The sequence below is a fragment of the Bacteroides sp. AF39-16AC genome (assembly GCF_003602735.1).
In the GTDB taxonomy this organism is placed as follows: domain Bacteria; phylum Bacteroidota; class Bacteroidia; order Bacteroidales; family Bacteroidaceae; genus Bacteroides; species Bacteroides uniformis.
In genome coordinates this window covers 1-57671 of record NZ_QTLN01000017.1, presented here as the reverse complement: position 1 = coordinate 57671, position 57671 = coordinate 1, and the positions used below count along the sequence as shown (strand labels likewise).

Genomic DNA, 57671 nt, shown 5'->3' with positions numbered 1-57671 from the left:
CATGTACGATGCAGACAAGAGCAAGGAACTGGCTGAAAAGATTATTCCGATGGTAGAAGCTGCCAAAGACAAGTGCGACAGCTGCAAGACTATCGCCAGTCTGTCTCAATACCTGGTAAAACGCAGCCAGTGGATTATCGGTGGTGACGGTGCTTCTTACGACATCGGTTACGGTGGTCTCGACCATGTAATCGCAAGCGGTAAGGATGTCAACATCCTCGTACTGGATACTGAGGTTTACTCCAACACAGGCGGTCAGTCTTCCAAGGCTACTCCGGTAGGCGCTATCGCCAAGTTTGCCGCTGCCGGTAAGCGTGTACGCAAGAAAGACCTCGGTCTGATGGCTACTACTTACGGTTACGTATACGTTGCCCAAATCGCTATGGGTGCCGACCAGGCTCAGACCCTGAAGGCTATCCGTGAAGCAGAAGCATATCCCGGTCCGTCACTCATCATCGCTTACGCTCCGTGTATCAACCACGGTCTGAAGGCAGGTATGGGCAAGAGCCAGGCAGAGGAAGAAAAGGCCGTTAAGTGCGGTTACTGGCACTTGTGGCGTTACAACCCGGCTCTGGAGGCTGAAGGCAAGAATCCGTTCACGCTGGATAGCAAGGAACCGGATTGGAGCGGATTCCAAGACTTCCTGAAGGGTGAAGTTCGTTACGCATCCGTAATGAAGCAATATCCGCAGGAGGCCGACGAGCTGTTCAAGGCTGCTGAAGAAAACGCTAAATGGCGTTACAATAGCTACAAGCGTCTTTCCAAAGAAAATTGGGGCGCTGAAGTTACAGAGTAATTCCGATTACTAAATAAAGAATAGAGGCTGCTCCTGAATAAGGCGTAGTCTCTATTTGTTTTTAATTAACAATACTAAATATCACAGGTTATGATTGGATTTATCATTTGGATTATCGGTGTGGTTCTGTGTGTCAAAGCCGTACTTGAAATCATGAAGTGGCCGGTAGACGGCGTGAAGAAACTATTAGTTGCAATTATCATCCTGCTCACAAGCTGGATTGGAATCTGTGTTTACTACTTCTGGGGAAGGGAAAACCTGCCTCAAATACTGAAATAAGTTCCAGTATCATTTACAGAAGTAAACAGACGTGTATTAAGAACAAGGGGGATAGACAACAGCTATCCCCTTCTTTTCAGAAACTCGGTAGGACTCTCCCCAAACTGTTCCTTATAGCATTTCGTGAAATAGGAAGGTGACGAAAAGCCCACTTCATAGGCAATCTCCGCTACCGTCATGTCAGAGGAGGCAAGCAGTGAGGCAGCCTTTTTCAACCTCATCTGGCGCAGCAGCTCATTCGGCGAATAGTTGGTCAGCGATTTCAGCTTACGGTAAAGCTGCACACGGCTCATACCCATATTCCGTCCCAAATCCTCCACATTGAGTTCCGCATCTTTCATCCTCTCCTCGACAAGCGATTTGAAGCGGGAGACGAAACCCTTATCCAAATCACTGATGGCTTCCTTCTCGATAGTCTGGTTATCTCCGAAGAACTGCCTCAACTGACGGCGGTTTGCAATAAGATTGCGGACACGAGACAAGAGCAACTGCGAATTGAATGGTTTGGAAATATAAGAATCGGCACCGCCATCATAGCCCTGGATACGCTGTTCGTCCAGCGAGCAGGCCGTCAGCAGAATCACCGGGATATGGCATGTCTGCAACTCCCCCTTCAAGTGGCGGCAGCATTCCACACCATCCATACCGGGCATCATTACATCGGAGATAATCACATCCGGCACATACTTCATGGCCAGCCGGATACCCTCTGTCCCGTCCGCAGCATCCAATACACGGAACTCGTTCGACAGAAGTGACTTCACATAGGTGCGAATATCCGCATTATCGTCAATTACCAGCACAGTAGGACAATCAGCCTCAACCACCTCTTCGCATGCCTTCACTTCCGTATCTATCAGGGTGGACGACACGTCCTTCTCTTCGGCAGGCAACGTCACTATGGTGGGATGGTACTGCGAAACATCCTGCTTCGGGAAAGTGACGGTGAAGGTAGTACCCTTATCATCACTGTGTGCCGCAATGTTGCCACCATGCATCTCTACAAAAGCACGTACCAGCGCAAGACCGATACCGGTACCTGCCTGATGTCCGTCCACTTGATAAAAACGCTCGAAGATAGCTTCCACATCGGTCGAAGAAATGTAACTGCCGGAATTGAAAACAGACAAGCTATAGTTCTGCTCTGTCATTGACAAGCGTATAGCTATCTTCCCATTCTCCGGCGTATACTTCACGGCATTGGAGAAGAGATTGAAGTAAATGCGCTCCATCTTCTCCGCATCCGCCATCATCCGGAAGTCCGTATCGGGAGATGCCTCAAAGCTGAAAGCAATATGTTTCTTCAGCAACGCCATGCGGAAAGAGTCGTTCCAGCCCCGGAAGCTGTCGAGCAAATCAAAAGGTTCGAGATGGAGCTCCATGCGCCCGTTCTCCACCTTCCGGAAATCAAGTATCTGGTTGACCAGGCGAAGCAGGATATGCACATTCTTTTTCATCAGCTCGAGGAGCTGGCGCGGCTGTCCGTCGAGGGTGCGGTTGGCAAGAAGCTGCTCTATGGGATCGGCTATCAGCGTCAGCGGAGTACGGAAATCGTGTGAAATATTCGTGAAGAACACCAGCTTGGCATGCGTAGCCTCCTCCAGTTCATGGGAAAGCTGTTCCAACTGCGACTTCTGCACTTCCAACAGTTCCTTCTGCTGTATCAACTGGGTTTTCTGTTCCTCCAGTTTCTTTTTCTGCATGGACAGTTCACGGTTCAATCGGTTCTTGGCACGCAAGGAGAGGTAGACAGCCACCAACAAGCCGACCAGCAACAATAGGGCGGACAGACTGCCGTACAAGACAACCTGCTGCGTGGCATAACTGGCCAAATACTGGTTTATCTTTCCGTTCAGGGTTTCTATCTTTCCATCCAGGGTGCCGATGTGGGCGGTCTGCATCTTCATGATGAGAGCATTGTCGCGGTCGACGACGGAAGTGCCCAGGATAGTTTCACGGGGGAAATCACGCTTGTTCAGGATATCCATGGCAATCTGCATCACGCGGTCGCCACCGGTAGGATATATAAACGTGGCATCCAGTTCGCCGGCAAGCACTTTCTCCACTCCATAGTCTTTGCCGGACAGGGCGTCTATGCCGATGAACCGCATATCCTTTTCCCGCCCCTCTCGGGCAGCGGCAGCATAGGCTCCGGCCGCCATACGGTCATTCTGCGCATACACCAGGTCGATATGCGGAAAGCGGCTCAGCAGGGTATTCATTTTCTCTCCGGCCTTGAGTTGCAACCAGGCACCGTCTTCAACGGCCAGCAACCGGATACCGGGATAAGCGGATATAGCCTTCACAAATCCTTGATGACGGTCTACGGCAGGTGTGGAGCCCACCAAACCTGAGATTTCCACCACATCTCCCTGCCCATGCAGCACATTGGCCACATACTCTCCCACAGCTTTCCCTATCTCGTAGTTGTCTGCACCGACGTAGGCCGTGTATTTGTCCGAAAGGATTTTACGGTCCACTACAATCACCGGAATGCCCCGGTTGTATGCCTCCTCCACAACCGGAGTTATCGGAGTGGCTTCATTAGGGGCCACAATCAGCAGATCCACCCCTTCGGCTATCAGCTCACGAATGTCTTTTGCCTGACGGTCATTATCGTCGACAGCAGTACGGATGTCCACCTCCACATCCTCGTAGAAATGGGCTTCACGGAGTATCTCACTGTTCATCTGGCGCCGCCATTCATCCTCGCTACATTGGGAAACGCCGATACGGAAACGTGCCTCGCGCCGGGAGCAGGCAACCGCCACTCCCCAAAGCACGAGCAGAAAGAATAAAATCCGAAGGTTATGCTGTCTCATCTTCACTTTCCTCTGATTTAAGATTGCAGATGAGCAAAGATAACGAAAAATGTGAAAAGAATAAGAAAAATCTATGCCAGCCTTTCTTTCAAGGCCACCGGCAATTCCGGCATGGCACCGCTCTGGGTACATACATAGGCAGAGACTTCCACCGCCAGTTTATGGGCATCGGGCACCTGCTTCCCGCTGAGAATGGCAGCGGTGAAGGCTGCCGTGAACGAGTCACCGGCTCCAACGGTGTCCGCCACCGGTACCTTGGGCGTCTCCTGGAAGGAAACCACTCCCGGAGTGAACACATAGCTGCCGTTCGTTCCACAAGTCAAGATAAGCATTTTCAGGTTATATTTAGCCAGCAGAATCCAGCATTTGTCCTGCAAGTCGATGCCCGGGTAGCCGAAAATACGGCTGATGGTCACCAGCTCCTCATCGTTTATCTTGAGGATGTTGCAGCGGCGCATGGATTCGCAGAGTATCTCTTTGGTATAGAACCCTTGGCGGAGATTGATGTCGAATATCTTCAGTTGCCCCTCCGCATCGGGCATCGTGTCGAGAAAACGGTTGATGGTGATGCGGCTTGTTTCACTGCGTTGCGCCAAAGAGCCGAAACATACGGCACGCGTGTTCAGTGCCAGACGCTTCAGTTCGTCGGTAAAGGGAATGTTGTCCCAGGCCACGCCTTCTTTTATCTCATAGCACGGCACGCCCACGGCATCGAGCGTCACCTGCACCGTTCCCGTGGGGTAAGGCACGCGCTCAATCTGCGTGCGCAGCCCCTTCCGGGCGAACACATCCAGAATCTCGTCCCCATCCGCATCGGCACCTACGGCACTGACCACACGGCTGTCGAAACCAAACTGCGATGCATGGTAAGCAAAGTTTGCCGGAGCACCGCCTATCTTCTTTCCTTCGGGGAGGCAGTCCCACAGAGCCTCGCCCATACCTACTATTATCTTATTCATAATATTATATTGTTTAATGAATGATATATTTTATTCACGGCAAACTCAATGTCCTACCCACTGCAAACCTAATAAAAAAGTTCCTAACTATAGAATGAAAAGTTGCCAATTATCTATTAAAAAGTCTCTAAGAACTAAGGATTATCTCTATCCCAAGGCTTGGGATAGACATCCGCAACCTTGGGACAGATATCCGCAGCCTTGGGATATGTGTCCGCAGCCTGCGAACAAAGATTACCGCTTCATACGCAGCATATAGAAGAACAAGTACACTACCCCTACCGTCATCACAGCCACGGCACCGCTTTGTCCTACAACATCACTTGCCAAGCCCATTGCTATCGGAAATACCGTACCGCCGAAGAGCCCCATAATCATCAAACCGGAAACCTCGTTCTTCTTTTGTGGCATAGCAAGCAACGCCTGAGAGAAGATAACCGGAAAGATGTTCGAATTGCCGAAACCGATAAGGGCAATGCAAATGTATATCATTGTCTTTTCATGGAAAACGAACAACCCTACCATCGCAGCCAACATACATAACACGCTGATGCCGAAGAAGGTTCGGGGAGCCATCTTCTGAAGAATGAAGGCGCCGAGAAAGCAACCCGCCGTGCGGAAAATGAAGTAAAGGCTGGTGGCAAAGCCGGCATCGGCCAGCGTCATGCCCAGACGCTCCATCAGGATTTTGGGCGCTGTGGTATTCGTACCTACATCAATGCCCACATGGCACATGATGCCCAGGAAGCAGAGAAAGATAAACGGCTTGCCCAGCAGGGCGAGGCACTCCCCGAAGGTGGAAGGGCGTCCCTCTTCCTTTTCCTCGCGGATGGAAGTACCGCTCAGCCAGAGAATGGCAATCACCGCAATAACCATATAGACCGGGAACAGCACCCTCCAGCCCATGCCCAGAGACGGAATGGCCTGCGTAGCTCCCCACATGGCGATGTATGGAGCCAGAAACGAAGCAATGGCTTTTACAAACTGTCCGAAGGTGAGCGTACTTGCCAGCCGCTCGCCGCTTACGATATTGGAAAGCAGCGGGTTGAGCGACGTTTGCATCAGCGCATTGCCGATGCCCAGCAATGAGAACGAGAGCAGCATCAGCACGTAGCCGTCTCCGAAAACCGGGAGAAGCAAAGAGGCAAACGTGATGACAAGGCTGAGAAGCACCGTCTTCTTGCGTCCGATGCGGTTCATCAGCATACCCGTAGGTACGGAGAAGATGAGGAACCAGAAGAACACCAGAGACGGGAATATGTTGGCTTGCGAGTCGGTCAGGTTCAAGTCGGCCTTCACGTAGTTGGAGGCGATGCCCACCAAATCCACAAAGCCCATGGCGAAGAAGCAAAGCATGACCGGAAAGAGCTTTGCCAAGGAAGAATTCTTAGTATTTTCCATGCTGAAGATTATTATCTGTTATTTTAATCCGAGTTTGTACACAGTAAACGAGGTGACATTGCAGCTTCCACCTTTAGCATAGAAACTGATGCGGTTGTAAGGTTCCGACGGGAATACAAGATTTGTCATGGCAAAACGTCCGTCGTTGCCAAACGCTTCAATGCTCGACTTGTCTACGAACAAGCGGAGTTTCATTTCATTGCCACCCTCGACAGGAGCCACGGTCACTGCAGGGAAGTCCTTGCTGAACGACACCTCACCACTCTCGGTACGGTCCATGGTGAACGTCTTTTCCGCCAGGTTATAGTACATCTCCACCTCCTCGCCTTTCGAGTTAAAGAGCTGGAATCCTATCACATCCGCATCCTTGTTCTTGATGGTCATTTCGATTTCATACGTTCCGGAATTGTCATTCAGCAGTTTGTCCAGATTATACGTGCGGTCTACCTTGAAAGCACGCTTCTTGCTGCCTTTATCCCTCAGTTTCAGCAATTCGGGAGACGGGGTTACCTTTACATAGGTTTCACCCTCCGAGGTATAGAGCGAAAGGTCGCGCGGCACGGAGTTGGCACTACGGTATTGGCGGGTGGGCACATCGTTGGCATATTGCCAGTTGCTCATCCATGCCAATGCAATGGCACGTCCTGCAGGAGCATTGCTCCAAGTGACAGTTGCATAATGGTCTTTTCCCCAGTCCATCCATTTCGTCACTGCGGGAGACTCGTTCACGAATCTCTTTCCGTCAAATGTCCCCACGAAATATTGTGTGGCAGAGCCACCGAACGGTCCACCCGGATTGAGGTTACAGACGAGTACCCACTTCTTCAGTTCCGTACCTTCAACCGGCAGTTCAAGCAGGTCGGGACACTCCCAGACTCCGCCGTGAGCACCTTGTCCTTCACCGAATTTGCTCTCCAGCGTCCAGCTCTTCAGGTCGGCAGAAGAGTATATCTCCATTTCCTGCCCTACGGCAAGAACCATGATCCATTTCTTGGTATCTTCGTGCCAGATGACTTTAGGGTCACGGAAGTCGCGCTGCGTGGAAGTCAGGATGGGATTTCGCGCATACTTCTTGAAGGTCTTTCCGTTGTCAAGGCTATAGGCCATGCTCTGCACTTGGCGGTCGCTTGCCGATGTATAGAAAGCAATGACGGCACCGGCACCGAACCCGGCCGTATTATCCTTGTCGACAACACAAGAGCCACTGAAAATTGTTCCCAGCGCATCGGGCGAAATAGCATCTCCGTGATGTTCCCAAGTGACGAGGTCCGTACTGGTGGCATGTCCCCAATGCATGTTCCCCCACATGGAGCCGTAGGGATTATGCTGGTAGAACAAATGGTAGACCCCGTCTTTGTAGAACATTCCGTTAGGATCATTCATCCAACCGTAAGCCGGGCTGAAATGATACACCGGACGGTACTTCTCCCGGTTCGAAACATCGAATTCATCCGACAGTTTCATTTCTTCCCAGCATAAGGCCGAATCCGGAATAAGCTGGAAGTTGAAAGAGAGATGTTTATTATCGAAGCCGGTCAAATCGACCGGAACAAAATAGTCAACCTTATTGACTGCCAATCGCACGTTCATACTGCGTACAACATCATTGTCCGCTATCATATACAATTTTGCCTCCGGAGAAGCCTCTTCCACCGGCAGCAGCAAAAACTTCTTCTGCTCGTCAATTTGGACGATACTCTGTCCGTCACCCAGATGTTTAATCACGAAAGGAGGATTTATGGCCTGGCATGTGAAGACAGCCACGGTAGTTCCTAATATAAATACGGTAAGCGTCCTTCTGATTGTCCGCCAAAAGTCTTTTAAATGAATCATGTTTCTGTTGGTATTAAATTAATTATGTTTTTCTACCATGCAAAGATACGCCACCAAGCAGCAGGAGGCTATCTTTTTTGTTTCAAAGCATACTACAAATGTTACATTCAGTCTAAAATAATACAAATTAAATTCCTCATCTCCATATTGATTTAAGCATCCAGGCATCCAACTCCATCTTCGTCCCCTTCTTCTGCGCAAAAAGTTCGATACCGGTTTGAGCCTCGCCCGGATAGGTTAATAATGTGAATACATCCTTCCCGTCATTGGCAAAGATTTCAATACTCGATTTGTCTACAAATATATGCAAATGTATCTTATTATCTACCGGTTCCACCCTGGCATATGCCATACGGCTGAATTTAGGAATCTGCACATCGGAGCAATGGGTACGGTCAATCACCAGATTATGTGAATCCGTATCATAGCTGACCACCACTTTGCGCCCTTCACCCACACACAAATTCAAGCCAAAGGTGTTGGATACGTCAGTAGAAAACGAAGCATCGAGTTCGTAGACATTCTCATCGGGAACAAAGCCGGGTAACCTCTGTGTTCCCACCGATAAAGCACGTTTCACCGATGCAGGCTTATGGCGAAGTGTTTGCAACTGTTCCACCGGCTTCTGTACCAGCCTCACACCTTCCTTGTATGTCTTCAGTTCCAGGTTGCGGGGAATAGACCAGAAGCCCTTCCCATACCTCGATGGAGCTACCGGTGCATAGTCCCAGGTTGCAACCCAGCCTATCGAAATTTTGGAATCCAACGTTCCGTCAAAATCCTGAAATGTGCGGGATGCATAAAAGTCCAGCCCTTTGTCCACATATAGAGGCTCTGCAGGATGGTTCTCCATCAGCTTAAAAGAAGTGCCGTCGAAGTCTCCTATAAAGTATTGTTCTTGCGCCCAGTTTACAGATACGACCATCACCCACCTTTTCTTGTCAGAATCCCCGTCAACCGGCAACTGGAATAAATCCGGGCACTCCCAAGACTTTTCACTGTCACCGGCAGGGCCGAAATCACTGGTCCAAGTCCAGCTCTTCAAATCAGGAGAGGTATAAAACTTTATTTTCTTCTCCAGGGCCTTGGCTACAGCCATCACCCATTTTTGGGTCGGCTCGTGCCAGAAGACGGTAGGGTCCCTGAATTCCGTACTCCAAAGGTCCAAAACCGGGTTACCTTCGTAATAATGAAATGTCTTTCCGTCATGACTGAAAGAGATGCCCTGCGCTTGTTTCTTGGAGTCCTTCTCAAAAACGGTGTAAGCCGCCACATAAGCACCCTTGCCGAAACCGGCAGTGTTGTTCTTGTCTATGACTGCAGAACCGGTGAAGTAACTGATATTGTCATCCGCTCCGGTCATGGCATAAGGGGTTATCTGTTGGTAATGTACCAAATCTGTAGATTCGACTTTGCCCCACCAGTACATATGATATTTACCCTGATAGTACATGAATCCCGAGGGGTCACCAATCCATCCCTTCTCCGGACTGAAATGATACTGAGGACGATAAGGCTCTTTGTATAAACTGTCTGAATTCATTTGTGCACCGGCAGACAATGTTCCTGCCACTAAAAGTGCACCCAATATAGTAGGTATCTTCATTTTCTGTATTTTCATTAAAAGTTCATCTTTACCCTTGCATCTTTCAGTCTCCAAACTTCGGCAGCAACTTCCGTTGTATTTCCATCAGAGAATAGTTCCAATAGCGTACTGTTTTCTTTCAGAGGAAAGATTCTTGTAGTGAATGCATCCTCATCATTAATAAATCCTTCCACCACAGAACCGTCTATAAATAGACGAATCTCCACCGGCTTGGTTGTATCCAACCGATACCAGTCCTTGCGGAGCTTCAAAGGAATGTGTGCACGCAAGGAAGAATGCGTCTGGTCCACAATAAGTTCCTCCTTTTCCACATCATAATAAATCAGGCTATATTCGCTATTATCCGGATTCTTACACAATGTAAATCCAAACCGTTTTGCGTCACCGGGATAAAAAGTCGCCTTGACTTCAAGCTGATGTTCCCTTCTGCTCACAATGTGCGGTTTCGCAGCAGTCAATGCCTGCCTGGAATAAACCGTGGATTGTTCACGCAATTGTTTCATTACGGGATGGGGTGTTTGGCATAGTTTCCCATCTTTCAGCTGCCATCTTCTGGGCATACTGTAGAGATGTGCCCATCCTTGTTCATAAGTGGCCTCCCCTCCTATTTCATCGGGTATAATGGCAATGGCAGCAACATCCCCTTCCGGAGTCTCAACAACAGAGGGGGACAGCAAGCGGTTGATGACCTCCAGATTTTGAGGGACTGGGTTGTCCGGTATAAACTTTTCATTCTTGAAATCTCCTATCCAATACTGGCAACGCGCAGGTATGCCTTTATGAGGAACCCTATTCACCAAAAGAACATATTTGCCGCCCATCTTCTTAAAGACCGGCATTTCCCAGAAAATACCGGAGTCATCCACTTCCGGATTGCCCTCAAACAGCAAATGTACAAAATCCCATTTCTTCAAGTCTGCCGATTTATAAAGCAGCAAAGCCCCGTGGGGTGTATCGGTCTGCTCAATGCCGAAACCGATAATCATATACCAGACATCACCCTCTTTCCAGACATACTGGTCACGCATGTCCGTACGGGTATATCCGGCAGGCTTCTCGGCAATAACCGGATTACCCGCATATTTCTCCCATTCTATCAACGCAGTATCTTTTGGAAAAGCAATACCCACTCCCATCTTGTCTCCACCGGCTGTGTATATCAGCTGGGGGATATCGTCATCATTGATAACAGCATGCCCGGACCATATTCCATTCTTGTCATAAGCAGCATCAGGAGTCAAAGCCGGCTTTTCCTCCGTCCAATGAAGCATATCGGGACTGCTGAAATGTCCCCAATTTATCTGCCCCAGGAAGATTGCAGAAGCATTCTTCTGATTGAATATATGATATTTACCTTTATAAAGAAGTAAACCATGCGTCTCATTCGTCCAGTTGGCAGCCGGCAACAGATGATAGCGGGGACGGTTGAAGTCCTTCGCAAAACAGGTTTCCGGAATAGCCAAAACCGGAGTTTTCTTCAATCCTAAGGCAATCTCGTCTCTCCATGCAGACGAATCATCGGAAAAGGGAGTGAAGCTTATCCCGTCAATCAACCCGTTTATAGCCGTAACATCGTACATCCAAACCTTCTTTTCCCTGAAATCCTTACCTACCCGAAGTATCATTTCACCATCTTGCAAGTTCCGGGGCCATACCTCTGCACTCATCCTCTGCCCATTCAGGCAAACCGATTCATTACTTAAATCAAGGACCACATGCAGCCACTTGAAACGGTCGACTTTTGTCTTTAATGAACAGTAAGAGTATGAGCCATTCTGCCCCATTCCCAACAGCAACTCACCATAACGGTCTACACATACCGCTACAGATGTTCCTGCCATGTCTCTGATTCCCATAAAGGCAGCAGTATCCGTCGGATAAGATTCCAGAGCAAACCATCCGGACAACGACGAAACATCTCCTTCCGTGGTTGTATCCATCCAAGTGGAATACCCGTCTGTACGAAGGGCTTTACCTTCGACTCCGGTAACAAATTCCGGTATTTCCTTTATAGTGTACAAATTCAACAATGACTTGCCGTCACTGGAAAGTAAGGGGTCCTGCCCGTCAAACGACCATGTTTTTTGAGCAAAAGCTGCATTCAAAGAAAGCAATAGACAGCCCAATATAGAATAGGCAAAGTGTTTCATAATAAAAGATTGTTTAAAGGAAGAGGGGGAAACAAACGTTTCCCCTCCCTTGCGTTTTCATTTCAAAATATAATTAGTTGAACGGAGCATAACCGGGATTCTGTACATACTTGCCTCCAGAAAATCCGTATTGATTGTTCGGAACCGGATAATACTCATCCTTTCCACCCGTAAAGTGCGCATTGGCATAATAAATGCGATTGTCTGACTCCGCGGTAATGTACTTGTTCATGGTTGTTTCCACTATGCCCCAACGGACCAGGTCGAAGAAACGTTCACCTTCCAAAGCCTTCTCCAGACGCGTTTCCCAACGGAGGGCCTGACGGGCATAATCTTGATTCCAGACATCAGCAGGATAAGGATTGACAAGGTAGTTGGCCGCATATTTGGAATGGTCGTTGAAATCCTTTACATAGGCGCTGTTCCGGGCACGATTGCGTATCTGATTAATCAAATCACGGGCAGTTTCGAGTCCATCGCCTTCATTGAGTTCAATAAGAGCCTCAGCTTTCCAAAGAAGAATATCCGCGTAACGTATAATCTGCCAGTTCAACTGTGAAGCCCCCCAAGGCCAGCCATTAAACATATCACTACTTTCCGGAGAAACCCAGAAGCGCTTCGCGCAATTATAGCCATAAGTTTCCTTATCACGCACCCATCCCTCACACGTCTTGTCTGGGTAAGTTTTCCAAGTTATAGTAGGACGGCCCACAACAAAATCGAGACGCGGGTCTACATTGGGAGTCGTGTTTTGTAAAGTATAAACCCCATTGTTCAATACCGCCCAACTATAATCAGACTTTGACTGATAATTAAAATCGGGCAGACCGTTTGCATCTGTCTGATAAGCATTAATCAGGTCTTGGCTGGGCAGGAAGAAACCGTCACCTCCGTAAGGGCTGCCTCCACCTGGAGAATTCAACAGATTGCTCCAGTTGATGCGGCCGGCACTTTCGGTACCGTCATTCATGGAATATTGAATGGCAAAAACAGACTCTTTACCGTTTTCATTAGCTACTAAATCCAATCCCTGGAAATCGTCAAGCAAACCGTAACGGTTGCTGGCAGTCACTTGGTCGCAAAGCGAAACGACTTCCCTCAGCAGCTCTTTATTGATGGAAGTTACGGCATGCGTAGTCTCATCTTGCTGATACGCTTGGTACAGCTTGATTTTAGCCGCATAGGCCAGTGCTATGTATTTATGAATACGCCCTACCTCCGACTGTGATGCAGGAAGCAGTTCGGCGGCATCAAGCATCTCCTTGGCCAGCATACTCAGAATCTCGTCACGGGTAAACTCATTGTTCGGAATATCCGGATATTGGGAAATCTCAACGTTCTCATCAAAATAAGGTATCTTGTTGAAAAGGCGGCTCAATTCAAAGTAATAATGGGCACGAAGCACTTTCATCTCCGCAATACGGGATACACGTCCGTTCACCTGCTCATCTGTTGCAGCATTCAGAACGCGCAATGCAGAGTTACAACGCTGTACACTGCAATATAGATGGTACCACTTGCTGTCCAGAAATCCATTGGTTGCATCCATATCAAATGTCTCCATACGGTGCACTTCATTAAGGTCACCAACACCACCACCGCCTTTATAGGCATTATCCGAACGTACCTCACCATAGGTCCAATTGGAAGTAGGATGACACCATACACTCCAGCTCTGTCCTTCGGGACCACCCAAAGCTGCATACGCGGCATTCACCAAAAGGTCGGCACCTTCTGTAGAAGTCATAATATCTTCATTCAAGCTACCCTGGGGCTTCAAATCCAGGAAACGGTCTTCATTACAGCTTGCAGTCATCAGCGCTACTACGCCAAGCATATATAAATGTTTCAATTTCATGATAGTATAGTTTTAAAGTTTAGAAACCAAATGATAATCCCAAAGAGAACGTACGGGGCAACGGATAAGGATAACCCAGACCTTCAGGGTCGGCACCTGTATAACCGGTAATCGTAAACAAATTCTGAGCCTGGAAATAAATGCGCGCATGACGCATCTTCATCTTGTCGAGAACTGCTTTAGGAAGCGTGTAACCCAATGTCAGACTTTTCAGCTTGATATACGAACCATTTTCAATATAGAACTCAGATACTTCGTGCTCATTGTTGCTGTTAAGAGTGGTCAAAGCAGGTACACTGCTATTGTAAACACCCGTCTTTTCAAAGTTCTCGTAAGCATGCATGGCATCGAGCAGGCGGGTAGAGTGATTACCGGTCCAGCATTGGAATAAATCCGTATAATATTTGGAGTTGTTATAGGCATCACGAATCATACCGTTGAAGAACATGCTGAGGTCAAAGCCTTTCCAAGATGCCCCAAGATTCAGACCTGCAATCACTTTCGGATTGTCAGAACCCAACCATACACGGTCGTTCGTATCAATCGTACCGTTACCATCAGCATCCACGTATTTGATACGTCCTACTCCGGGAGCGCCAAACTGTACATTATATTTGGATTTATACTCATCCACCTCCTGCTGGGTACGGAACACTCCATCTGTCTTGAAGCCCATCCATGAACCGAACGGTTGGCCAACCAAAGTCTTGTCAACCCCATTACCGCCACCATAAGTATAGTAAATTTCTTCCGTCAGCTCTGTCACTTCATTTTTGTAATATGAAAGGTTGAATGCTACATTATACTGGAAATCCTTTACCTTATCATTCCAGGTCAGTGCCATCTCGAAACCTTTATTGTTCATCGTACCACCATTATACCAGCAGTAACCACCCTCGCCAATGACAGCGATATACGGTTTCTCCACAAGCATATCACTTGTCTTCTTATCAAAATAATCGAGAGAAGCACTCAGACGTCCGTTCAGGAAAGCGGCGTCCACACCGATATTGAGCTGTCTTGTACTCTCCCACTTCAAATCGGGATTGGTAGACCTCACTTTGTAACCACCGGGAGCCAAAGTCGTTCCATCACCGTTCATGTTGTAGCTTGCATCCTTCAGACTAATCAAGTATTTTGTATAGGGAGCCTCATTATCAATAATATCGTTACCATTGACACCCCATGAAGCACGTAGTTTCAAATCAGCCAACCAATCCCTGGTCGCTTCCATAAACTTCTCACTTGAAATGCGCCAGCCTGCCGACACTGAAGGGAAGTAATCCACATTATTACCCTTTGCCAAGCGGGAAGAAGCATCACGGCGCACCGTAACAGAGGCCAAATACCGTCCTTCATAATCATAGTTCACTTTACCAAAGTAAGACACCATACCATAATTGGAAGCACCGGCACCTACATTCTTACCGGCAGTCACACCGTCGAGATAAATATAATCTTCATCTTCTACAGCCAGTCCCGTACCATAACCGAACATGGATTCCGAATGGTTCTTCTTGGCTTCTGTACCAAGAAGTGCAGTCAGATTGTTCTTTCCAAAAGCTTTGCTATAAGTCACGGTATTGGTCCATACCCAATCCAGTCTTTTGTTGGATGATTGAGTCAGCTTATTGACCTCATCGCGTGCCCATGCCGGCTCAAAAGTTTTGTTGGTTTCATCATAATAATTCATACCGAAATTGGTTTTCAGCACCAGGTTCTTAATCGGTTCAATTTCAAGGAATGCATTACCAAAGACACGCCAGTAATCATGTTTGTTCTGTTTTTCATTCTCCAACAAACGTGCCATATTGGGGGCATCACCCAAAACATCATTGATGGCATCGTTATAATTGCCATTCTCATCATAAACCGTCTTGGCAGGATGCTGTTTGATGGCATTCTCATCTACACCGGCCGGACTGAGGGTCTGTGTCCAACGATTGATGGCAACGTTCTCGCCGATGCGCAAGCGATTGTCAAGATAATGATAGTTAGAACTGATGCGGGTATTGATACGCTGGAAATTCGTATTCTCTACCAGACCGTCATGGTCGAGATAGTTCAACGCTAACGAGAAGGCACCATTGTCAGAGCCCTTTGAAAGTGTCGCACTATAATTCTGCATCAAGGCAGTGCGATAAACCACATCGCGCCAATCCGTATCAACGGCATGTACTTTAGCTCCATTCAGGCCGATATAGTCTTGAAGTTGGGGAGTTGCACCATTACCATATATTTCGCTGCTTGGCGTAGCTCCATTATTGGCATACTTATAAGCCGACCAATAAACCTGGCCCCACTCATCTGCATTCAACATATCAAAGCCACATTGATAGGTCTGCAAAGTCAACGACATATCAAAATCCACACGGGTCTCCCCTTTCTTGGCACGTTTGGTAGTAATGATAATCACACCATTGGCAGCCTGTGCACCATAAATAGAAGCGGAAGCGGCATCCTTCAATACCTGAATGGATTCTACATCATTGGAAGAAAGGATAGACGAGATGTTCTCACGGGTCATCACACCGTCAATGACATAAAGCGGGGAATTGGCATCATTTCGGAAAGATGACTTACCACGGACCAATGTAGAAGTATTTCCACCGCCCGGTGTGCCGTCAGTCGTAATGTTCATACCGGCAACACGTCCCTGCAAGCTCGACAACACATTTCCCGTAGGAATATCTGCTACATCCTTCATCTTGACCACAGCCACCGAACCAGTCAAACTGGCCTTCTTCTCGGACATATAGCCGGTCACTACTACTTCATCAATCAACTGGGAATCTTCCGTCAACTCAATGCGTAAAGTGGGCTGTGCCTTTACTGTAACGGCTTTATATCCTATATAGGATACAGACAATGTGGCACCGGAAGCTACAGACAGAGTGAAATTTCCGTCAATATCCGTAATTGTTCCATTACTGTTGGAACCTACTTCCATGACAGAAGCACCGATAATGGATTCACCACTCGATTTTTCAACGACAGTACCTTTTACCTGGACTTGCTGGGCAGAGGAATAGATGCCCGCAAAGAGAAGCACAATTAGTGTGCAAAGCCTGAGACTAATGCTTTTCAACATATCTATTAATTTAAAGTTAATAATAAACCAATTCTGCAATTGAGTTTTGTGTCAGCAAAATTAAGCGAAACCAGGATTTGCACCTATAACAAATGTTACGAAAGGTGGTATTTTTGATACATCCCCTTTCTAAAGGTATTCTACGCGTGTTTTTTGCTAAATAAACTTTAGCTTTAGCAGCAAATTAATAGAAAAGAATGAAAACAATATGGGAGCAGATGCTAATTGCACCAGCTCTCATAGTATACTCTCTCAGAATCAAAAACGAAAAGCAAACTGTTCCGCACACCGATATCCTTCTTCATAAAGCTCCGTCAGCTTCTTGATGTCACGCTCGATGCGGTCTACCACTACCGGCTTCTGTGGACGGATCACAACGATTTCCCCGGCGGCTTCCATCCGTTCCACCTGCTCCAACTGTTGATTATAGACAATACTGCGGCGGTTGATGGCTTCACGCAATAGCGGATATTTCTTATATATAAAAGGTGGAACCTTCGTTCCCTGAATTTCCTTACGGTACCCATGATTGCGCGTCAACACCACTACATTATTGGTAAATCCATCCTGACGGGCACGCATCAAAGGGATACTGTCCACAATACCTCCATCCAGCATCGGGATGTTGTCCACGTAGGTAATGGGACAGACAAACGGCAGACTGCTCGAAGCACGCACAATATCAATGACGCGCTCTTTACTCCGCTTCTCCTCAAAATAGTTCGCTTCGCCCGTCTCGCAGTTGGTAGTTACCATCACATAACGTTCGGGACAATGAAAGTATGCCTCGTAGTCGTAGGGAAGTATGTGTTCCGGAAACTCCTGGAACAACAAGTCGAAATCCATGATATTCCGCTTCTTCAACAGATACTTCAATCCGATGTAATTGTATTTTTCCAGCAAGTCGATATTGCTGTACTTGGCACGCCCGCGCTGACCGGACATATAAGAAAGTCCGTTGCAGGCTCCGGCACTGACGCCGATGGTATAGGGAAAGCGAATGCCACGATCCATAAAGCTGTCGAGCACACCGCAAGTGAAGACGCCGCGCATACCGCCGCCCTCCAAAACAAGACCGCTATGGTCGTCGATACGTATTATTTTCTCCATAAGTGTCGGAATTAACGCTTCAAAGATAGCTTTTGTTTACGATATTCTACCTATATTTGCAGTTGCAACAATAAATCTATAACATTTTAATTATGATGAAGAAATCAATACTGATGGCTGCATTGGGTTTATTAAGTTTAAACACAATAGCACAAGACACTCCGAAAGAGGAAGGTTTCATCTTTACGACCGTAAAAGAAAATCCTATCACTTCTGTTAAGAACCAGAACCGTGCCGGTACATGCTGGTGCTATTCCGGACTGGCATTCATCGAATCCGAACTGCTCCGCATGGGCAAAGGCGAATACGACTTTTCTGAAATGTTTATCGTACACAACACCTATCTGGACCGTGCCGACAAGGCAGTGCGTACACATGGTGACGTTTCGTTCTCACAAGGCGGTTCGTTCTACGATGTAATTTATGGTATGAAAACTTTTGGTCTGGTGCCCGAAGAGGAAATGCGTCCGGGCGTTATGTATGGCGACACGCTGAGCAACCACACCGAATTGACAGCCGTATCTGATGCCGTAGTGGCAGCCATTGCCAAGGGAAAACACCGCAGCCTGCAAACAGACCAAGACAAGAACCCGCTCTGGAAGAAAGCCATTACCGCTATCCACGATATTTATCTGGGCGAACGTCCCGAGAAGTTCACCTACAAAGGCAAGGAATATACTCCGAAGTCTTTCTATGAATCTACCGGACTGAATGCAGATGACTATATCTCACTGACTTCCTATACCCACCATCCCTTCTACCAGCCGTTCGTCCTGGAAATACAAGACAACTGGCGTTGGGCTTCTTCCTACAACTTGCCTATTGACGAGTTGATGGAAGTGTTTGACAACGCTATCAATAAGGGTTACACCATTGCATGGGGTAGTGACGTAAGCGAACAAGGCTTCACACGCGACGGTATAGCCGTAATGCCCGATGCAGAAAAGGTGCAAGAACTGAGCGGTTCGGACATGGCACACTGGCTGAAAATGAAACCCGAAGAAAAGAAACTGAACAGCAAGCCTCAACCGCAGAAGTGGTGCACACAAGAAGAGCGCCAGCTGGCATACGACAACTGGGAAACTACTGACGACCACGGTATGCTGATTTACGGTATAGCCAAAGACCAGGAAGGCAACGAATACTATATGGTAAAGAACTCTTGGGGTGAAGCCGGAAAGTACAAAGGACTGTGGTATGCTTCCAAAGCTTTCGTGCGCTATAAAACAATGAACATCATTGTGCACAAGGATGCACTGCCTAAGGATATTGCCAAGAAACTGGGTATTAAATAAATAAAAGAAGGAGATGCAGTTTGATGCATCTCCTTTTTCAATTCTTACCAAATCCTACAGATATCTTCCACAATCTGCGGAACCGTCAACCGGTTCTTCTTCAACTGCTCCTCCACATCGTAACGGTCGATAAACTCTTTCTTCACACCATAGTTCAGTACCTTCATATCCGACGGACCGTAGTAACGGGCAATCTTCTCGCCAAAGCCACCGTCCAGCACTCCGTCCTCAAGAGTAATGACCAGTGTATGGTCGCGCTTCAGGTCATCGAGCAAAGCCTCGTCCACACCCGTGATGTAGCGAGGATTGACAAGCGTGGCATCCACTCCTTTCTCTTCCTTCAACCGGGCAGCCACGGCTTCGCCCAACTGATAGAAAGAGCCCAGTCCCAATATGGCGACCTTCTCTCCACGATGGGACACCTCATAACGGTTCAGCGTCTTGCCGTAATCCTTCTCCGGTTCTACATTCCTGCGGACAACCCCATTGGCCGGCACGCGAATGGCAACCGGATGTTCCGTTTGACGGATGCCCCACTCCAGCATTGCCATATACTCCTCACGACAAGTAGGTGCCAGATAAACCATATTCGGAATATTACCGATGACCGGAATATCAAAAAGACAAAGATGGGTAACATCATTCATACTCGATAAGCTTCCCCAGAAGACAAGAATCAGTGCAGGATTATTGTTGATGCAAAGATCCTGGGACAACTGGTCGTAGGCGCGCTGGATAAAGGTGCTGTAGACCCCGAATACCGGTTTTCCACCTCCGGCAGCAATGGCAGAAGCCATGGCAACAGCCTGCTCTTCGGCAATGCCCATATCGATGAACTGCCGCCCTGCCTCCTTGCGGCGCTCCGGTGTAAAGCCAAATACCGTAGGTGTACCTGCGGTGATGCCCACCACAGTCGGGTCTTTCTTCATCTCCTGCAACAAATAACCGGCGGTAAGGTCGGCATAGTCTTCACCCTCTCCAGACTCACCGGTCAGATTGCCGGTTTCAAGGTCGAACGGAACACTGTAATGGAAACGTTCTTTTTGCTCTTCTGCCAATTTGTATCCCTTACCTTTCAAGGTATTGATATGTACCACAACCGGATGCTTCTTGTCCTTCACTTCACGGAAAGCCTCTATCAATTGCTCCACGTCATTGCCATCCTTCACATAGAGATAATCATATCCCATTGCCTTAAAATAGTTGCAGGGAGCCTGCCCCTCCGTTTCGCGTAACTGTTGCAGATTGCGGTATAGCCCGCCATGATTCTCGGCAATGGACATCTGGTTATCGTTGACAATGACGATGAAGTTCGTGCCCAGTTCGGCACCTACATTCAATCCTTCGAAGGCTTCACCTCCACTCAACGAGCCATCGCCGATGACGGCAATCACATTACCCGCCTCCCCCTTCAGGTCACGCGCCTTGGCAAGTCCGCTTGCCAGACTGACGGAGGTAGAGGTATGCCCGATAACGAAAAAGTCATGCTCGCTTTCCGACGGTTCGGAATATCCGGAGACTTCGTCATACTCGTCCGCATTCATAAACGCTGCCCGGCGGCCTGTCAATATCTTATGGGTATAACTTTGGTGAGACACGTCATAGACTATCTTGTCCGTTGGTGAATCGAACACGTAATGCAGGGCTATGGTGGCTTCTACCATTCCCAGGTTGGGACCTACGTGTCCTCCGTGAGAGCTTAACTTGTTTAACAACACCTGGCGGATTTCTCCACCTAATCCGTTCATCTCGCTGACTGATAACTTTTTCACGTCAGCAGGGGAATTTACTTTTTCAATATACATATTCTATAATAACATTTAAGTAGCGATGCTTGTTTATCCGATGCCGCCCGTCGTGCAGGCCTCATCCGGACGCTGCAAAAGTACAGAGGAAACGGGAACGGAAAGGTAGATAAATTACCGGTTTTATTACCTTTTTTACAGATATAGAGCCAACTGATATTTGCGCAAAATCCCTCAACTTGTGCATTTTTCACCCCATTTTCTTGTCAAACCCAACTCTTTCCGTAAATTTGCAGGCTGATAATGAGTTAACCGGCCAATTTCAGTAGCAGGATTCTACTACTCCTATTCCCGGCACTGACATACAAAGAAATACTAATACTAATAATTAATAGCATGAGTTTGAAAATTGTTGTATTGGCAAAACAAGTTCCCGACACACGCAATGTTGGGAAAGATGCCATGAAAGCCGACGGAACCATCAACCGCGCGGCACTCCCTGCCATCTTCAACCCCGAAGACCTGAACGCTCTTGAGCAGGCTCTCCGACTGAAAGATGAACATCCGGGCTCCACCGTTACCATCCTGACCATGGGACCGGGACGTGCAGCCGAAGTTATTCGTGAAGGACTTTACCGTGGTGCCGACAACGGCTATCTGCTGACCGACCGCGCCTTTGCAGGTGCCGATACGCTTGCCACTTCGTATGCCCTTGCCACAGCCATCAAGAAGATAGGCGACTATGACGTCATCATCGGCGGACGCCAGGCCATCGACGGTGATACCGCCCAAGTAGGCCCGCAGGTTGCCGAAAAGCTGGGGCTGACGCAAGTGACCTACGCAGAAGAGATTCTGAACGTGGACAAAGCCGCCAAGAAAATTACCGTGAAACGTCATATCGACGGGGGTGTGGAAACCGTTGAGGCTCCCCTGCCCATAGTCATCACCGTAAACGGAAGTGCCGCTCCCTGCCGCCCGCGCAATGCCAAACTGGTGCAGAAGTACAAACGCGCCCTCGGTGCCCAGGAAAAAGCTGCCATCACCAAGGAAGGCGCTGGGCTTGCCTACGCCGGCCTCTACGAGAAATATCCCTATCTGAACATCACGGAATGGAGCGTTGCCGACGTGAACGGCGACCTTGCACAATGCGGTCTGAGCGGCTCGCCCACAAAGGTGAAGACCATTCAGAACATTTCATTCCAGGCCAAAGAAAGCAAGACGCTGACGGGCAGCGACCAGGATGTAGAAGATTTGATTGTTGAACTGTTAGCTAACCATACGATAGGATAAGATTATGAATAATGTATTTGTATATTTAGAGATAGAAGGCACAACGGTTGCCGACGTCAGTCTCGAACTCTTGACCAAAGGTCGTAAATTAGCCAATCAGTTGGGCTGTCAACTGGAGGCAGTTGCTGCCGGCAACAATCTGGTAGGCATTGAAAAGCAGGTATTGCCCTTCGGAGTAGACAAACTCCACGTATTCGACGCTCCGGGCTTGTTCCCCTATACTTCCCTTCCCCACTCCTCTATCCTCATCAATTTGTTCAAAGAAGAAAAGCCGCAAATCTGCCTGATGGGCGCCACCGTTATCGGTCGCGACCTCGGTCCGCGCGTTTCTTCCGCTTTGACCAGCGGACTGACTGCCGACTGTACCTCACTGGAAATCGGCAACCACGAAGACAAGAAGGAAGGCAAGGTTTACGAGAACCTGCTGTATCAAATCCGTCCCGCATTCGGCGGTAACATCGTTGCCACGATTGTGAATCCCGAGCACCGTCCGCAGATGGCAACCGTTCGCGAAGGTGTGATGAAGAAAGAGATACTGGACGCTGACTATAAGGGCGAAGTCATCAACCACGACGTTGCCAAGTACGTGCCCGAGACGGACTATGTGGTAAAAGTCATCGACCGCCACGTAGAAAAGGCAAAACATAACCTGAAAGGCGCTCCCATCGTGATTGCCGGAGGCTACGGCATGGGAAGCAAGGAAGGTTTTGACATGTTGTTCGAGCTTGCCAAAGAACTCCATGCTGAGGTAGGCGCCAGCCGTGCTGCCGTCGATGCCGGTTATGCCGACCATGACCGCCAGATTGGCCAGACCGGTGTCACTGTCCGCCCCAAACTGTATATTGCTTGCGGCATCAGCGGACAAATCCAGCACATTGCCGGTATGCAGGAAAGTGGTATTATCATCTCCATCAACAATGACGAGAACGCTCCCATCAATACGATTGCCGACTATGTCATCAACGGTACGGTGGAAGAGGTTATCCCGAAGATGATAAAATATTATAAATCACACAGTAAATAACAATAAAGGTAATCATGAAAGGGCTGATTCTTATATTTGTTCTTCTTTCAGGTATATCTTCCGCTATCGCTCAAGAAAAGCTCTGGTTGGACAAGAATTACCAATGGACGGACGACTCCATCCAGGCAGTCAGGTATGCTCTTGTTTCCAAGATAAACAAGAAGTGCATCAAGGTGGAAGAGTATGCTTTGGAAGGACAAAAGAAGGATGTCTGGCATTTCTCCGAATACAAAAGCAATCCCCGCAAAAGGATAAGGGAAGGCCTGCATACATCATTCTATGCAAATGGCAAGGACAGCCTGACAGAAGTATATAGAGACAACCGCCTGGAGGGACAGACCATGGTGTATTATCCCGACGGTGCCATACATCTGGCCCGGAGCTACAGCGATGGTAAACTTGACGGAACACTCCTGCAGTACTATCCCGACGGGAAACTCCGTAGAGAGGAACACTATTCAGAGAATCAGTGTACCGGTGGAAAGATGTTCGACGAGCACGGAACTGAAATGGAACATCAGCCGTATTTCATGTTTCCATCCTTCCCCGGTGGAATAGAGAACCTCATGAAACTGGTGGCCAATGTTACCAAATATCCGGAAGACGCCTGGAAACAAAAGGCGGAAGGAAGGGTAATCCTACGATTCGTTGTAGACGAAGAAGGCAAGATGACCCATCCCCAAATTCTCCAGTCCGTGCGCTATGACATCGACAAAGAAGCCATACGCGCTTTCGAGGCCATTGCCGACGTCTACCGCTGGTCGCCCGGCTATCAGGACGGAGAGGCCAAGCGAGTGAAATTCACCATACCCCTATACTTCAGAATACCTAAATAACCAAGAAATTATGGCAAATTTTTATACCGAAGTTCCCGAATTGAAGTATCATCTGAACAACTCGATGATGGAACGTATCTGCGAACTGAAAGAACGCGGTTACCAAGACAAAGACAAGTATGACTATGCCCCGCAGGACTATGCGGATGCTATGGACTCTTTTGACAAGGTACTTGAAATCACCGGAGAGATTACTGGAGAGATTATCGCTCCCAATGCCGAGGGCGTGGACGAAGAAGGTCCCCACTGTGCCAACGGCCGTGTGGAATATGCCAGCGGCACCAAGCAGAACCTCGACGCCATGGTAAAAGCCGGATTGAACGGTATGACCATGCCGCGCCGTTTCGGTGGCTTGAACTTCCCGATTACTCCGTACACCATGTGTGCGGAAATCGTTGCCGCCGCCGATGCCGGTTTCGGTAACATCTGGTCACTGCAAGACTGTATCGAAACGCTCTACGAATTCGGTAACGAAGACCAGCACAGCCGTTTTATACCGCGTGTCTGCGCCGGAGAGACCATGTCTATGGACCTGACAGAACCGGATGCCGGTTCCGACTTGCAGAGCGTAATGCTGAAAGCGACCTATGACGAGGCCAACAACTGCTGGCGCCTGAACGGCGTGAAGCGTTTTATTACTAACGGTGACGCCAATCTCCACCTCGTACTGGCACGTTCAGAAGAGGGTACCAAAGACGGACGTGGCTTGTCCATGTTCATCTACGATAAGAATGAAGGCGGTGTAGACGTGCGCCGCATCGAGAACAAGCTGGGTATCCACGGCTCTCCCACCTGCGAGCTGGTTTACAAGAATGCAAAGGCAGAACTTTGCGGCGACCGCAAGCTTGGTTTGATTAAATACGTTATGGCTTTGATGAACGGTGCCCGTCTGGGTATTGCCGCACAGTCGGTAGGCCTTTCACAAGCTGCCTACAACGAAGGTCTGGCTTATGCCAAAGACCGCAAGCAGTTCGGCAAGGCTATCATCGAATTCCCGGCTGTATATGACATGCTGGCTATTATGAAAGCCAAGTTGGATGCAGGACGCTCCTTGCTGTACCAGACTTCCCGCTACGTTGACATCTACAAAGCGCTGGACGACATTGCTCGCGAACGCAAACTGACTCCGGAAGAACGCCAGGAACAAAAGAAGTATGCCAAACTTGCCGACGCCTTCACTCCGCTGGCAAAAGGTATGAACTCTGAATATGCCAATCAGAATGCTTACGACAGCATCCAGATTCACGGCGGTTCGGGCTTCATGCTGGAGTATGCTTGCCAACGTATCTATCGTGATGCACGTATCACTTCTATCTACGAAGGTACTACTCAGTTGCAGACCGTAGCTGCTATCCGCTATGTAACAAACGGCTCATACTCTGCCACCTTGCGCGACTACGAGCAAGTGCCGTGCAGCGAAGAAATGCAACCGTTGATGGACCGCATCAAAGAGATGACCAACAAGTTCGAAGCCTGCACCAATGCGGTGAAAGAGGCACAGAATCAGGAATTGCTGGACTTCGTGGCACGTCGCCTCTATGAGATGGCTGCGGTATGTATCATGTCGCACCTCATCATTCAGGACGCGACAAAGGCTCCCGAACTGTTCGGCAAGTCGGCTCTGGTGTATGTGAACTACGCAGAAGCTGAAGTGGAAAAACACTTTAACTTCATCCGTAAGTTCAAGGCAGAAGAGCTGGAAAGCTACCGCAAATAAACGCATTGCTTGGACAAGGCAAATATAGCGGGCACCGGAGTTTAGCTACTCCGGTGCCCGCTTGTTTTTTCTGAAATACTTCCTCCTGCTTGCCCCTTCTTAAAAGGACAAAAGTTCTCAAAGAGACGAAAGGAAAATTAATACTCTCCGTGCAGCCTCAGCCTGCCGCGCAGCGAGTGTATCTCCCGCTGCATCTCTTCCATCCTTGCCAGCAGATGGTGGATGGCATCAATCCCTTCCATATTGATGGAAAGGTCGTAGTACATACGGCTGTACCGTTCCACATCCGGCAACTCGGAGAAAGGCAGATAACGCTCTCCACCTTCCTGCTCCACATCTATCAGTCCACTTTCGCACAGCATATCAATAAAAGTGGGCTCTATATGACACTTGTCACAATATTCGCTGATGACAATCCATTCGTTCTGCATAATCCGTTCTCCTTTCATTAGTTCATACTCTGAATTTTACGGAACATCTCTTTCTGCTGTTCCGTCAGGTTTGTCGGCAACTTCACGGAATAAGTCACGATGAGATCGCCAAACTGTCCCTCCTTCTTATATACGGGGAAGCCCTTACCCTTCAGACGTACCTTAGTCCCGTTCTGAGTTTCGGGTTTCACCTTCAGCTTCACCTGACCATCCAAAGTATCCACCAACTGGTCGCCACCCAGCAGGGCTGTATAAAGGTCGACGGTCACATCCACATACAAATCATCTCCCAAACGCTTGAATACCGAGTCGTCCGGAATCACAAACGTGATGTATAAGTCACCTGCAGGACCTCCGTTGATGCCCTCGCCACCATAGCCTTTCAGTTTGATGACCTGTCCGTTGGCCACACCGGCCGGAATGGTAATACGCACTTGCTTGCCATTCACCGTCAATATCTGTTTATGGGTCTTCGCAGCCTCACGAAGCGAGAGGTTCAAATCCGCATGATAATCCTGCCCGCGGAAACCGGCATTGGCACCGCCTCCGCCGCGCGTACGATGACCGAACATCTGTTCGAAGAAGTCTGAGAAACCACCGGCATTACTGCCCGAAAATTCCTGGCCGTCGGAAGAATACCAATACGTACCGCCTCCGTCCGTACCAAATCCCGCACCGGAACCTCCAAAACCGGCACCGCCAAATCCCCCGAAGCCCCCGGCTTGCTGCTGTGCCCGCTTCTGCGCTTCAAACTCGTCGGCATGTTTCCAGTGTTCACCATATTCATCATATTTCTTTCTTTTTTCAGGATCACTCAGCACCTCATTCGCCTCGTTGATAGCCTGAAACTTATCCTTGGCCGTAGCATCGTTCGGATTCAAGTCAGGATGGTACTTGCGCGCCAGCTTGCGGAACGCTCTCTTGATGTCATCCTGAGATGCCTTTTTGTCCACTCCAAGGACCTGATAGTAATCAATATAAGCCATAGTCTATTAGTTTTATTGTCTAAATACCATAAAACAAATAACACGCCAATTTGTTTTACGCATTACTAAAATAGGTAAACGAAAATTAAAAAGCATCATCAAGCATAATAATTACGTGATAAACAAACATTTAGTTTCAACCAGACACTTATTTCACGTCTATAAAATACCAAAATAGTGTAAACGACACCTAATATCGTCTAATTATTCATCCTAAATCTTCCTAAAATTGACAGAAAATGCTTTATTTGTAATAAGGAAAATTTGTTTTATATATAATCCCCAACCTTAGATTAAAAACCCCCATTATGAAAAGTAATTATTGGCTCCTAACGGTAATATTCGCTCTCGTAGCCCTACCGGGCAAAGCAGGCGAATGGATCAGAATCAACCAACTCGGCTATTTGCCGCAATCCGTCAAAGTCGCTGTATTCATGAGCGAGGAAGGAACAAACGTAGAAAATTATTCATTGATTGACGCTTTCACCGGAAAGGTGGTGCGTACCTTCAACACAACCAAGGCCACCGGCAAGATGGGAGGCATGAAGAGTACCTACCGGTTGAACTTCAGTGATTTCACAGAACCGGGCACGTATTATCTGAAAGCAGGCAAAGCGGTCTCCCCCCGTTTCCCCATCAATGCACAAGTCTACAACGGTACCGCAGACTACCTGCTGCACTACATGCGGCAGCAACGCTGCGGCTATAATCCGTTCCTGAAAGACAGCTGCCACGTGCACGACGGCTACATCGTCTATCATCCCACCAAAACCGGACAACATATAGACGTCCGCGGAGGCTGGCACGATGCTACGGACTATCTGCAATACACCACCACCTCCGCCAATGCCATCTACCAGATGATGTTTGCCTATCAGGAAAATCCGGAATCATTCGGTGACGCCTATGATGCAGCCGGACATCCGGGAGCCAACGGCATTCCCGACATCGTGGACGAAATCAAGTGGGGACTGGACTGGCTGAACCGGATGAATCCTGCTCCGGGCGAGCTGTACAACCAGATAGCCGACGACCGTGACCATGCCGGAATGCGCCTACCTAACAAAGACCTGGTGGATTACGGCTACGGACCGGGTAAAGGACGCCCCGTTTACTTTTGCAGTGGCGAACCGCAAGTACGTGGAGAGTTCAAGAATGCAACGACCGGAGTGGCAAGCACTGCCGGCAAGTTTGCCTCCTGCTTCGCTTTAGGCGCCAAGATACTGAAAGACTACTATCCTGAATTTGCAGCAGAAATCGAAGCCAAGGCCGATGCCGCCTATCAGGAAGGCGTAAAGAAACCGGGAGCATGCCAGACTGCCTCTGTCTTGTCTCCCTACATTTACGAAGAGGACAACTGGGTGGACGATATGGAACTGGGAGCCATGGAACTGTACAAAGCCACCGGCGACAACAAATACCTGGCCCAAGCCCTTGAATACGGACGTCGCGAACCGGTGACTCCTTGGATGGGCGCCGACAGTGCACGCCACTACCAATGGTATCCGTTCATGAACATGGGGCACTACCATCTTGCCAAAGTGGACAACAGCCGCATCAGCAAGGAATTCATCCGCAACATGCGTACGGGCATTGAACGCACGTACGAGAAAGCGGTAGAAAGCCCCTTTCTGCACGGTATACCCTACATCTGGTGTTCCAACAATCTGACTACCGCCATGCTAACCCAATGCCGGCTGTACCGTGAAACCACCGGCGATGACACATACGCCGAAATGGAAGCCTCCCTGCGCGACTGGCTGTTCGGCTGTAACCCTTGGGGAACCAGCATGATTGTGGAACTTCCCCTTTACGGAGACTATCCCTCGCAACCCCACTCCTCACTGCTGAATGCAGGCGTGGGCAATACTACCGGCGGACTGGTGGACGGTCCTGTCTATCGTACCATCTTCGAAAGCCTGCGCGGTGTCAATATGACGGGAATTCCCGGAACTCCCGGACAAGACTACGAACGCTTCCAGCCAGACCTGATGGTATATCACGACGCCATCCACGACTATTCCACCAATGAGCCTACCATGGACGGAACCGCCTGCCTCACGTACTACCTCTCTGCCATGCAGAAGGATGGAATGAAGCAAGCCGATATCCCAAATGACAAGAATGTATATGTGGACGGAGGCATTATCCGCACCGATCCCTCAAAAAAGCAAATCACCCTCGTATTCACTGCCGCCGACAAAGCAGACGGTGCCGATGCCATCATCAGCACCTTGAAGAAGCATGGCATCAAAGGTGGCTTCTTCTTTACCGGAGAGTTCTATGAACTCTATCCCGATGTAGTGAAACGCCTGCTCGACGAAGGGCATTTTGTAGGCAGCCACAGTTACGGACATCTGTTGTACATGCCTTGGGAAGACCGTGATTCTCTGCTGGTCACCCGCGAAGAGTTTGAGAACGATATGATGAAAAGCTACGAGACCCTCCGCAAGGCAGGTATCGAATACAAGGACGCTCCCGTCTATATTCCTCCTTACGAATACTATAACAAGAAAATATCTGCCTGGGCAAAGAATATGGGTATTCAAGTTATCAACTATACCCCTGGTACCATGAGCAATGCCGACTACACCACTCCGGACATGGGACAGAAGTACCGGAGTAGCAAACTCATCTACGACAAGATTATGGAGGTGGAAAAGAAAGAAGGTCTGAACGGACACCTAATGCTGATACACTTCGGAACGGACGACCGCCGCACAGACAAGTTCTATAATGGCTATCTGGACAAGATGATTAAGACGCTGAAACGAAAAGGCTACACTTTTGTACCGGTCCGCGAGGCTGTCGGTATATAAGCATACTCTAACAAGGATTTATTGAAAAGGTTAGTTAAAAAGGTTATCGTGCAAAGGTATTTAAGGTAAATATTCAATCGGTTTGTTTTCAGTAAACCTTCCCCTACCCCCAAGAGGGGAAAGTTTCGAAGTAAGCTCCCAGCCTGTGAAGGTTAGGAGCTTTTATATATTTCAGAGAAGCCTTTTTACCGATTGCAGCAATTGCTCAATATCTTCTTCCGTAGTATCAAAAGAGGTTACAAAACGGATTTCGTGGATGGCCTCATCCCAGAAGTAGAAGAAATAGTCCTTCAACAGCTCGTCAATCACCGGACGGGGCATCGTAAGGAAAAGCTGGTTACTTTCCACCTTCTGCGTAAAATGCGCACCTGGCAATTCCTTCAATCCGTCGTAAAGAATCTTTGCCATACGATTGGCATGCGCGGCATTTTTCAACCAAAGGCTGTCCGTCAGATAGGCAGTAAACTGGCAGGACAGATAGCGGAGCTTGGATGCGAGCTGTGCCGACTGCTTGCGCACAAAATAAGCTTCCTTCTTCAAAGCTGGGTTAAAGACAACCACGCTTTCTCCCAACATCAGTCCATTTTTCGTACCACCGAAGCTGAGGATATCTATCCCGCAATCCACTGTCAGTTCCCTAAAGCCAAGATTCAAGGCTGCACAAGCATTTGCCAGACGTGCTCCGTCCATATGGACATACATGCCATGCCGATGGGCCAAATCCGTCAAAGCCCGCAACTCGTCCGGCTTATAGACAGTGCCCAGCTCCGAACATTGCGAAATATAGATGGCTCCGGGCTGCGAATGATGCTGTTCGCCGAAATGGCACAAATAAGGACGGACTAAATCGGGCGTCAGCTTGCCGTCAGGGGTAGCTATAGGACGAATCTGACAACCTGTCATACGGGCAGGCGCACCGCACTCATCGACATAGATATGTGCAGTCTCTGCACAAATAATGGAATTATAAGGGCGGGTACACAGCTGCAAAGCCACCGCATTACTGCCCGTACCGTTGAATACGAACAACGGTTCACAATCCGGCGTAAACGCTTCTCTTATTTTACGGACAGCCTCCTCTGTCCAAGGATCATCCCCATAACCAATAGCATGGTCACGGTTGGCCCGGTTCAGCGCCTCCATTACCAACGGATGTACGCCTGAATTATTGTCTGAAGCAAAACTTCTCATAGTCTTTCTGTTTTTGTTCATTGAAAAGAATGTGCAAAGGAAAGAATATTCTGCAACATGAAAAAACAAAGGAGCACAGATTTCATCCCCCCGGCAGAAAATGCTTCCGCACTGCGAAATCTGTGCTCCTCAATCAATCCATTCAATCGGTTTCCTTTATCCGATATAAACATTTACCCCTAGTGAAACATAAAGTTCATCTTCTTCCTGATGAATTTCAATCTTGTCCTCACGGGCAAGCCACCCCAATGCGGCTCCCAACTCCTTGTCCTTCAGTCCGGACTTCCTCTTTAAAGAACCGTAGCTCCATCTGGTATAATCGCTAAGCAACTGCCAAACTTTCCCAGCATTTAGTCCAATTTCGCTTTTGTTCATTTTCTCTTCAATTAAAAAGGTTAATAGTTCTTGTTGATTAGGTTATCTTTACGAAGGGTAAAGATATGATTTTTTATTTTACTAACAATAAAAACGAACAAAAGATATAAAAACTAATCATTTTTGTAACACTTTTGTAATATTACACGCTTTTTATTAATAATCAAGAAGGTAAATAGAACAAAAAAACCGCAGTATCTATCAAAAAGACACTGCGGTTCTCCTATTTGATTAAGCAATCAGGGAAAACGATCTTACATCATTCCGCCCATGCCTCCCATTCCGGGAGCCCCCATCGGCATCTCAGGCTTATCTTCTTTCTTCTCTACGATTACACATTCTGTAGTCAGGAACATACCGGCAATAGAAGCGGCATTTTCAAGAGCCACACGAGTAACCTTGGCAGGATCTACCACACCGGCTGCATGCAGGTTCTCATAAACATCGGTACGGGCATTGTAACCGAAGTCTGCCTTGCCTTCGCGTACTTTCTGCACAACAACAGCACCTTCTTTACCGGCGTTGGCAACAATCTGACGCAACGGTTCTTCGATAGCACGCTTGATGATGTCGATACCTGTGGTTTCGTCCACATTGTCACCCTTGAAGCCTTCCAATGCATCCAATGCGCGAATATAGGCTACACCACCACCAGGAACGATACCTTCTTCGATAGCAGCACGGGTAGCACGGAGTGCATCGTCCACACGGTCTTTCTTTTCCTTCATTTCAACCTCAGAAGCAGCACCCACATAAAGAACAGCTACACCGCCAGACAACTTGGCCAGACGTTCCTGCAGTTTTTCCTTATCATAATCAGACTTCGTAGCAACAATCTGAGCCTTGATTTGTTCGCAACGTTCCTTGATGTTCTCTTTGTCACCGGCACCGTTTACGATGGTCGTGTTATCCTTGGAAACAGTTACCTTGTCGGCAGTACCCAGCATTTCGATAGTAGCTTGTTCCAGCTTCAGACCTTTTTCCTCGCTGATGACAACACCACCGGTCAGCACTGCAATATCCTCCAACATTTCCTTGCGACGGTCACCGAAGCCCGGAGCCTTCACTGCACAAATCTTCAACTGAGAACGCAGACGGTTTACAACCAAAGTTGTCAGCGCTTCGCTATCCACATCTTCTGCAATAACCAGCAAAGGACGACCGGTCTGTACTGCCGGTTCGAGGATAGGCAGGAAATCTTTCAGGTTGGAAATCTTCTTATCATAAATCAGGATGTACGGTTTTTCCATTTCGCACTCCATCTTCTCCGTATTGGTAACGAAGTAAGCAGAGAGGTAACCACGGTCGAACTGCATACCTTCAACCACACCGATAGTAGTATCAGTACCCTTTGCCTCTTCGATAGTGATAACACCGTCTTTGGAAACTTTGCGCATAGCGTCTGCAATCAGCTTGCCGATAACGGGGTCGTTATTGGCAGAAACGGAAGCAACTTGCTCAATCTTGTCATAGTTGTCACCCACTGTTTCCGCCTGGCCTTTGATAGAATCAACCACTTTGGCAACAGCCTTGTCGATACCGCGTTTGATATCCATCGGGCTAGCACCGGCAGTCACGTTCTTCAGACCTTCGGCTACGATAGCCTGAGCCAAAACAGTAGCAGTTGTAGTACCGTCACCTGCATCGTCGCCGGTCTTGGAAGCAACTTCCTTTACCAGCTGTGCGCCAGTATTCTGATATGCGTCTGCCAACTCTACTTCTTTAGCTACCGTTACACCATCTTTCGTGATGTGGGGAGCACCGAATTTCTTTTCGATGATAACGTTACGACCTTTAGGGCCGAGGGTTACTTTTACTGCATTTGCCAGTGTGTCGATACCTTTCTTCAATTGGTCGCGGGCATCGATATTGAATAATATTTCTTTTGCCATAACTATATTTACATTTTAACGATTTACAATTTACAAATTAACCTAAAACAGCGAGCACATCGCTTTGACGCATGATGAGGTACTTGGTTCCTTCAACTTCCAGTTCAGTACCGGCATACTTACCATACAGCACTGTGTCACCAACCTTCAACACCATTTCTTCGTCTTTTGTTCCGTTGCCTACTGCAATAACTTCACCTTTCAAAGGTTTCTCTTTCGCTGTATCAGGAATAATGATACCGCCAATTGTCTTTTCTTCTGCAGGTGCAGGGAGTATCAGCACTCTGTCTGCTAATGGTTTAATGTTCATAATCTTTTTGTTTTATATGTTATACATTTGTTATAATGGTAATTTTGCTTTAAACAAGCGATAAACAACTTACGAAAACCGTGCCAAACGAACAAGCTGATTGTTTGGCAGACAAAGGCTGACAAAATGGCAAAGTATACAACAATATTTGCTATCTTTGCAGCCTCAAAAATGATTTGACTTATGAACGCAATATGGATAGTCCTCCCCATTCTTACCTTATTGATGTTTGAACTGGGACTGACATTACAAACCGAAGACTTTAAACTGTTCCGCAAACGCCCCCGCCCCATTATTGCCGGGCTGGCAGGCCAAATCATCCTACTGCCGATGCTGGCATTTGCTTTAGGACATGTCTTCCAGCTCGAACCTCTGTTCTTTATCGGCATCATACTCATAGCCTGCTCGCCAGGCGGCAGCTCATCCAACATCTTCTCCATGATAGCCAAAGGAGACGTAGCATTGTCCGTGTCACTGACGGCATGCAGCAGCATTATTACGCTGTTCACTATCCCCGTGATTATGGAATTCGCCACACACTTTGTAGACAGCAATCTGGACATAGATATCCATCTCCCCGTAGGCAGCCTTATCATGCAGAACCTGGTTCTGATGCTTCTTCCCATTGTAGCCGGCATATTCACGAAGCGCTACCGTCCGCAAATGGCAGAAAGGATTCATAAGATATTGTCCAAGACAGCCTTTCCCGCACTTATCCTGCTGGCAACCATCTTCTTCATACAGCACCATGCTACCATCACCGGCCAATTCGGCAAACTGGGCCTCTGCATCTCCATTCTTATCCTGCTGGCTATGGGAGGCGGCGTAGTGCTATCGAAGTCCATGCGCCTCAACCGGAAAGAACAACGTACACTCATTATAGAAATCGGTATGCAGAATGCCGCACAAGCAATTGCTGTTGCCAGTAGTCCGTTTGTATTCAACAATGACATTATTGCAATACCTGCCATTATCTACGCACTGGTAATGAATGTTATTCTGCTGATTTATGTGGGAGTGGTGAAGCGGCAAAGATAATCTTCCAACCGGTATCTCCCCTTCTTCTGTGTCGCTTTTCCATACTGTATCACTTTCCGGGGGCAAAAATGCAAACAAGCCATACAATGAATGCACTGCTTTCCCCACACCGGATGCCCATCCACCAACCGGATATTACCTACCGGACAAGATTTGCCGCATATTCCGCAAGAGATACAGCCTTCATCTACATGGAAACTCCTTGTACCAATGACAAAACGGACAAACAAAGGATTCACAACATACGTTTTCAGCCAGGCAGCACTGCCCTCATGCACATTCCAGACCCTCTTCCGTGCAATGACATCTTCGGCAATCGAAGCGACAGCATGCCGTGCGTTCTCTATCTTCTTGAGGCAAAGCGCCCCATCGTCCAAATTGAACATCGGTACATAGGTATTGGGCATTGCAACAGACCAGGCTGCATCCAACGGAAAATGTTCCGCCAGGCGGTTCATTCCCTTTCCCATATCGTCCCCGCATGTACACACGGCATAACGGTAACAGCAGTCCGGCAACCGGAGCTGCGACAAAAAATCAATCAAGACACGAGGTGCATACCATGAGTGTACCGGAAAAACAATACCTAGTCTGTCAGCTATCGACAGCCCTGCGGGTATCGAGCCTTGCTTAAGGCAATCAACAATGCTGACGGCAGTATCATGCATAGCCTCTGCAAGCAATTCTGCAATCCAGCGTGAGTTTCCGGTTGCGGTAAAATAAAGTATCATCGGCAATATGTTTTGCCGACAAAGGTAGTGATTTGACTTGAATTCCTTCTATTCCAGCAGCTCCTCTATGGAATAATTTTCCCAGAACGCTTTTGTAGAATGCACTAATGAACTGCCCATATAGAGCAGGAACAATACCGCTATGACAATCATCAGGAAACTGACGAGGGCATTGTGTTTTTCTTGCTTAAGCTCAACAGAAACCATAAGAACCTCCTTTTTTGTCAGTACAAAGATAAATGCAGGATGTTTCATTTTTCCTACGCCACTATTACAAATACCTATATTTGTGCCATAAATATACAAAAAAAGGAGCAATTTTGTGCTCCTTTTTAAATGTATTTCAGTTTTTATTATTTCAGTTCGCTAACCAGCTCTTGGGGAGTGACCATTTTCTGCTCTCCGGTCTCCATGTTTTTCAATGTCACCTTACCTTCATTCATTTCATTCTCACCCACCAGGGCCACAAACGGGATGGCTTTGGAGTTCGCATACCCCATCTGTTTCTTCATCTTGCTTGCATCGGGGAAAATCTCGGCACGGATGCCTGCCGCACGCACTTCAGTCAATACATTCATTGAGAATGCGGCCTCTTTCTCACCAAAGTTGATAAACAGTAACTGAGTACCGTTCACCGCTTCTTTCGGATAAAGGTCAAGCTGGTTCAGCACATCAAAGATACGGTCTGCACCGAACGAGATACCGACACCACTGACACCGGACATACCGAATACACCCGTCAAGTTGTCATAGCGTCCTCCACCAGTAATACTGCCGATTTGCACATCCAGCGCCTTTACTTCGAAGATGGCACCGGTATAGTAATTCAAGCCACGGGCCAATGTCAAATCCAGCTCGATTTCGTTCTTCAAGCCAAGGTTCTTTAAGGTGGAAAGGATAAATTCACTTTCCTCCACGCCCTTCAGTCCGGTCTCGCTGACAGCAAGAACTTCCTTCAGAGTTGCAAGTTTCTCTTCATTACTTCCGCTCAACAAAATGATAGGTTGCAGTTTGGCGATAGCCTCGTCACTGATGCCTTTCTCTTTCAACTCGGCATTGACATTGTCCAGACCTATCTTATCCAACTTATCAATGGCCACAGTAATATCAACAATCTTGTCAGACTCACCGATGATTTCGGCAATGCCACTCAATATCTTACGGTTGTTAATCTTGATACAAACACGGATGCCGAAGCGGGTAAATACCGTATCGACAATCTGCATCAGCTCCACCTCATTCAGCAAGGAATCACTGCCTACCACATCGGCATCGCACTGATAGAACTCACGATAGCGTCCTTTTTGCGGACGGTCGGCGCGCCACACGGGCTGTATCTGATAACGTTTGAAAGGAAAAGTTATTTCATCGCGGTGCATCACCACGTAGCGGGCAAAAGGTACTGTAAGGTCATAGCGCAAACCTTTCTCGCAAAACTTGCAGGCAAGTCTCGGAGCATTACGGCTCAACAGTTCTTCATCTGTCAGTCCGGAAAAGTAATCACCGGAGTTCTGTATCTTGAACAAAAGCTTGTCGCCTTCCTCACCATACTTCCCCATCAAGGTAGAAAGCATTTCCATCGAGGGCGTTTCTATCTGCTGAAAACCATAGAGATGATACACCTCACGAATCGTATTGAATATATAGTTACGCTTCGCCATTTCTACGGGCGAGAAGTCACGGGTTCCTTTCGGAATACTTGGTTTTGCTGCCATAATCAGTTCAATTATTTTAAAATCGGACGACAAAGTTACAGTATTTTATTGATTAAGAAAAGAGAATGTTTACCTTTGTATCATTACCGTCGCATAAAAACGACCAAAACAAACTTCAAACTTACACATTTATGAAAGAGAGACTGATTTTATTCTGCATGTTGTTGCTATGCGGCATCGGTGTTAGCCGGGCACAATCCGGCAACGCCAAAGACTTCGACCAAAAAGAAGAAGCCATCGTACAAAAGCTGCAACAAGCCGTCAATGAGAAAAACTATAAAGAAGCCGAAAAGAACGGTAAGGCTTTGATAACTCTGTTCAAAGAACAAGACGAGAACACTCAGAAAAAGTACAGCTGGCTCATACAGTCCTATTACTACAATTTAGCCTGCTTCCAATCCTTGTTAAAGAAAAAAGGTGAAGCCATCAAAAATTTAGAACTGGCCTACGACAATGGATTTCAAGATTACAACCACATGATGAATGATACCGACTTAGACAACCTGCGCAGCGATAAACGGTTCAAGGCAGTGCTTGCCAAAGTGAAGAAAGTGGGTGACTACCTCGACATACTTCAAAAAACACCGGGATACACCCACAATGAGCGCCCTGATACACTCCCCCGCTTCGAATACATCAATCCCAACAACAAGTATTTAGTAGAGGTACGCCAATACTTCAAGTTGGACAGTGTGGCAGGCGCAGGCGACGAATTATCGAAAATAAAGAACATACTTACTTATATACACAATACCATAAAACATGACGGAAACCATGAAAGTCCGGCAGGCAGCAACATCATAAAATGGGCAGAAGCTTGCAAAGGCGGTGCGCGAGGTCTGCATTGCGGAGGTCTTGCCCATGTACTGAAGGATTGTTATCTGTCCATGGGATTTAAGGCACGCCACATCAGCGGATTACCCAAAAAATACATTGGCGAATGCCATTCCATTAACGTAGTTTATTCCAATACCTTGGATAAATGGATATGGGTAGACCCCACCAACAATGCCTGGGTGATGGATGAAAACGGCATCATGCTAAGCGTGCAAGAAGTGCGCGAACGTCTGCGAGACGGTCGTCCGGTAATCCTAAATGAAGAAGCCAACTGGAATAACCAGCAGAAGATTACCAAAGAATATTATTTAGACAGCTATATGGCCAAGAATCTCTATAGCATAAAAGCAGACGATGTACTGCTTTGCCCCTCAGACCCTAATGCAGAAAACTTCTTCCAAGCCAAGTACGTGGTCAATGACGATGCCTGGTTCTGGCAGTCGCCCTATCAGGAATAAAAAAACAGATGATGCATCCGGCAGAGACACATCATCTATTTAATGTAAACAGACCATCTGTTTCGGGTGAACAGATGGTCTGTTTTTTATGTCTGCATCATGTGTTTAATCTCTGCGTCCCATGAATATCATGATATAATAAATCAGGGTAGCAAGCGAACCGAGAGCAGCCACTACATACGTATAGGCAGCCGAGCGGAGTGCATCTTCCGCTTGCGCATGATTATATGAATTCGTAATGCCGGAATTGCTAAGCCATACCAGCGCACGCTTACTTGCATTGATTTCCACCGGCAAGGTGATGAAGCTGAATAAAGTTGTCAATGCAAACAGTATAATGCCCGCCAGCAACAGTTGCGGAAAGGAGTTCAGCAGCAAGATACCTGCCAGCAGCAACCACGTCATCCACTGTGAGGCAAAAGAGACTACCGGCACCAGTTTGCTGCGCATTGTCAACGGAGCGTATGCGCGTGCATGCTGCACGGCGTGACCACATTCGTGGGCTGCAACGGCAGCAGCCATGATGCTGTTACTGCTATAAACACTCTCACTCAGGTTTACTGTCTTATTGGCAGGATTATAATGGTCGGTCAGATGTCCAGGAGTATGCGTCACGGTCACATCGTAAATGCCATTGTCGTGCAGCATCTTCAAAGCAACGTCCGCTCCCGTCATTCCGTTGCCGGTAGGGATTTTAGAGTACTTCTTGAACTTGTTCTGAAGATTCATCTGTACCAGCCAGCTAACGGCGGCAATACCGATAAAAATAATCCATATCATTCCTGTTCCCATAATTTTCTTTCTTTAAATTGTGAATAAATCAGTCGTTTCTTATTGTATAACAAATAGTCTGCCAAAAATAAAAGGAAACGGTGAGCAATGCCAGCGTTTCCTTTATCTTTTAGGAAGAATTAAAGATTTCTGATTTATAATTTATTTTTCAATCTCCACCTCTATCACTTTATCAATATCCGTCGGAACCTCCGGCAAGTAGAGCATCACCCCTCCTTCACACTTACGGAACTTCACTGGAAGACGGTCGGCATACCCCACTGCCTTCCTCACTTTCTTGCCTTCCAACGGCAGGAAGAGAGCCTTATCCTGCAATTCGAGAATATGCACGTATAATTTATTTTCTCTTTGTGTAGTGACTCCCCAAGGATGCGGAGCAATGCAGCCGCCACGGGTTCCGTAGATGGTTTCACCGTATACCTTCATCCATTCCCCTACTTCTGCCAGACGCTCCAATGCAACAGCAGGCAGCTCACCGTCCGGCTGAGGACCGATATTCATCAGCAGATTGGCATCTTTACCCGCAGCCTTCACCAGGTAATGTATCAGCGTTTTGGTGGATTTATAATCCTGGTCCGTAATCTTATATCCCCACATTCCATTCATCGTCTCGCAGGTTTCAAGGGGCAAGGCGCTGATATCCTGCCCGGAAAGACCGGCACGGTTCTCTCCCGGCAGGTCGCGCTCGAATATCTGGATGTCCTCGCCGGCAAACGGTGCTTGATGATGGTTGTTCCCAACCAAGCAAGCCGGTTGCAGGCGGTGTATCATGGCATATTGCCCGGGCAGTTGCCAGTCAAAATCCGGATTCTGGTCCTGGTCCCACCAGCCATCAAACCAAATGGCACCTATTTTTCCATAATTGGTGAGCAACTCGGTCAGCTGGTTGTTCATGAATTTATAGTAGCTGTTCCAGTCGCCCTTCGGATTCGGTCGTCCCGTTCCACGTCCGGTGCGTCCCCACGGAGCATCCTCGCGATACCAGTCGATGTGCGAATAGTAGAGATGCAGACGAATACCTTGCTTGTGGCACTCGTCTGCCAATTCTTTCAGAATATCCCGCTTAAAAGGGGTAGCATCCACAATATTGTAATCGGAAAAGCGTGTGTGGAACATAGAAAAGCCATCGTGATGCCGGGATGTAAAGCAGATATACTTTGCCCCGGACGCCTTAATGGCTGACACCCATCTGGCAGCATCGAATTTGGCAGGATAGAAACCTCCCGCCAGTTTGGCATACTCCTTATAATTAAGGTTCTTGTTCGTCATGGTCCATTCTCCGGTAGCCAGCATACTGTATATCCCCCAATGCAGGAAGATACCGAAGCGATTGTCCCGAAACTCCTGACGGGATTTCAGGTTCTCCTCCGTCGGCTGGTAAGTCTGCGACTGTGCGGAGCACACAAGAAGAAACAACAGTAAAAAAGACAAAAGACGTGTTTTCATGGCAATAAATAAAAAAGGCACGGATTATCCGGACACCCACGGTTCTTCAGATGAAGCCGCGAAATCCGTGTAATCCGTGTCTAAGGTTATCTGTTTGTTTTATTATTCCTCTGTATACCGTTCGATGGTCTGCTCACGGTCCGGTCCCAGAGAAACAATCTTGATGGGCACACCAAGCTGTTCTTCCAGGAATGACAAATATGCATTGAATTCTTCCGGGAACTCATCTTCACTCTGCATCTTGGTCATATCCGTCTGCCAACCGGGTAGCTCTACATAAACCGGTTCAACAGTCTCATTGATATCGAACGGGAAGTAATCAATCTCTTCCTCATCCATCTTGTAAGCTACACAAGCCTTAATGGTTTCAAAAGAATCGAGCACATCGCTCTTCATCATAATCAGTTTGGTAACCCCGTCTACCATAATGGCATATTTCAATGCCACCAGGTCAATCCAGCCACAACGGCGCTTACGTCCTGTCACAGAACCGAACTCATGACCCAGTGTGCAAATCTGGTCACCGGTCTTGTCGAATAATTCCGTCGGGAACGGACCGGCACCTACGCGCGTACAATAGGCTTTGAAAATCCCATATACCTCACCAATCTTGTTGGGAGCAATACCCAGACCGGTACAAGCACCTGCACAAACCGTATTGGAAGACGTTACAAACGGATAAGAACCGAAATCAATGTCCAGCATTGTCCCCTGCGCACCTTCGCACAATACAGACTTGCCGGCAGCCAGCAGATTGTTCATCTCGTGTTCGCTATCCACCAACTGGAATTGTTTCAAGTATTCGATACCTTCGAACCATGCCTTCTCCATTTCGGTAATGTCATACTCATAGTTCAAGCCTTTCAAGATTTGTTCATGACGGGCCTTGGCCGCTGCATACTTCTTGTCAAAGTCATGCAGAATGTCGCCTACACGCACACCGTTACGGCTGATTTTATCCGTGTAAGTCGGTCCGATGCCTTTTCCGGTCGTTCCTACCTTTGCATCGCCTTTGGCTGCTTCGTATGCAGCATCCAGTATGCGGTGAGTCGGCAGAATGAGGTGTGCTTTCTTGGAAATGTGCAAGCGTTCCTTCAAGTTATGGCCGGACGCTTCCAATGATTCGGCTTCCGCTTTGAAGAGAGCCGGGTCAAGCACCACTCCGTTACCGATGATATTCACCTTGTCTCCCTGGAATATTCCAGACGGAATGGAACGGAGCACATACTTCTGCCCTTCAAACTCGAGTGTATGTCCGGCATTCGGTCCGCCCTGGAAACGAGCTACGACATCGTATCTCGGAGTTAACACATCAACGACTTTGCCTTTGCCTTCGTCGCCCCATTGTAATCCTAATAATACGTCTACTTTCATTTTTCTTTTTTATGGTTATTATTCTTTTTCTTCCGTTTATTGGCCCGGTCACACTTGCTGCACAACCCATACATATATAAGGAATAGTGCGTAAGATTAAAACGGCTCAGTTTGGTATTCTCAATGGCATGTTGCAACTCCTCGTTCTGAAACTCGGTCACCTTTCCGCACTGGGTGCATATCTGGTGATGGTGCGTATCGCGATTATAACATTTTTCGTATTGGGAAGAGTTGCCGAACTGATGCTTGATGACCAGACGAGCATTTATAAGCAAAATGATGGTATTGTAAAGCGTTGCACGGCTGACGCGGAAGTTCTCCTGGTCGGCCATCAGTGAATAGAGCGTGTCGATATCAAAATGACCGTCTATGGAGTAAATGGTGTCAAGTATAGCATAACGTTCGGGAGTCTTCCGATGCCCGTTCGCATTCAGATATTCAGTGAATATCTGCCTAACTGTATCTTTCACATTCTGACTTTCCATTTGACGGCGCAGTTTTACAGCCAACAAAGTTAATCCTTTTTTGTGGAAAGCAAACGAGAAAGAGATAAAAATTGCGATAAGGGAAATATTCCCTTACCGCATCAGTCTCTATAACCATAGAACTAATCTAACAAACCTCCTCTTTTACAAGATTGTATAGTAATTGTTCTACATCAGAAGAAGAATTGTCCATACCCTCCACTCTGCGGCAAACTTGAAAAGAATTTTCCTCATTTTGCTGCATAAAGCGGCGGATAGCAGTCATGGCTGCATTGCGTACATGATAGGAGCCCGACAAAAAAGCCGTTATTGCCTGGTCGAGGAACTCATTTTCAACCCGTTCGTTCATATCCCCTTTCTTCATCAATAGACGGGCTATGGTGAGGAAGCCGCAAACCTGCGTGTATTCGTCCTCGCTTGCAATCCAATGGAAGGACTTGGCAGGCGCATAAGGAAGATGTTGGAATAAATTCATGCAGGTAAGTTCTGCAATCTCGATATTACGGATATCTTCCACCCAGATATCGGCTATCTCGGGCAGGAAACTCTCTACCGGCTGTAAAAGTCCCGCCAATATTTTGCACTCTCTGATATCTTCTTTCCACAAAGACTGAGCCAGAGAGTGGTCCTTCTCGTAACCGGCAGCAATACCCTTGATACGGGGCAACTCCACGCCAAAGTTCAGCTTATATACCAGCCCTTTCTCACGCATACTTTGGGACACAGCCCCGTTCATTGAGAGACGGAGCTGTGTCTTTATATCTTTCAGCCGCTGATGCAGCTGCTCTTTAGTATCTATCATAGTTCATCATTTATTGACAGAAGGCAATGTAGAATAGTCTTTGCTATAACGCAACATCTGTTCCGCATAACCTTCATCATAAGTCACTGTCACATCTGTTATAGTACCGTCGGCATCCGTCACCACTTCATACTTGGGATTGACGAACCCCTTATACGGCGCAAGATTCAGCTTCTTGTAGCGTTCCAGCACTTCGGCATGCAAAGCGGGATCGACTTTCACGGCATAGGCTTCCACCAAATCATGGGCGCCGGCATAGTCACCGGTGGACTTGATACGCTGTATCTCGGCAAGCAACCGGCCAAACAAGTCACGCACTTTCTCATAATCGTTTATCACGACGTACGTCTTCCCATCCTTCTTTACCAATTCCACAACCTTCTCCGCCGCACCTTTCTCGTACACCCAGCGGGCTATGAGCTGACGGTTGCGCATATGGGCTTCTTCTACATTGTTACCCGGCTCGATACGTACAAGCTGTGTCATCAAACCATTCATCAGATAGGTGTAGTATTGAGCCTTATAAGCATCCGCACTTGGAGTAAGCCCCAGTTCCACCAGCTTCGGGTCGGCCACGTAGTAGAGTCCGAACAAGTCGGCGCGCGCTTCTTCGATAGTAGAACCATATGCCTTCAACGCATCCGGGTCCACACCCGGGAGCAATTTACCGGAACCATGTCCCAAACATTCATGCAGGTCAGTATGCAGTTCATCTGTCACATCTGCGTACTTATCAATCAGTTGAAGCTCTGCATCACTGTACACAAACTCCTCATTGAACCCGTTGCCATGAGCTGCCTTATTATAAGCATCTGTAATGTTACCGATTGTAACGGATTTCGAACCATGATGGCTACGTATCCAGTTGGCATTGGGCAGGTTGATGCCGATAGCAGTTGCAGGATACAAGTCACCGGCCAGAATAGCCGCCGTGATTACCTTGGCAGACACCCCTTTCACTTTCTCCTTCTTGAATTGTCCGTCTACCGGCGAATGGTCCTCAAACCACTGTGCATTGCCGCTTATCAACTCTGTACGCTGGGTAGCTTCCAAATCTTTAAAATTCACCAGAGATTCCCAGCTTGCCTTCATGCCGAGCGGGTCACCATAACTTTCGGTAAAACCGTTCACAAAGTCAATGCGTGAGTTCAAATCCTTCACCCACAAAATGGCATATTCATCGAATGTCTTCAAATCGCCGGTTTCATAGAATTCCATCAGTTTGGCTATCACCGCCTTCTGCTCGGGAGTCTCGGCAACTCCTTCTGCCTTCTTCAGCCAGTAGACAATCTTTTCAAGTGCCTGTCCATACAAGCCCCCCACTTTCCATACTTTCTCCTGAATCTTGCCATCCTCTTTCACCAAACGGCTATTCAAACCATAGGAAACGGGAGTTTCATCCTGCGGATTCTTCAAGGCATTATAGAAATCTTCGGCCTCCTGCTGCGTCACGCCATCGTAATAATTGCATGCGGAAGTCAAAACCAAATCTTCACCGGCAGCTTGGTTCACCCGTTTGGGCATCACCGTGGGGTCGAAAATAACGGGGAACACTTCCTCGCACAGTTGTTCCACAGTCTGTCCTTCGACAAGCGGCAATGTAGCTGCATCCACACTCTGTACAGCCTGCCTGAAGAATTCGGGAGTAAATCCCGGAACGAACTTTTCGCTACCATAGTGATGATGAATGCCGTTAGAGAACCATACCCGCTTGAGGTACACTTCCATAGCCTTGAAATCAGGAGTATTCTTATCTCCCTTATAGCCGGTATAGACAGCTTCCAGCATCCGGCGAATCGTCAGGTTATACTTGCCATTCTGGTCGAAAAGAATGTCTCTGCCCTGCAAAGCCGCTTCCGTCAAATAATAAACCAATTCTTTTTGTTTGAGGGACAAATCCTCAAAACCTGGTACGCGGTAACGTAAAATCTGTAAATCTGCAAATTGTTCCACTGTATAGTCAATTTTTTCTGCCTCAGCAGTTGTTTTCGGATTTCCGCCACAAGCCGTCAATAGAGAAAGGGCAGTCACCATAGAAATTAGTTGTTTCTTCATGTGTCGGGAGTATATAGATTGGTATTAAAAAAGAAGAAAAGGAAGTATCCCGAAACAACTGTTCCGGAATATTTCCTTTTTATTCATTCAGTCATACAGAATTATTTCTTCTTAGCTTCTTTTTCTGCGTGTCTTTTACGATATCCATTAGGAGTCTCACCTACATTTTTATAGAAAGCAGCATAAAAAGACTGACGGTTTGCAAAGCCGACCATCGTACTGATCTCCTCTACATTCTTGTCAGCATATCTTTTGTCTGTCAACAAATGCTGCGCTTCTTTTACTCTATATTCATTCAGCAGGCAAGAATAGTTCATGCCGAAGCGTGAATTCACCACTGCAGACAAATAGCGAGTATTGGTCTGCAATTCTTTCGCCAAATCCTTAGCGGAATAATCAGCATCTCTGTACTTCTTTTGTACAACAACGATATTCAATATCTTGTCATACAACTCATCTGCCAATTCCGGCCTTATCAAAGAACGGTAGGCAGCATCCTTTTCTTTCTTTTCGCGCAGGTTGTAAGGACGTTTCTTCGTTCCTTTTTCCTGGGCATTGTTTTCTAAATCACTCATTGAATTAACTGGTTAGGGTTGTTTAAAATCGGAAAAGCCAAAGGGTTAGCCCCTTAGACTTTACAAAAGTCAGACATTTTTTTTTAATACACAACTTTTCCCGTATATATTTTTGATAAATAAACAACGAAAAAGGTTGAAAAGTAGGTCAATTCAGCCATTAATAAGAAACTTTAACCTTTTGCAGAAACTCATATGATACAAAATCTTGATGACTTTCCATTTGTAGTATATGCAATAATTAGTGTACCTTTGCCGGAAGAAATCCATACTGCCAGATTATGCTACAAACGCTCAAGACATATTTCGGTTACGACAGTTTCCGCCCCTTACAAGAAGACATCATACGCCATCTGATGGACCGTAAAGACGCATTGGTACTGATGCCTACGGGAGGTGGAAAGTCCATCTGCTACCAACTTCCCGCCCTATTGAGTGAAGGCACGGCGGTAGTGGTTTCTCCGCTCATTTCCTTGATGAAGGACCAAGTGGAAACGCTCTGTGCAAACGGTATCGCGGCCGGTGCACTGAACAGCAATAATGATGAAACAGAGAATGCTTCCCTACGACGTGCATGCATGGAAGGCAAGCTGAAACTGCTATATATTTCTCCTGAAAAATTATTGGCGGAAGCCAACTATCTGTTAAGGGATATGCATATTTCCCTTTTCGCCATTGATGAAGCTCACTGCATCTCACAATGGGGACACGATTTCCGTCCGGAATATACACAGATGGGCATCCTTCACCAACTGTTTCCCCAGGTTCCCATCATTGCACTTACTGCCACAGCCGATAAAATAACCCGTGAAGATATTATTAAACAGCTACACCTCAACCAACCGAGAATTTTCATTTCATCTTTCGACCGTCCCAACCTGAGTCTCACCGTAAAAAGAGGTTACCAGCAGAAGGAAAAAAGCAAAGCCATCCTCGACTTCATCGCCCGCCATCCGGGAGAGAGCGGCATCATTTATTGCATGAGCCGCAGCAAGGCTGAAACAGTGGCACAAATGCTTCAAAAACAAGGGATAAAGTCGGCGGTCTATCATGCAGGACTGTCGCCGGCACGAAGAGATGAAGCACAAGACGACTTCATCAATGACCGCGTGCAAGTGGTATGCGCCACCATTGCCTTTGGAATGGGAATTGACAAAAGCAATGTGCGCTGGGTAATTCATTACAATTTGCCCAAAAGCATTGAAAGTTTCTATCAGGAAATAGGACGTGCCGGACGAGACGGAATGCTCAGTGACACCCTTTTGTTCTATTCACTGGCCGACCTCATTCTGCTCACTAAATTCGCAACAGACAGCGGGCAACAAAGCATCAACCTGGAAAAGCTGCAACGTATGCAGCAATATGCGGAAGCAGATATCTGCCGCCGTCGCATTCTGTTAAGTTATTTCGGTGAAAATACGACCTGCGACTGTGGAAACTGTGATGTATGCAAAAATCCCCCCGAACGTTTCGATGGTACAATAATCGTACAAAAGGCACTTAGTGCAATCGCGCGTTCCGAGCAACAGATAGGAACCGGTATTTTAGTGGACATCCTCCGAGGAAACATGAGTTCTGAAGTTACAGAAAGAGGATACCATCGACTCAAGACCTTTGGAGCCGGGCGCGAAGTCCCCCCCAGAGATTGGCATGACTACCTGCTGCAAATGTTACAGCTCGGTTATTTCGAAATAGCCTACAATGAAAACAACCACCTGAAAATCACTCAAAGCGGAACAGATGTCTTGTTTGGCAGAGCACGCGCCCTGCTTGTCACCATCCGCCGCGAGGAAGCTGTACAAGCTACAAGAGGCCGTAAACGCAAGGCTACAGTTCCAACCAAAGAATTGCCATTGGGATTGCCCAATACAGAAAGTGGGGAACTTTTCGAGGCTCTCCGCACTCTCCGCAAACGCCTTGCCGACCAGGAAGCACTTCCTGCCTATATCGTACTGTCCGACAAAGTGCTCCACCTACTCAGCGCCTCCCGCCCCACTACCATAGAAGAATTTGGTAATATCAGCGGTATCGGTGAATATAAAAAGAAGAAATACGGAAAAGAGTTTGTGGAACTGATACGGAAATACAGTTGAATATTATTTACACTGTAACAGTAAATCCCTGAGGTCACCTTGCGGCACGCCAAGTGAAATGGCCTTTTCGAAGTCACGTTTTGCCAACTCCTTTTTCTTTTGAGAAAGGTAAATTTGCCCCCGTATCAAGTAGGCTTCTGTCTGCGAAGCATCCAGCTTGATGGCTTCTTCCAAGTCCATCATGGCCAGGTCCACATGTTTCATATCCTGCTCTACACCCGCACGTGCTACGTAAAGTACGGCATATTGCTGGGTAGTCAGCCGGGTAGCTTCTCCTCCTTTTTCTGCAATCATGGCATTCAATATCGAAAGCGCCGCTTCATATTTGCCCTCCTTCTGCTCCAGTGTAGCCAACCCCAGACGGCCATTGTAACTCTGGGGGGCAAGTTTCAGCAGACGTTCATAATCAGACTTTGCAAAATTATAGTTGCGCTGCCGCATATAGATATAGGCACGCATCAGCAAGGCTTCCTGATTATCGCTTTCTATATCCAGCACCAAAGAATAGTCTATCCGGGCCAAATCATCCTTCCCCAACTCAAGGTAAAGAGCGGCACGATTCATCAGGGCAGGTATGGCACGCGGAGCAATGTTCAATGCCAGAGTATACGAGTCAAGGGCCTGCTCATACCGGTGCTGCCGACGTTGTATCGTACCCAAGTTGGAGAACAGCAAAGCGTTATGAGGATTGGCGGGCTCCATTTTCAAAGCTTGTTCAATGTATTTTTCGGCCAATGACAAGCTGTCTTGCTCCGTGGCTGCAACCGCACGTTCGCTCAGTTCCTGATAGGTTTGTGAAAAGGCAGGGAACATCGTGGCTCCACACAAGAAGAAAGAAAAAATAAGTTTCTTCATATAATAGTTCAGTATTTATTCCAAAGGATAGGTATCGAAAGCGAACAGTTCTGTTGACAAATAGCGTTCCCCCGTATCGGGCAGTAGGGCAACAATCATTTTATCCGCAAATTCAGGGCGTTCGGCCAGCAACCGTGCCGCATATACCGCCGCACCGGATGAGATGCCAGCCAGCAAGCCTTCCGTAGAAGCCAGCTCTCGTCCTCCACGAATGGCCTCGTCATCGGGCACCGGAATAATCTCGTCTACTACAGAAGCATCATAAATGGAAGGAATAAAATTGGCCCCAATCCCCTGGATGCGGTGCGGTGCATCTTCCCCTCCTTCCAGAACCGGAGAGGAGGCCGGTTCTACAGCCACAACATAGACATCCGGATTATGTTTCTTCAAGGCACGCGCCACTCCACAGACCGTACCGCCCGTGCCCACACCGGCAACAAAAACAGTCACTTTACCATCCGTGTCCGTCCAGATTTCTTCCCCCGTAGTATGTTCATGAGCCTTGGCATTGGAGGGATTCTCAAACTGCTGCAGAATAACCGCACCAGGTATCGCATCCCGCAATTCTTTCGCTTTGGCAATGGAGCCGGCCATACCTGCCAGTCCGTCGGTCAGTACAATCTCCGCACCCAAGGCTTTCAACAGATTACGGCGTTCCACACTCATGGTCTCCGGCATGGTCAATATCAAATGATATCCCTTGATGGTTGCTACCATCGCCAGTCCCACGCCGGTATTGCCACTGGTAGGTTCAATAATCGTGGCTCCGGGTTTCAAAGCCCCACGTGCCTCGGCATCCTCAATCATGGCAAATGCCACACGGTCCTTCACGCTTCCCGCCGGATTAAAAGATTCCAGCTTAGCCACAATATTTCTTTTCAATCCGTATTTACGACTGTATTCAGCCAATTCCATCAAAGGAGTATGCCCAATCAACTCCGTCAGGTTCTTTGCAATTTTCGCCATAATCTCACTGTCTAATACATTCTTCCCGTACACACTTATGTAACATGGATATGCTGACAAAGATATGGAAATTCCAAGAAATAAACCGTGCGGGAAAGGAAAGATTATACTGCCATCTATCAAAGCTTAACACGAATAAAGAGGATGAAAGGATATGAAACGATTGAAGAAGGCAGGATGAGGAGGAAGAACCATATCTGACAATCAGCGACTTCCCACTGCAAAGATGGTGCATGCTTTTTGCAGTAGTACTGCAAACGAGCTGCAGCGTTACTGCAAATAGGTTTGCAGTGGTACTGCAACTGCTTTGCAGCGCAACTGTAACAGCTTTGCAGTGACACTGCAAAAGGTTTGCAGAACTTTGCAGTGAGAAGTTACTGATGAACAGAACGGTAATGAGACACTGTTATCAAGACTTCTTAAGATAGTCTACAATCCACGCGCCCACTTCCTTGGTACCGTATTTGTCGCCACCTTCTACTTGAATCTCCGGTGTACGTACATTCGCATCGAGTGAAGCATCAACTGCCTTACGAATCAACGCCCCCTCCTCTTTCAGGTCGAAGTATTCGAAAAGCATGGCTACAGACAAAATTTGCGCCAGCGGATTGGCTATATTCAAGCCTTTCGCCTGCGGCCAGGAACCATGGATAGGTTCGAATACCGGCGTGCTCTCTCCCGTAGAAGCAGAAGGCAGCAATCCCATAGAGCCACTGATGCAGGAACCCTCGTCCGTCAAAATATCACCAAACGTATTTTCCGTAACCATTACGTCAAAGAATTTCGGCTCTTGAATCATCTTCATGGCGGCGTTGTCCACAAACATATAGTCGGTTGTCACCTCGGGGTACTGCGGTGCCATCTCCTGGGCAATCTGTCTCCAAAGACGGGAAGAGGCAAGCACATTGGCTTTATCCACCACCGTAAGATGTTTACTGCGTTTCATGGCATATTCAAATCCGACTTTCAGGATACGCTCAATCTCAGGACGGGTATACATGTTCGTATCATACGCCTTGTCATTGTCCTGGTATTTCTCACCGAAGTACATGCCACCGGTCAATTCGCGGATGCAAAGGAAATCGGCACCATCCACCAGTTCCGCACGAAGGGGAGACTTATGGAGCAGACATTTGAAGGTCTGCACGGGACGGATGTTGGCAAACAGTCCCAGTTTCTTGCGCATAGCCAGCAAGCCCTGCTCGGGACGCACTTTGGCAGTAGGGTCATTGTCGAATTTCGGGTCACCTACGGCAGAGAACAATACAGCATCCGCATTTTTACAAGCCTCATAAGTGGCTTCGGGAAACGGGTCACCCACCTTGTCTATCGCGTCTGCACCGCAGATGGCATATTCATAGTTCACTTTATGTCCGAACTTCTCACACACGGCAGTCATCACATCCACGCCTACGGTAGAGATTTCGGGGCCGATACCGTCACCGGCCAACACTGCAATTTTAAAATCCATTGTTTTCTTTATTATTTAAAAGTTCATCTATCTTCTTTTTGTTTGCAAGATTCTTGCGGCGATACCGGTCACCCCACACAAAACCAGCTGTCAATATAAGGGTATTGATGGCTGACATAAGATACTCGTCCGCATCCAACTCGCCGCTCCACCAACGCAGAAAGAGGTTGAAAGCAAAAAGCAAGCCTGCATACAACGCATAGCATACATAAGGACGCCTCTCAAAAAACGATTTCTTTTTCTCCATGAGATCCATTTTTTATGATTCGTATTCGTCTTCTATGATATTCAGCATCTTCACCGTCGCCTTGATGGCCGCTTCCGTCTGGTCTGCGTCCAATCCGCGTGTACGGAATATCGTATCTTCAAAACTCCAGGTAATAACCGTCTGCACAAAGGCATCGGTACGCCCGCCGGGAGGAATGGTCACGGCATAGTTTGTCAGCATCGGGAACTTACGACCCAGTGTCACTTTATATATCTTGCGCAAGGCGCGCACAAAAGCATCATACTGGCCATCTCCACTGGAACTTTCCTCATATTCCTTTCCGTTGATTTCTATCTTCAACGTAGCCATCGGCTTCAATCCATACGCCAGATTCACAATATAGCTCTTAAGGCTGACGCGTTCTTCTGCCATTCCGTGCTTCAGTACGTCCGAAACGATATAGGGCAGGTCTTCTTGCGTCACCAGCTCTTTCTTGTCGCCCAGTTCAATGATGCGTTCGGTCACTTTGCGCATGGCATCTTCATCCAGTTGTAATCCCAAGTCCTCCAAATTCTTCCGGATATTGGCTTTACCGCTGTTCTTGCCCAGGGCATACTCTCGCTTGCGGCCAAAACGTTCGGGCAGAAGGTCGTTGCAGTAGAGGTTACTTTTATTGTCACCGTCGGCATGGACGCCTGCCACTTGGGTAAATACATTCTCGCCAACAATCGGTTTATTGGCGGGAATGACGATGCCCGAGTAGGACTCCACCACACGGCTTACGTCGTTCAGGCGGCTTTCGTCAATGTTGGTAATGGCATTGAAGTGGTCTTTCAGGATAGCCTGCACACTGGCAAGCGGAGCATTGCCGGCGCGTTCGCCCAGGCCGTTAATGGTAGTATGCAGTCCCTTGCAACCGCTAAGTACGGCGGCAAGCACATTGCTCACGGCAAGGTCATAGTCATTGTGGGCATGGAAGTCAAAATGGGCATGCGGATAGCGTTTCACCATCTTGCGCATGAACTCGATGACCTGCAGCGGGTTCAATACGCCCAACGTGTCAGGCAACATATAGCGGCGGATATTGGTCTGCTCCAAGGCGTCCATCAAACGGAACACATATTCCGGAGAATCTTTCATGCCGTTGCTCCAGTCTTCCAGATAGACATTCACTACCATATCCTGCTCGTTGGCGTAATCCACTACGGACAGAATATCCTCGATATGCTCTTCGGGAGTCTTCTTCAACTGGTAGGTGCAATGCTTCAGCGAGCCTTTGCACAGCAGATTGATGACACGGCAACCGGTCGCATGTATCCAGTCCACCGATGTGTGGCCATCTACAAAGCCAAGCACTTCTACTCTTGGCAACAGATTACGGCGTGCCGCCCAGTCACAAATCATTTTTACGGCATCAAACTCTCCTTCGGATACCCGCGCAGAAGCCACCTCTACCCGGTCTACCTTCAATTCCTCCAGCAACAAACGGGCAATCATCAGCTTCTCATGGGGCACAAAGGAGACTCCGCTGGTCTGTTCACCGTCGCGGAGCGTAGTGTCCATGATTTCTATCTTCGGATGATTATGCTTCATTTTTATTCTCCCAAGCTTCTATCTTATCTTTATTCTCAACCAGAAAATCGATGTCGTCCAAGCCATTCATCAGGCAATGTTTCTTGTAGGCATTGATTTCGAAATGTTCGCTCTTGCCCGTAGCCTTGTTGGTGATGGTCTGTTCGGGCAGATTCACTTCCACTTCCATCTTCGGATTGGCAGAGATAGAGTCGAACAACTCTTTCAAGAACGGCTCACTTACCACCACCGGAAGCACAAAGTTGTTCAGTTCATTGTTCTTGTGTATATCGGCAAAGAAGCTCGATACCACCACACGAAAACCGTAACCGGCAATGGCCCATGCAGCATGCTCACGGCTGGAACCGGAACCGAAGTTCTTTCCCGCCACCAGAATCTGCCCGCCGTAAGTGGGGTCGTTCAAAACAAAGTCCTTGTTCAGAGAACCATCCGGATGATAACGCCAATCGCGGAATAAATTATCTCCGAAGAACTTTTCCTCACGGGTAGTAGCTTTCAGAAAACGTGCAGGGATTATCTGGTCTGTATCCACATTCTCTAATGGAAGAGGCACACAAGTACTGGTTATTATATCAAATTTTGTCTTCATCTTTGTATTTACGATTTACAATTTACGATTGAAAATACTCTTGATTTACCTTTGTTGAACGATGTTTGATTTACGAAGTAATTTTAATCGTAAATCGTCCAATCGTACATCAAATCAGCGTTCTCGGGTCAGTAATTACTCCAGTCACTGCCGCTGCTGCAGCTACAAGCGGGCTGGCAAGCAGTGTTCGGGAACCCGGCCCCTGGCGTCCTTCAAAATTACGGTTACTGGTAGACACTGCATACTTTCCGGCAGGCACCTTATCGTCGTTCATTGCCAGGCAAGCAGAACAACCCGGTTGGCGAATGGCAAAACCGGCCTCTTCCAAAATCTTGTCCAGTCCCTCTTCGCGAATCTGTGCATCTACCATCCAGGAGCCCGGAACCAGCCATGCCACTACATTCTCGGCTTTCCGACGGCCTTTCACAATGGAGGCAAATGCACGGAAATCCTCAATGCGTCCATTGGTGCAGGCACCCAAAAACACATAGTCAACCTTCTTACCCAGCAAAGGTTCTCCCGGTTGGAAACCCATATAGCTCATAGACTTCATGAAAGAGGTCCGGGCAGCTTCTCCCATGCCTTCGGTAGTAGGAATATGTTGTGTGATACCCATACCCATGCCCGGGTTGGTACCGTATGTAATCATCGGTTCAATATCTTCGGCAGCAAAACGGACTTCCTTGTCGAACACAGCATCCTCATCACTCTTCAATGTTTTCCAATAGGCCAATGCCTTGTCCCATGCCTCACCCTTCGGAGCATATTCGCGTCCTTTGATGTACTCGAAAGTGGTCTCATCCGGAGCAACCATACCGCCGCGGGCACCCATCTCTATACTCAGATTGCACAAGGTCAGACGGCCTTCCATAGTCAGACTACGCACAGCTTCTCCGGCATATTCCACGAAATATCCCGTAGCGCCGCTGGTCGTCATCTTCGACATCATGTACAATGCCACATCTTTTGCCGTCACTCCTTTGCCAAGTTTGCCGTCAACAGTGATGCGCATTGTCTTAGGACGGGTCTGAAGGATACATTGCGAGGCCATTACCATTTCCACTTCACTCGTACCAATACCGAAAGCCACTGCTCCCATCGCCCCGTGGGTGGAAGTATGCGAGTCACCGCAGACAATGGTCATGCCAGGCAGGGTCAGCCCGCGTTCCGGACCTACTACATGGATAATTCCGTTCTTCTTGTCCATCATGCCGAAATGGGCCAATCCAAACTCTTCCGCATTCTTGGCCAGTGTATCTACCTGAGTCTTTGAAACCGGGTCTTCAATCGGCTTGTCCTGGTCATGCGTCGGCGTGTTATGGTCGGGCATACAGAAAATCTTTTCCGGACGGAAACACTTGATTCCACGTTCGCGCAATCCCGAAAAGGCTTGCGGGCTGGTTACTTCATGACAATAAAGCCGGTCAATATAAAGCTGTGTGGGACCGTCTTCCACTTTCTGTACCACATGGGCATCCCAGATTTTATCAAATAATGTATTCATCTCTTTATGTACAATTTAGCTATTTACAATTTACGATTAAAATCACATCTTGAACTTATTGATACAGTCGATGTACGCTTCCACTGATGCCGCGATAATATCCGTATTGGCACCGAACCCATAATAAATATGATTATCGTATTCCACCTGCATATGTACCTTACCCATATCGTCGCTACCCTTGCTAATAGCCTGGATGGTGAATTCCTTCAATGTCATATGGCGGTCGATAATCTTCTTCAAAGCCTTGATAGCGGCATCTACCGGACCGTTTCCACTGGCAGCGGCTTCAAACTTCTCACCGGAGATGTTCAATCCCAAACTGGCAACCGAACGAACCCCCACCCCACTGGTCACCTGGAGATATTCCAGTTTGATACGGTGGTTCTGCGTACGATTTGCCCCTGCCAATACCAGAATGTCGTCATCATTGATATCTTTCTTCTTATCGGCAAGTTTCAAGAACTCTTCATACACTTTGTCCAGCTTCTCCTGATCCAGCTGTACTCCCAATATCGACAAACGATTCTTCAAGGCTGCACGTCCGCTACGGGCTGTCAATACGATGGAATTATCATCAATACCCACATCATGCGGGTCAATGATTTCGTAAGTCTGTACATTCTTCAACACACCATCCTGGTGAATACCCGACGAATGGGCAAAAGCATTGCGACCTACAATAGCCTTGTTGGGCTGCACCGGCATGTTCATCAGACTGGACACCATACGGCTGGTTGGATAAATCTTCTGTGTATTGATGTTGGTCTCGATTTCTATGTCCTTGTGACATTTGATAATCATCGCCACTTCCTCAAGAGAAGTATTGCCGGCACGTTCACCAATACCATTGATGGTTACCTCCACCTGGCGGGCACCATTCAGTACGCCAGCCATTGTATTGGCAGTAGCCATGCCCAAGTCATTGTGGCAATGAGTAGAAATAATGGCATTATGAATACCGTTGACATGTTCCATCAGATATCTTATCTTCGCGCCATACTCATCAGGCAAGCAATACCCCGTTGTATCGGGAATATTCACCACAGTCGCACCTGCCTTGATAACAGCTTCTACCACCCGTGCCAAATATTCATTATCCGTTCGGCCTGCATCTTCGGCATAGAACTCTACATCATCCACATACTTACGTGCATACTTTACGGCAGCCACTGCACGCTCTATTATTTCCTCGCGATTGGAATTGAATTTATATTTAATGTGCGAGTCAGATGTACCGATGCCAGTATGGATACGTTTATGCTTGGCAAATTGCAAAGCCTCTGCTGCCACATCAATATCTTTCTGTACGGCACGTGTCAAGGCACAGATGGTGGGCCATGTCACAGCTTTTGATATCTCAATGACCGAATTGAAATCTCCCGGACTTGAAATCGGAAATCCGGCTTCAATCACGTCCACCCCCAGGGCTTCCAGTTGTCTGGCTACCTGAATCTTTTCCACTGTATTCAATTGGCATCCCGGAACCTGCTCGCCATCGCGGAGCGTTGTGTCGAAAATAAATAATTTGTCACTCATTGCTTTATTGTATTTAATTTATGTTCCATAAAAAAAGCCTTTCACACTTGGAAGTGAGAAAGGCTTCATATATCATTGCATCTTACATATATATTCACGCACAGCACTCACTTCCACTAAACTTTGCCAGTAGAATAATAATACCACACAGTAGAATATATGTAAAGTTCTGAATCATCTTCTTTTTTGTTTTGACGTTGCAAAGGTAGATATTATTTCGTACCATACAAATAAATTCGTTACTTTTTTCCGATAAAAAATATCATTTTATAAGTTTGTTTTCATTTATCGCTGAAATATATCACAAAAAAGGCGTACCTTGAGGTACGCCTTTTCCTTATTCATCAGTTCAATACAAGTTCTGAATTACTTCTTCTCACAAGGTTTGTCACACTTGGCACCATCACATGCAGCCTTAGGACACGCTGCTGAATCAGCAGCCTGGCAACATGCCTTTGCAGAGTCACATACTTGTTCTGTTTTTGCAGCACAGCAAGAATCTGCCTCAGTTGCATTAGAATCTGCAGCCTTTTTGTTGCCACAAGATGTCACTGCGAAAGAAAACGCTACCGCAACGGCAGCCAATAAAACTTTAGTCTTCATACTTTCAATTTGCTTTAAACGTTGATATAAAATTAGTTCGGCGCAAATATAAGAAAAGTTTATGAGACCGCCAAAAACGAACAAAGCCTCCGTATCCTTATCAGACACGGAGGCTTCTTCTGAAAA

Annotated in this window: 46 protein-coding genes (1 of these 46 running past the window's edge); 11 read left to right on the top strand and 35 right to left on the bottom strand. The window is 47.5% G+C overall.

All coding sequences use genetic code 11. The features are described from left to right. Window positions 1–796: the 3' portion of a pyruvate:ferredoxin (flavodoxin) oxidoreductase gene (gene nifJ, locus DW039_RS14200; RefSeq protein ID WP_005826291.1), read on the top strand. The gene continues 2762 nt to the left of window position 1, outside the view; 796 of the gene's 3558 nt are visible here — the last part of the coding sequence; the start codon falls outside the window, past its left edge; its stop codon occupies window positions 794–796. Window positions 797–886: 90 nt separating this feature from the next. Then, entirely contained in the window at window positions 887–1075 is a 189-nt protein-coding gene (locus tag DW039_RS14195) for a hypothetical protein (RefSeq protein WP_005826290.1), read from the top strand. 62 nt (window positions 1076–1137) lie between these two features. Here the strand turns inward: DW039_RS14195 and DW039_RS14190 are convergent, their stop codons facing one another. The 9 genes from DW039_RS14190 to DW039_RS14145 form a co-directional block, all read right to left on the bottom strand. After that, a complete protein-coding gene (locus DW039_RS14190; protein ID WP_120382055.1) occupies window positions 1138–3897 on the bottom strand; it encodes a substrate-binding domain-containing protein in 2760 nt (919 codons plus the stop codon). A 71-nt stretch (window positions 3898–3968) separates the two neighbouring features. Further along, window positions 3969–4856 (bottom strand): carbohydrate kinase, encoded by an 888-nt coding sequence (locus tag DW039_RS14185; protein ID WP_005826288.1) that lies wholly within the window; start codon window positions 4854–4856, stop codon window positions 3969–3971. A 234-nt stretch (window positions 4857–5090) separates the two neighbouring features. Beyond that, complete coding sequence (locus tag DW039_RS14175) at window positions 5091–6257, bottom strand: MFS transporter (protein WP_120382054.1); 1167 nt, start codon at window positions 6255–6257, stop codon at window positions 5091–5093. 18 nt (window positions 6258–6275) lie between these two features. Beyond that, entirely contained in the window at window positions 6276–8090 is a 1815-nt protein-coding gene (locus DW039_RS14170) for a GH32 C-terminal domain-containing protein (protein WP_005826284.1), read from the bottom strand. A gap of 136 nt (window positions 8091–8226) precedes the next feature. Then, a complete protein-coding gene (locus tag DW039_RS14165) occupies window positions 8227–9711 on the bottom strand; it encodes a glycoside hydrolase family 32 protein (protein WP_117703676.1) in 1485 nt (494 codons plus the stop codon). Beyond that, complete coding sequence (locus DW039_RS14160; RefSeq protein WP_117703675.1) at window positions 9711–11846, bottom strand: glycoside hydrolase family 32 protein; 2136 nt, start codon at window positions 11844–11846, stop codon at window positions 9711–9713. The genes DW039_RS14165 and DW039_RS14160 overlap by 1 nt, the downstream gene beginning before the upstream one ends. Window positions 11847–11919: 73 nt before the next feature. Then, entirely contained in the window at window positions 11920–13704 is a 1785-nt protein-coding gene (locus tag DW039_RS14155) for a RagB/SusD family nutrient uptake outer membrane protein (protein ID WP_117703674.1), read from the bottom strand. Window positions 13705–13723: 19 nt separating this feature from the next. Beyond that, the gene (locus DW039_RS14150; RefSeq protein WP_117703673.1) at window positions 13724–16795 is read right to left on the bottom strand and encodes a TonB-dependent receptor; all 3072 of its coding nucleotides are present in this window, start codon (window positions 16793–16795) and stop codon (window positions 13724–13726) included. A 258-nt stretch (window positions 16796–17053) separates the two neighbouring features. After that, window positions 17054–17905: a patatin family protein gene (locus DW039_RS14145; RefSeq protein ID WP_008663962.1), complete on the bottom strand. Its 852-nt coding sequence runs from the start codon at window positions 17903–17905 to the stop codon at window positions 17054–17056. A gap of 95 nt (window positions 17906–18000) precedes the next feature. On the opposite strand from DW039_RS14145, the gene DW039_RS14140 reads away from it, so the two are divergent. After that, window positions 18001–19200, top strand: coding sequence for an aminopeptidase C (locus DW039_RS14140; protein WP_022401575.1), 1200 nt, complete (start codon window positions 18001–18003; stop codon window positions 19198–19200). A 44-nt stretch (window positions 19201–19244) separates the two neighbouring features. On the opposite strand, the gene DW039_RS14135 is transcribed toward DW039_RS14140, so the two are convergent. Continuing rightward, a complete protein-coding gene (locus DW039_RS14135) occupies window positions 19245–21005 on the bottom strand; it encodes a 1-deoxy-D-xylulose-5-phosphate synthase (RefSeq protein ID WP_005826266.1) in 1761 nt (586 codons plus the stop codon). Between the two features lie 336 nt (window positions 21006–21341). Between DW039_RS14135 and DW039_RS14130 the strand changes: the two genes are divergently transcribed. Genes DW039_RS14130 through DW039_RS14115 form a run of 4 tightly spaced genes read left to right on the top strand, consistent with a single transcriptional unit; the run spans window position 21342 to window position 25812 of the window. Next, the gene (locus DW039_RS14130; protein WP_120382053.1) at window positions 21342–22235 is read left to right on the top strand and encodes an electron transfer flavoprotein subunit beta/FixA family protein; all 894 of its coding nucleotides are present in this window, start codon (window positions 21342–21344) and stop codon (window positions 22233–22235) included. A gap of 4 nt (window positions 22236–22239) precedes the next feature. Beyond that, window positions 22240–23259, top strand: coding sequence for an electron transfer flavoprotein subunit alpha/FixB family protein (locus tag DW039_RS14125; RefSeq protein ID WP_005835598.1), 1020 nt, complete (start codon window positions 22240–22242; stop codon window positions 23257–23259). 14 nt (window positions 23260–23273) lie between these two features. Next, on the top strand, window positions 23274–24095 hold the full coding sequence (locus DW039_RS14120) for an energy transducer TonB (RefSeq protein ID WP_120382052.1): 822 nt from the start codon (window positions 23274–23276) through the stop codon (window positions 24093–24095). Window positions 24096–24105: 10 nt separating this feature from the next. Beyond that, window positions 24106–25812 (top strand): acyl-CoA dehydrogenase family protein, encoded by a 1707-nt coding sequence (locus tag DW039_RS14115; protein WP_005826256.1) that lies wholly within the window; start codon window positions 24106–24108, stop codon window positions 25810–25812. A gap of 137 nt (window positions 25813–25949) precedes the next feature. Here the strand turns inward: DW039_RS14115 and DW039_RS14110 are convergent, their stop codons facing one another. Continuing rightward, window positions 25950–26243, bottom strand: coding sequence for a chaperone modulator CbpM (locus tag DW039_RS14110; RefSeq protein ID WP_009036538.1), 294 nt, complete (start codon window positions 26241–26243; stop codon window positions 25950–25952). A 17-nt stretch (window positions 26244–26260) separates the two neighbouring features. Further along, entirely contained in the window at window positions 26261–27229 is a 969-nt protein-coding gene (locus tag DW039_RS14105) for a DnaJ C-terminal domain-containing protein (RefSeq protein ID WP_005826253.1), read from the bottom strand. 308 nt (window positions 27230–27537) lie between these two features. On the opposite strand from DW039_RS14105, the gene DW039_RS14100 reads away from it, so the two are divergent. Continuing rightward, window positions 27538–30048 carry a glycoside hydrolase family 9 protein gene (locus DW039_RS14100; protein WP_120382051.1) on the top strand — a complete coding sequence of 837 codons (2511 nt, stop codon included), beginning with the start codon at window positions 27538–27540 and terminating at the stop codon, window positions 30046–30048. Between the two features lie 171 nt (window positions 30049–30219). On the opposite strand, the gene DW039_RS14095 is transcribed toward DW039_RS14100, so the two are convergent. The 4 genes from DW039_RS14095 to DW039_RS14080 all read right to left on the bottom strand — a co-directional run bounded on the left by DW039_RS14095 (window position 30220) and on the right by DW039_RS14080 (window position 33816). Continuing rightward, window positions 30220–31239: a low specificity L-threonine aldolase gene (locus tag DW039_RS14095; RefSeq protein ID WP_120382059.1), complete on the bottom strand. Its 1020-nt coding sequence runs from the start codon at window positions 31237–31239 to the stop codon at window positions 30220–30222. Between the two features lie 156 nt (window positions 31240–31395). After that, entirely contained in the window at window positions 31396–31614 is a 219-nt protein-coding gene (locus DW039_RS14090; RefSeq protein ID WP_005826242.1) for a winged helix-turn-helix domain-containing protein, read from the bottom strand. Between the two features lie 254 nt (window positions 31615–31868). Further along, window positions 31869–33506: a chaperonin GroEL gene (gene groL, locus DW039_RS14085; protein WP_005835590.1), complete on the bottom strand. Its 1638-nt coding sequence runs from the start codon at window positions 33504–33506 to the stop codon at window positions 31869–31871. A gap of 37 nt (window positions 33507–33543) precedes the next feature. Next, complete coding sequence (locus DW039_RS14080; RefSeq protein ID WP_004290132.1) at window positions 33544–33816, bottom strand: co-chaperone GroES; 273 nt, start codon at window positions 33814–33816, stop codon at window positions 33544–33546. A 183-nt stretch (window positions 33817–33999) separates the two neighbouring features. On the opposite strand from DW039_RS14080, the gene DW039_RS14075 reads away from it, so the two are divergent. Further along, window positions 34000–34854 carry a bile acid:sodium symporter family protein gene (locus tag DW039_RS14075; RefSeq protein ID WP_117589144.1) on the top strand — a complete coding sequence of 285 codons (855 nt, stop codon included), beginning with the start codon at window positions 34000–34002 and terminating at the stop codon, window positions 34852–34854. On the opposite strand, the gene DW039_RS14070 is transcribed toward DW039_RS14075, so the two are convergent. From DW039_RS14070 to hisS, 3 genes are all read right to left on the bottom strand, one after another. Then, complete coding sequence (locus DW039_RS14070; RefSeq protein ID WP_009036533.1) at window positions 34824–35585, bottom strand: EFR1 family ferrodoxin; 762 nt, start codon at window positions 35583–35585, stop codon at window positions 34824–34826. The two genes, DW039_RS14075 and DW039_RS14070, sit on opposite strands and share 31 nt — an antisense overlap. A gap of 48 nt (window positions 35586–35633) precedes the next feature. Further along, the gene (locus tag DW039_RS20950; protein ID WP_165491391.1) at window positions 35634–35792 is read right to left on the bottom strand and encodes a hypothetical protein; all 159 of its coding nucleotides are present in this window, start codon (window positions 35790–35792) and stop codon (window positions 35634–35636) included. A gap of 146 nt (window positions 35793–35938) precedes the next feature. Continuing rightward, entirely contained in the window at window positions 35939–37300 is a 1362-nt protein-coding gene (hisS, locus tag DW039_RS14060; protein ID WP_016273161.1) for a histidine--tRNA ligase, read from the bottom strand. Window positions 37301–37431: 131 nt separating this feature from the next. On the opposite strand from hisS, the gene DW039_RS14055 reads away from it, so the two are divergent. Next, the gene (locus DW039_RS14055; RefSeq protein ID WP_230321393.1) at window positions 37432–38595 is read left to right on the top strand and encodes a transglutaminase domain-containing protein; all 1164 of its coding nucleotides are present in this window, start codon (window positions 37432–37434) and stop codon (window positions 38593–38595) included. 105 nt (window positions 38596–38700) lie between these two features. Here DW039_RS14055 and DW039_RS14050 read toward each other — a convergent pair whose 3' ends face one another. The 7 genes from DW039_RS14050 to DW039_RS14020 form a co-directional block, all read right to left on the bottom strand. Beyond that, window positions 38701–39387, bottom strand: a complete 687-nt coding sequence (locus tag DW039_RS14050) for a zinc metallopeptidase (protein WP_087332775.1) — start codon at window positions 39385–39387, stop codon at window positions 38701–38703. Between the two features lie 141 nt (window positions 39388–39528). Then, window positions 39529–40833, bottom strand: a complete 1305-nt coding sequence (locus DW039_RS14045; protein WP_005826218.1) for an alpha-L-fucosidase — start codon at window positions 40831–40833, stop codon at window positions 39529–39531. A gap of 102 nt (window positions 40834–40935) precedes the next feature. Next, window positions 40936–42207, bottom strand: coding sequence for an adenylosuccinate synthase (locus DW039_RS14040; protein ID WP_005826216.1), 1272 nt, complete (start codon window positions 42205–42207; stop codon window positions 40936–40938). Then, entirely contained in the window at window positions 42204–42692 is a 489-nt protein-coding gene (locus tag DW039_RS14035; RefSeq protein WP_005826214.1) for a Fur family transcriptional regulator, read from the bottom strand. The genes DW039_RS14040 and DW039_RS14035 overlap by 4 nt, the downstream gene beginning before the upstream one ends. A gap of 127 nt (window positions 42693–42819) precedes the next feature. Beyond that, window positions 42820–43494: a DNA alkylation repair protein gene (locus DW039_RS14030; protein ID WP_005826212.1), complete on the bottom strand. Its 675-nt coding sequence runs from the start codon at window positions 43492–43494 to the stop codon at window positions 42820–42822. Window positions 43495–43500: 6 nt separating this feature from the next. Next, entirely contained in the window at window positions 43501–45549 is a 2049-nt protein-coding gene (locus DW039_RS14025; RefSeq protein WP_120382049.1) for a dihydrofolate reductase, read from the bottom strand. Window positions 45550–45650: 101 nt separating this feature from the next. Then, the gene (locus DW039_RS14020) at window positions 45651–46124 is read right to left on the bottom strand and encodes an AraC family transcriptional regulator (protein ID WP_005826207.1); all 474 of its coding nucleotides are present in this window, start codon (window positions 46122–46124) and stop codon (window positions 45651–45653) included. Between the two features lie 281 nt (window positions 46125–46405). On the opposite strand from DW039_RS14020, the gene recQ reads away from it, so the two are divergent. After that, the gene (gene recQ, locus DW039_RS14015; RefSeq protein WP_120382048.1) at window positions 46406–48217 is read left to right on the top strand and encodes a DNA helicase RecQ; all 1812 of its coding nucleotides are present in this window, start codon (window positions 46406–46408) and stop codon (window positions 48215–48217) included. Between the two features lie 3 nt (window positions 48218–48220). Here the strand turns inward: recQ and DW039_RS14010 are convergent, their stop codons facing one another. From DW039_RS14010 to DW039_RS13970, 9 genes are all read right to left on the bottom strand, one after another. After that, window positions 48221–49072 carry a lipopolysaccharide assembly protein LapB gene (locus tag DW039_RS14010; protein ID WP_005826199.1) on the bottom strand — a complete coding sequence of 284 codons (852 nt, stop codon included), beginning with the start codon at window positions 49070–49072 and terminating at the stop codon, window positions 48221–48223. Window positions 49073–49087: 15 nt separating this feature from the next. Beyond that, window positions 49088–50038, bottom strand: coding sequence for a cysteine synthase A (gene cysK / locus DW039_RS14005; protein WP_035449638.1), 951 nt, complete (start codon window positions 50036–50038; stop codon window positions 49088–49090). Window positions 50039–50447: 409 nt separating this feature from the next. Continuing rightward, window positions 50448–51509, bottom strand: coding sequence for a 3-isopropylmalate dehydrogenase (leuB, locus tag DW039_RS14000; RefSeq protein ID WP_005835570.1), 1062 nt, complete (start codon window positions 51507–51509; stop codon window positions 50448–50450). Next, window positions 51499–51756: a hypothetical protein gene (locus DW039_RS13995; protein WP_005835569.1), complete on the bottom strand. Its 258-nt coding sequence runs from the start codon at window positions 51754–51756 to the stop codon at window positions 51499–51501. The genes leuB and DW039_RS13995 overlap by 11 nt, the downstream gene beginning before the upstream one ends. Window positions 51757–51768: 12 nt before the next feature. Further along, complete coding sequence (locus DW039_RS13990; RefSeq protein ID WP_005826194.1) at window positions 51769–53310, bottom strand: alpha-isopropylmalate synthase regulatory domain-containing protein; 1542 nt, start codon at window positions 53308–53310, stop codon at window positions 51769–51771. Beyond that, entirely contained in the window at window positions 53300–53899 is a 600-nt protein-coding gene (gene leuD, locus DW039_RS13985) for a 3-isopropylmalate dehydratase small subunit (protein WP_120382047.1), read from the bottom strand. Before leuD ends, DW039_RS13990 begins: the two co-directional genes overlap by 11 nt. Before the next feature lie 109 nt (window positions 53900–54008). Continuing rightward, window positions 54009–55403, bottom strand: coding sequence for a 3-isopropylmalate dehydratase large subunit (gene leuC / locus DW039_RS13980; RefSeq protein ID WP_005826191.1), 1395 nt, complete (start codon window positions 55401–55403; stop codon window positions 54009–54011). Window positions 55404–55445: 42 nt separating this feature from the next. Continuing rightward, the gene (locus DW039_RS13975) at window positions 55446–56942 is read right to left on the bottom strand and encodes a 2-isopropylmalate synthase (protein ID WP_005835565.1); all 1497 of its coding nucleotides are present in this window, start codon (window positions 56940–56942) and stop codon (window positions 55446–55448) included. A gap of 366 nt (window positions 56943–57308) precedes the next feature. Beyond that, the gene (locus DW039_RS13970; protein WP_034523359.1) at window positions 57309–57545 is read right to left on the bottom strand and encodes a hypothetical protein; all 237 of its coding nucleotides are present in this window, start codon (window positions 57543–57545) and stop codon (window positions 57309–57311) included. Between the last annotated feature and the right edge of the window lie 126 nt (window positions 57546–57671).

Coding starts and splice junctions, on each gene's coding strand:
- DW039_RS14120 (WP_120382052.1), top strand. CDS start 23,274: ATGAAAGGGCTGATTCTTATATTTGTTCTTCTTTCAGGTATATCTTCC.
- DW039_RS14100 (WP_120382051.1), top strand. CDS start 27,538: ATGAAAAGTAATTATTGGCTCCTAACGGTAATATTCGCTCTCGTAGCC.
- DW039_RS14125 (WP_005835598.1), top strand. CDS start 22,240: ATGAATAATGTATTTGTATATTTAGAGATAGAAGGCACAACGGTTGCC.
- DW039_RS14020 (WP_005826207.1), bottom strand. CDS start 46,124: ATGAGTGATTTAGAAAACAATGCCCAGGAAAAAGGAACGAAGAAACGT.
- DW039_RS14025 (WP_120382049.1), bottom strand. CDS start 45,549: ATGAAGAAACAACTAATTTCTATGGTGACTGCCCTTTCTCTATTGACG.
- DW039_RS14190 (WP_120382055.1), bottom strand. CDS start 3,897: ATGAGACAGCATAACCTTCGGATTTTATTCTTTCTGCTCGTGCTTTGG.
- DW039_RS14105 (WP_005826253.1), bottom strand. CDS start 27,229: ATGGCTTATATTGATTACTATCAGGTCCTTGGAGTGGACAAAAAGGCA.
- DW039_RS14140 (WP_022401575.1), top strand. CDS start 18,001: ATGAAGAAATCAATACTGATGGCTGCATTGGGTTTATTAAGTTTAAAC.
- DW039_RS13970 (WP_034523359.1), bottom strand. CDS start 57,545: ATGAAGACTAAAGTTTTATTGGCTGCCGTTGCGGTAGCGTTTTCTTTC.
- DW039_RS14045 (WP_005826218.1), bottom strand. CDS start 40,833: ATGAAAACACGTCTTTTGTCTTTTTTACTGTTGTTTCTTCTTGTGTGC.
- DW039_RS14095 (WP_120382059.1), bottom strand. CDS start 31,239: ATGAGAAGTTTTGCTTCAGACAATAATTCAGGCGTACATCCGTTGGTA.
- leuB (WP_005835570.1), bottom strand. CDS start 51,509: ATGGATTTTAAAATTGCAGTGTTGGCCGGTGACGGTATCGGCCCCGAA.
- DW039_RS14050 (WP_087332775.1), bottom strand. CDS start 39,387: ATGGGAACAGGAATGATATGGATTATTTTTATCGGTATTGCCGCCGTT.
- leuD (WP_120382047.1), bottom strand. CDS start 53,899: ATGAAGACAAAATTTGATATAATAACCAGTACTTGTGTGCCTCTTCCA.
- DW039_RS13995 (WP_005835569.1), bottom strand. CDS start 51,756: ATGGAGAAAAAGAAATCGTTTTTTGAGAGGCGTCCTTATGTATGCTAT.
- hisS (WP_016273161.1), bottom strand. CDS start 37,300: ATGGCAGCAAAACCAAGTATTCCGAAAGGAACCCGTGACTTCTCGCCC.
- DW039_RS14135 (WP_005826266.1), bottom strand. CDS start 21,005: ATGTATATTGAAAAAGTAAATTCCCCTGCTGACGTGAAAAAGTTATCA.
- recQ (WP_120382048.1), top strand. CDS start 46,406: ATGCTACAAACGCTCAAGACATATTTCGGTTACGACAGTTTCCGCCCC.
- DW039_RS14090 (WP_005826242.1), bottom strand. CDS start 31,614: ATGAACAAAAGCGAAATTGGACTAAATGCTGGGAAAGTTTGGCAGTTG.
- DW039_RS14075 (WP_117589144.1), top strand. CDS start 34,000: ATGAACGCAATATGGATAGTCCTCCCCATTCTTACCTTATTGATGTTT.
- DW039_RS14115 (WP_005826256.1), top strand. CDS start 24,106: ATGGCAAATTTTTATACCGAAGTTCCCGAATTGAAGTATCATCTGAAC.
- DW039_RS14150 (WP_117703673.1), bottom strand. CDS start 16,795: ATGTTGAAAAGCATTAGTCTCAGGCTTTGCACACTAATTGTGCTTCTC.
- DW039_RS14040 (WP_005826216.1), bottom strand. CDS start 42,207: ATGAAAGTAGACGTATTATTAGGATTACAATGGGGCGACGAAGGCAAA.
- cysK (WP_035449638.1), bottom strand. CDS start 50,038: ATGGCGAAAATTGCAAAGAACCTGACGGAGTTGATTGGGCATACTCCT.
- DW039_RS14185 (WP_005826288.1), bottom strand. CDS start 4,856: ATGAATAAGATAATAGTAGGTATGGGCGAGGCTCTGTGGGACTGCCTC.
- DW039_RS13975 (WP_005835565.1), bottom strand. CDS start 56,942: ATGAGTGACAAATTATTTATTTTCGACACAACGCTCCGCGATGGCGAG.
- DW039_RS13990 (WP_005826194.1), bottom strand. CDS start 53,310: ATGAAGCATAATCATCCGAAGATAGAAATCATGGACACTACGCTCCGC.
- DW039_RS14170 (WP_005826284.1), bottom strand. CDS start 8,090: ATGATTCATTTAAAAGACTTTTGGCGGACAATCAGAAGGACGCTTACC.
- DW039_RS14130 (WP_120382053.1), top strand. CDS start 21,342: ATGAGTTTGAAAATTGTTGTATTGGCAAAACAAGTTCCCGACACACGC.
- groL (WP_005835590.1), bottom strand. CDS start 33,506: ATGGCAAAAGAAATATTATTCAATATCGATGCCCGCGACCAATTGAAG.
- DW039_RS14155 (WP_117703674.1), bottom strand. CDS start 13,704: ATGAAATTGAAACATTTATATATGCTTGGCGTAGTAGCGCTGATGACT.
- DW039_RS14110 (WP_009036538.1), bottom strand. CDS start 26,243: ATGCAGAACGAATGGATTGTCATCAGCGAATATTGTGACAAGTGTCAT.
- DW039_RS20950 (WP_165491391.1), bottom strand. CDS start 35,792: ATGGTTTCTGTTGAGCTTAAGCAAGAAAAACACAATGCCCTCGTCAGT.
- DW039_RS14070 (WP_009036533.1), bottom strand. CDS start 35,585: ATGATACTTTATTTTACCGCAACCGGAAACTCACGCTGGATTGCAGAA.
- leuC (WP_005826191.1), bottom strand. CDS start 55,403: ATGAATACATTATTTGATAAAATCTGGGATGCCCATGTGGTACAGAAA.
- DW039_RS14030 (WP_005826212.1), bottom strand. CDS start 43,494: ATGATAGATACTAAAGAGCAGCTGCATCAGCGGCTGAAAGATATAAAG.
- DW039_RS14195 (WP_005826290.1), top strand. CDS start 887: ATGATTGGATTTATCATTTGGATTATCGGTGTGGTTCTGTGTGTCAAA.
- DW039_RS14175 (WP_120382054.1), bottom strand. CDS start 6,257: ATGGAAAATACTAAGAATTCTTCCTTGGCAAAGCTCTTTCCGGTCATG.
- DW039_RS14055 (WP_230321393.1), top strand. CDS start 37,432: ATGAAAGAGAGACTGATTTTATTCTGCATGTTGTTGCTATGCGGCATC.
- DW039_RS14080 (WP_004290132.1), bottom strand. CDS start 33,816: ATGAACATTAAACCATTAGCAGACAGAGTGCTGATACTCCCTGCACCT.
- DW039_RS14160 (WP_117703675.1), bottom strand. CDS start 11,846: ATGAAACACTTTGCCTATTCTATATTGGGCTGTCTATTGCTTTCTTTG.
- DW039_RS14035 (WP_005826214.1), bottom strand. CDS start 42,692: ATGGAAAGTCAGAATGTGAAAGATACAGTTAGGCAGATATTCACTGAA.
- DW039_RS14165 (WP_117703676.1), bottom strand. CDS start 9,711: ATGAAAATACAGAAAATGAAGATACCTACTATATTGGGTGCACTTTTA.
- DW039_RS14010 (WP_005826199.1), bottom strand. CDS start 49,072: ATGAAGAAACTTATTTTTTCTTTCTTCTTGTGTGGAGCCACGATGTTC.
- DW039_RS14145 (WP_008663962.1), bottom strand. CDS start 17,905: ATGGAGAAAATAATACGTATCGACGACCATAGCGGTCTTGTTTTGGAG.